This window comes from Blattabacterium cuenoti, assembly GCF_014251635.1.
GTDB classification, from domain to species: domain Bacteria; phylum Bacteroidota; class Bacteroidia; order Flavobacteriales; family Blattabacteriaceae; genus Blattabacterium; species Blattabacterium cuenoti_S.
In genome coordinates this window covers 346,030-403,700 of sequence record NZ_CP059194.1, presented here as the reverse complement: position 1 = coordinate 403,700, position 57,671 = coordinate 346,030, and the positions used below count along the sequence as shown (strand labels likewise).

50 protein-coding genes, 5 tRNA genes and 3 rRNA genes (2 of these 58 only partly in view) are annotated in these 57,671 nt (G+C 27.9%); 40 read left to right on the top strand and 18 right to left on the bottom strand.

Going from position 1 to position 57,671, the window contains the following annotated elements; translation table 11 throughout:
- The 15 genes from rpsH to nhaD form a co-directional block, all read left to right on the top strand.
- Positions 1-54, top strand: partial view of a 30S ribosomal protein S8 gene (rpsH, locus tag H0H64_RS01925; protein ID WP_317168468.1) — the 3' end only. 336 nt of this gene lie to the left of the window's left edge; only the last 54 of its 390 coding nucleotides appear in the window; its start codon lies off the left edge, out of view; its stop codon occupies positions 52-54.
- 28 nt (positions 55-82) lie between these two features.
- The gene (gene rplF / locus H0H64_RS01920) at positions 83-628 is read left to right on the top strand and encodes a 50S ribosomal protein L6 (protein ID WP_185857123.1); all 546 of its coding nucleotides are present in this window, start codon (positions 83-85) and stop codon (positions 626-628) included.
- A gap of 14 nt (positions 629-642) precedes the next feature.
- Complete coding sequence (gene rplR / locus H0H64_RS01915; protein ID WP_185857122.1) at positions 643-966, top strand: 50S ribosomal protein L18; 324 nt, start codon at positions 643-645, stop codon at positions 964-966.
- A gap of 5 nt (positions 967-971) precedes the next feature.
- Entirely contained in the window at positions 972-1,481 is a 510-nt protein-coding gene (gene rpsE, locus H0H64_RS01910) for a 30S ribosomal protein S5 (protein ID WP_185857121.1), read from the top strand.
- Positions 1,474-1,947, top strand: a complete 474-nt coding sequence (gene rplO, locus H0H64_RS01905) for a 50S ribosomal protein L15 (protein WP_185857120.1) — start codon at positions 1,474-1,476, stop codon at positions 1,945-1,947. Before rpsE ends, rplO begins: the two co-directional genes overlap by 8 nt.
- A 10-nt stretch (positions 1,948-1,957) precedes the next feature.
- Positions 1,958-3,340, top strand: coding sequence for a preprotein translocase subunit SecY (secY, locus tag H0H64_RS01900; protein ID WP_185857119.1), 1,383 nt, complete (start codon positions 1,958-1,960; stop codon positions 3,338-3,340).
- Between the two features lie 70 nt (positions 3,341-3,410).
- On the top strand, positions 3,411-3,626 hold the full coding sequence (infA, locus tag H0H64_RS01895) for a translation initiation factor IF-1 (protein ID WP_014726678.1): 216 nt from the start codon (positions 3,411-3,413) through the stop codon (positions 3,624-3,626).
- 18 nt (positions 3,627-3,644) lie between these two features.
- Positions 3,645-3,761: a 50S ribosomal protein L36 gene (gene rpmJ / locus H0H64_RS01890; protein WP_185857118.1), complete on the top strand. Its 117-nt coding sequence runs from the start codon at positions 3,645-3,647 to the stop codon at positions 3,759-3,761.
- Between the two features lie 11 nt (positions 3,762-3,772).
- Positions 3,773-4,153: a 30S ribosomal protein S13 gene (rpsM, locus tag H0H64_RS01885; protein WP_185857117.1), complete on the top strand. Its 381-nt coding sequence runs from the start codon at positions 3,773-3,775 to the stop codon at positions 4,151-4,153.
- Positions 4,154-4,155: 2 nt separating this feature from the next.
- Complete coding sequence (gene rpsK, locus H0H64_RS01880) at positions 4,156-4,542, top strand: 30S ribosomal protein S11 (RefSeq protein ID WP_185857116.1); 387 nt, start codon at positions 4,156-4,158, stop codon at positions 4,540-4,542.
- A gap of 19 nt (positions 4,543-4,561) precedes the next feature.
- Entirely contained in the window at positions 4,562-5,170 is a 609-nt protein-coding gene (gene rpsD, locus H0H64_RS01875; protein ID WP_185857115.1) for a 30S ribosomal protein S4, read from the top strand.
- Positions 5,171-5,190: 20 nt separating this feature from the next.
- A complete protein-coding gene (locus tag H0H64_RS01870) occupies positions 5,191-6,183 on the top strand; it encodes a DNA-directed RNA polymerase subunit alpha (RefSeq protein WP_185857114.1) in 993 nt (330 codons plus the stop codon).
- Between the two features lie 25 nt (positions 6,184-6,208).
- Positions 6,209-6,640, top strand: a complete 432-nt coding sequence (gene rplQ, locus H0H64_RS01865) for a 50S ribosomal protein L17 (RefSeq protein ID WP_185857113.1) — start codon at positions 6,209-6,211, stop codon at positions 6,638-6,640.
- Positions 6,637-7,929, top strand: a complete 1,293-nt coding sequence (gene eno, locus H0H64_RS01860; protein ID WP_185857112.1) for a phosphopyruvate hydratase — start codon at positions 6,637-6,639, stop codon at positions 7,927-7,929. Before rplQ ends, eno begins: the two co-directional genes overlap by 4 nt.
- A gap of 33 nt (positions 7,930-7,962) precedes the next feature.
- Positions 7,963-9,234: a sodium:proton antiporter NhaD gene (nhaD, locus tag H0H64_RS01855; protein WP_185857111.1), complete on the top strand. Its 1,272-nt coding sequence runs from the start codon at positions 7,963-7,965 to the stop codon at positions 9,232-9,234.
- Here the strand turns inward: nhaD and H0H64_RS01850 are convergent.
- Positions 9,208-9,618, bottom strand: a complete 411-nt coding sequence (locus H0H64_RS01850; protein WP_185857110.1) for a hypothetical protein — start codon at positions 9,616-9,618, stop codon at positions 9,208-9,210. The two genes, nhaD and H0H64_RS01850, sit on opposite strands and share 27 nt — an antisense overlap.
- Before the next feature lie 64 nt (positions 9,619-9,682).
- On the opposite strand from H0H64_RS01850, the gene menB reads away from it, so the two are divergent.
- From menB to H0H64_RS01825, 5 genes are read left to right on the top strand one after another with little or no spacing between them, the layout of a single operon-like run.
- Complete coding sequence (gene menB, locus H0H64_RS01845) at positions 9,683-10,507, top strand: 1,4-dihydroxy-2-naphthoyl-CoA synthase (RefSeq protein ID WP_185857109.1); 825 nt, start codon at positions 9,683-9,685, stop codon at positions 10,505-10,507.
- Positions 10,504-11,415 carry a 1,4-dihydroxy-2-naphthoate octaprenyltransferase gene (gene menA / locus H0H64_RS01840; protein ID WP_185857108.1) on the top strand — a complete coding sequence of 304 codons (912 nt, stop codon included), beginning with the start codon at positions 10,504-10,506 and terminating at the stop codon, positions 11,413-11,415. Before menB ends, menA begins: the two co-directional genes overlap by 4 nt.
- A gap of 4 nt (positions 11,416-11,419) precedes the next feature.
- Positions 11,420-12,106 (top strand): metal-dependent hydrolase, encoded by a 687-nt coding sequence (locus H0H64_RS01835; protein WP_185857107.1) that lies wholly within the window; start codon positions 11,420-11,422, stop codon positions 12,104-12,106.
- A 22-nt stretch (positions 12,107-12,128) separates the two neighbouring features.
- Positions 12,129-13,223 (top strand): enolase C-terminal domain-like protein, encoded by a 1,095-nt coding sequence (locus H0H64_RS01830; protein WP_185857106.1) that lies wholly within the window; start codon positions 12,129-12,131, stop codon positions 13,221-13,223.
- A gap of 6 nt (positions 13,224-13,229) precedes the next feature.
- Positions 13,230-14,267 (top strand): AMP-binding protein, encoded by a 1,038-nt coding sequence (locus H0H64_RS01825; RefSeq protein WP_185857105.1) that lies wholly within the window; start codon positions 13,230-13,232, stop codon positions 14,265-14,267.
- 4 nt (positions 14,268-14,271) lie between these two features.
- Here H0H64_RS01825 and H0H64_RS01820 read toward each other — a convergent pair whose 3' ends face one another.
- Positions 14,272-15,513, bottom strand: a complete 1,242-nt coding sequence (locus H0H64_RS01820) for an NADP-dependent isocitrate dehydrogenase (RefSeq protein ID WP_185857104.1) — start codon at positions 15,511-15,513, stop codon at positions 14,272-14,274.
- Positions 15,514-16,150: 637 nt separating this feature from the next.
- Between H0H64_RS01820 and H0H64_RS01815 the strand changes: the two genes are divergently transcribed.
- The 3 genes from H0H64_RS01815 to H0H64_RS01805 all read left to right on the top strand — a co-directional run bounded on the left by H0H64_RS01815 (position 16,151) and on the right by H0H64_RS01805 (position 19,960).
- On the top strand, positions 16,151-16,975 hold the full coding sequence (locus H0H64_RS01815; protein ID WP_185857103.1) for a serine O-acetyltransferase: 825 nt from the start codon (positions 16,151-16,153) through the stop codon (positions 16,973-16,975).
- A 15-nt stretch (positions 16,976-16,990) separates the two neighbouring features.
- Positions 16,991-17,902, top strand: a complete 912-nt coding sequence (gene cysK / locus H0H64_RS01810) for a cysteine synthase A (RefSeq protein WP_185857102.1) — start codon at positions 16,991-16,993, stop codon at positions 17,900-17,902.
- Between the two features lie 315 nt (positions 17,903-18,217).
- Positions 18,218-19,960, top strand: coding sequence for a diflavin oxidoreductase (locus H0H64_RS01805; RefSeq protein ID WP_238784981.1), 1,743 nt, complete (start codon positions 18,218-18,220; stop codon positions 19,958-19,960).
- Positions 19,961-20,115: 155 nt separating this feature from the next.
- Here the strand turns inward: H0H64_RS01805 and H0H64_RS01800 are convergent, their stop codons facing one another.
- The 3 genes from H0H64_RS01800 to H0H64_RS01790 are packed head-to-tail and all read right to left on the bottom strand — an operon-like array spanning position 20,116 to position 24,444.
- The gene (locus H0H64_RS01800) at positions 20,116-21,072 is read right to left on the bottom strand and encodes a 2-hydroxyacid dehydrogenase (protein WP_185857101.1); all 957 of its coding nucleotides are present in this window, start codon (positions 21,070-21,072) and stop codon (positions 20,116-20,118) included.
- A gap of 9 nt (positions 21,073-21,081) precedes the next feature.
- On the bottom strand, positions 21,082-23,379 hold the full coding sequence (locus H0H64_RS01795) for a transglycosylase domain-containing protein (RefSeq protein ID WP_185857100.1): 2,298 nt from the start codon (positions 23,377-23,379) through the stop codon (positions 21,082-21,084).
- Positions 23,380-23,397: 18 nt separating this feature from the next.
- On the bottom strand, positions 23,398-24,444 hold the full coding sequence (locus H0H64_RS01790) for a PSP1 domain-containing protein (RefSeq protein WP_185857099.1): 1,047 nt from the start codon (positions 24,442-24,444) through the stop codon (positions 23,398-23,400).
- A gap of 96 nt (positions 24,445-24,540) precedes the next feature.
- On the opposite strand from H0H64_RS01790, the gene coaD reads away from it, so the two are divergent.
- Entirely contained in the window at positions 24,541-25,011 is a 471-nt protein-coding gene (coaD, locus tag H0H64_RS01785) for a pantetheine-phosphate adenylyltransferase (RefSeq protein WP_185857098.1), read from the top strand.
- Positions 25,012-25,019: 8 nt separating this feature from the next.
- On the opposite strand, the gene rnr is transcribed toward coaD, so the two are convergent.
- The gene (rnr, locus tag H0H64_RS01780; protein ID WP_185857097.1) at positions 25,020-26,975 is read right to left on the bottom strand and encodes a ribonuclease R; all 1,956 of its coding nucleotides are present in this window, start codon (positions 26,973-26,975) and stop codon (positions 25,020-25,022) included.
- A 126-nt stretch (positions 26,976-27,101) separates the two neighbouring features.
- Between rnr and H0H64_RS01775 the strand changes: the two genes are divergently transcribed.
- Both H0H64_RS01775 and glmS read left to right on the top strand, forming a co-directional pair.
- Positions 27,102-27,920 carry a glycogen/starch synthase gene (locus H0H64_RS01775; RefSeq protein ID WP_185857096.1) on the top strand — a complete coding sequence of 273 codons (819 nt, stop codon included), beginning with the start codon at positions 27,102-27,104 and terminating at the stop codon, positions 27,918-27,920.
- 28 nt (positions 27,921-27,948) lie between these two features.
- Complete coding sequence (gene glmS, locus H0H64_RS01770) at positions 27,949-29,799, top strand: glutamine--fructose-6-phosphate transaminase (isomerizing) (protein WP_185857095.1); 1,851 nt, start codon at positions 27,949-27,951, stop codon at positions 29,797-29,799.
- Between the two features lie 8 nt (positions 29,800-29,807).
- Here glmS and H0H64_RS01765 read toward each other — a convergent pair whose 3' ends face one another.
- The 5 genes from H0H64_RS01765 to H0H64_RS01745 all read right to left on the bottom strand — a co-directional run bounded on the left by H0H64_RS01765 (position 29,808) and on the right by H0H64_RS01745 (position 32,986).
- Positions 29,808-30,560: a uroporphyrinogen-III synthase gene (locus H0H64_RS01765; RefSeq protein WP_185857609.1), complete on the bottom strand. Its 753-nt coding sequence runs from the start codon at positions 30,558-30,560 to the stop codon at positions 29,808-29,810.
- An 89-nt stretch (positions 30,561-30,649) separates the two neighbouring features.
- Positions 30,650-30,720, bottom strand: a tRNA-Cys gene (locus H0H64_RS01760).
- 1 nt (position 30,721) lies between these two features.
- A complete protein-coding gene (gene folB, locus H0H64_RS01755; RefSeq protein ID WP_185857094.1) occupies positions 30,722-31,084 on the bottom strand; it encodes a dihydroneopterin aldolase in 363 nt (120 codons plus the stop codon).
- A 10-nt stretch (positions 31,085-31,094) separates the two neighbouring features.
- Positions 31,095-31,709 carry a superoxide dismutase gene (locus tag H0H64_RS01750; protein WP_185857093.1) on the bottom strand — a complete coding sequence of 205 codons (615 nt, stop codon included), beginning with the start codon at positions 31,707-31,709 and terminating at the stop codon, positions 31,095-31,097.
- A 68-nt stretch (positions 31,710-31,777) separates the two neighbouring features.
- A complete protein-coding gene (locus H0H64_RS01745) occupies positions 31,778-32,986 on the bottom strand; it encodes a phosphoglycerate kinase (protein WP_185857092.1) in 1,209 nt (402 codons plus the stop codon).
- A gap of 174 nt (positions 32,987-33,160) precedes the next feature.
- Between H0H64_RS01745 and H0H64_RS01740 the strand changes: the two genes are divergently transcribed.
- The 3 genes from H0H64_RS01740 to H0H64_RS01730 all read left to right on the top strand — a co-directional run bounded on the left by H0H64_RS01740 (position 33,161) and on the right by H0H64_RS01730 (position 33,744).
- Positions 33,161-33,613: an RpiB/LacA/LacB family sugar-phosphate isomerase gene (locus H0H64_RS01740; RefSeq protein WP_185857091.1), complete on the top strand. Its 453-nt coding sequence runs from the start codon at positions 33,161-33,163 to the stop codon at positions 33,611-33,613.
- Positions 33,591-33,664: transfer RNA gene (locus tag H0H64_RS01735), tRNA-Asn, on the top strand. Before H0H64_RS01740 ends, H0H64_RS01735 begins: the two co-directional genes overlap by 23 nt.
- Positions 33,665-33,669: 5 nt before the next feature.
- Positions 33,670-33,744, top strand: a tRNA-Pro gene (locus tag H0H64_RS01730).
- Positions 33,745-33,750: 6 nt separating this feature from the next.
- Here the strand turns inward: H0H64_RS01730 and gmk are convergent.
- Positions 33,751-34,320, bottom strand: coding sequence for a guanylate kinase (gene gmk / locus H0H64_RS01725; RefSeq protein WP_317168467.1), 570 nt, complete (start codon positions 34,318-34,320; stop codon positions 33,751-33,753).
- A gap of 76 nt (positions 34,321-34,396) precedes the next feature.
- Between gmk and H0H64_RS01720 the strand changes: the two genes are divergently transcribed.
- A complete protein-coding gene (locus tag H0H64_RS01720; RefSeq protein ID WP_185857089.1) occupies positions 34,397-35,392 on the top strand; it encodes an aspartate-semialdehyde dehydrogenase in 996 nt (331 codons plus the stop codon).
- Here the strand turns inward: H0H64_RS01720 and rsmI are convergent.
- Entirely contained in the window at positions 35,389-36,057 is a 669-nt protein-coding gene (gene rsmI / locus H0H64_RS01715; protein ID WP_185857088.1) for a 16S rRNA (cytidine(1402)-2'-O)-methyltransferase, read from the bottom strand. The genes H0H64_RS01720 and rsmI overlap by 4 nt on opposite strands.
- 293 nt (positions 36,058-36,350) lie before the next feature.
- On the opposite strand from rsmI, the gene H0H64_RS01710 reads away from it, so the two are divergent.
- Positions 36,351-36,773 (top strand): hypothetical protein, encoded by a 423-nt coding sequence (locus tag H0H64_RS01710; RefSeq protein WP_185857608.1) that lies wholly within the window; start codon positions 36,351-36,353, stop codon positions 36,771-36,773.
- Positions 36,774-36,794: 21 nt separating this feature from the next.
- On the opposite strand, the gene topA is transcribed toward H0H64_RS01710, so the two are convergent.
- Genes topA through queA form a run of 3 tightly spaced genes read right to left on the bottom strand, consistent with a single transcriptional unit; the run spans position 36,795 to position 40,975 of the window.
- Positions 36,795-38,906 (bottom strand): type I DNA topoisomerase, encoded by a 2,112-nt coding sequence (gene topA, locus H0H64_RS01705; RefSeq protein WP_185857087.1) that lies wholly within the window; start codon positions 38,904-38,906, stop codon positions 36,795-36,797.
- A gap of 20 nt (positions 38,907-38,926) precedes the next feature.
- Entirely contained in the window at positions 38,927-39,904 is a 978-nt protein-coding gene (locus H0H64_RS01700) for a polyprenyl synthetase family protein (RefSeq protein WP_185857086.1), read from the bottom strand.
- 27 nt (positions 39,905-39,931) lie between these two features.
- Positions 39,932-40,975, bottom strand: a complete 1,044-nt coding sequence (gene queA, locus H0H64_RS01695; protein ID WP_185857085.1) for a tRNA preQ1(34) S-adenosylmethionine ribosyltransferase-isomerase QueA — start codon at positions 40,973-40,975, stop codon at positions 39,932-39,934.
- A gap of 235 nt (positions 40,976-41,210) precedes the next feature.
- On the opposite strand from queA, the gene H0H64_RS01690 reads away from it, so the two are divergent.
- The 5 genes from H0H64_RS01690 to rrf all read left to right on the top strand — a co-directional run bounded on the left by H0H64_RS01690 (position 41,211) and on the right by rrf (position 46,262).
- Positions 41,211-42,746: ribosomal RNA gene (locus tag H0H64_RS01690) — 16S ribosomal RNA — on the top strand.
- Positions 42,747-42,892: 146 nt separating this feature from the next.
- A tRNA-Ile gene (locus tag H0H64_RS01685) sits at positions 42,893-42,966 on the top strand.
- A 101-nt stretch (positions 42,967-43,067) separates the two neighbouring features.
- Positions 43,068-43,141: transfer RNA gene (locus H0H64_RS01680), tRNA-Ala, on the top strand.
- Positions 43,142-43,197: 56 nt separating this feature from the next.
- Positions 43,198-46,105, top strand: a 23S ribosomal RNA gene (locus H0H64_RS01675).
- 46 nt (positions 46,106-46,151) lie between these two features.
- A 5S ribosomal RNA gene (gene rrf, locus H0H64_RS01670) occupies positions 46,152-46,262 on the top strand.
- The 16S, 23S and 5S rRNA genes sit together here with 2 tRNA genes alongside, the layout of an rRNA operon.
- A 22-nt stretch (positions 46,263-46,284) precedes the next feature.
- On the opposite strand, the gene H0H64_RS01665 is transcribed toward rrf, so the two are convergent.
- Together H0H64_RS01665 and rpsA are read right to left on the bottom strand one after the other, a co-directional pair.
- The gene (locus H0H64_RS01665; RefSeq protein ID WP_185857084.1) at positions 46,285-47,997 is read right to left on the bottom strand and encodes a ribonucleoside-diphosphate reductase subunit alpha; all 1,713 of its coding nucleotides are present in this window, start codon (positions 47,995-47,997) and stop codon (positions 46,285-46,287) included.
- Positions 47,998-48,007: 10 nt separating this feature from the next.
- Positions 48,008-49,813: a 30S ribosomal protein S1 gene (rpsA, locus tag H0H64_RS01660; RefSeq protein ID WP_185857083.1), complete on the bottom strand. Its 1,806-nt coding sequence runs from the start codon at positions 49,811-49,813 to the stop codon at positions 48,008-48,010.
- 171 nt (positions 49,814-49,984) lie between these two features.
- Between rpsA and dnaE the strand changes: the two genes are divergently transcribed.
- From dnaE to H0H64_RS01640, 4 genes are all read left to right on the top strand, one after another.
- Entirely contained in the window at positions 49,985-54,277 is a 4,293-nt protein-coding gene (gene dnaE / locus H0H64_RS01655) for a DNA polymerase III subunit alpha (protein ID WP_185857082.1), read from the top strand.
- Positions 54,278-54,453: 176 nt separating this feature from the next.
- Complete coding sequence (locus H0H64_RS01650) at positions 54,454-56,220, top strand: argininosuccinate synthase domain-containing protein (RefSeq protein ID WP_185857081.1); 1,767 nt, start codon at positions 54,454-54,456, stop codon at positions 56,218-56,220.
- Positions 56,217-57,191: an N-acetyl-gamma-glutamyl-phosphate reductase gene (gene argC, locus H0H64_RS01645; RefSeq protein WP_185857080.1), complete on the top strand. Its 975-nt coding sequence runs from the start codon at positions 56,217-56,219 to the stop codon at positions 57,189-57,191. The genes H0H64_RS01650 and argC overlap by 4 nt, the downstream gene beginning before the upstream one ends.
- Positions 57,191-57,671, top strand: the start of a protein-coding gene (locus H0H64_RS01640; protein ID WP_185857079.1) for an aspartate aminotransferase family protein. It continues 662 nt past the right edge of the window; only the first 481 of its 1,143 coding nucleotides appear in the window; the start codon lies at positions 57,191-57,193; the stop codon falls past the right edge of the window. The genes argC and H0H64_RS01640 overlap by 1 nt, the downstream gene beginning before the upstream one ends.

Here is a 57,671-nt window from a genome sequence, read left to right as displayed (position 1 = left end):
AAGCAGGCAAGAAAGAAAAAAGTAGGAGGAGAAATATTATGTTATGTATATTGATGTATATTGATAAAATAATTAATAATAAATGTCTAGAATTGGAAAAAAACCTATTCTCATTCCTAAAGATGTAAACTTACAAATTATTAATAACGAAATATTCGTCAAAGGATTTTTAGGAAATTTAAGTAAAAAAATTCCAAAAGGATTTCAATTTAATTTGAATCAAAATCAGTTACTGATTATTAGAGATGAGGAAAATAAAAAATCTAAATCTTTACATGGATTATATCATGTTTTAATTAAAAATATGATTATAGGAGTTTCAAAAGGTTTTCAAAAAAAATTGGAATTAATAGGAGTTGGATATAGAGTTTCTTATAGTGGGGATATTTTAGATTTGAATTTAGGCTTTTCTCATAATATCATGATGCAACTTCCTGAAGAAATTAATGTAGAAATTCAATCTGAAAAAGGTAAAAATCCTATTATTATTTTGAAATCTTATGACAAACAGTTATTAGGAATAATTGCTGCAAAAATTAGGTCTTTCAGGGTTCCAGAGCCTTATAAAGGAAAAGGAATAAGATATTTTGGAGAAAAAGTTATAAGAAAAGCAGGAAAATCAGCTTAAACAATTTTACAATAATGAAAAATAAAAAATTCAAAAAGATTTTTGGAGATCCAAATAGACCCAGAATATCTGTTTGTAGAAGCAATAAAGAAATATATGCACAAATAATAGATGATTTATCCGGAAAAACTTTAGTTTCATCATCCTCAATAGAAAAAGAATTCCATAAATATAAAAAAAATAAAACAGAATTGGCTTATGAAGTTGGTAAGTTATTGGGAAACAGAGCAAAAAAATTGAAAATAAAAAAATTAGTATTTGATAAAGGAAAATATTTATATCATGGAAGAATTAGATCTTTGGCCGAGGGAATTAGAGAAATGGGATTAGAATTTTAAAAAATATGCCTGAAAAAAAAACAAAACATACAGGATTAGAGTTAAAAGAAAAATTAGTTGGAGTGACAAGAGTCTGTAAAGTTACTAAAGGGAGAAGATATTTCAGTTTTAGCGCTATTGTTATTAAAGGAAATGAAAACGGAGTAGTAGGTTATGGTTTTGGTAAATCGAAAGAAGCTCCTGATGCTATTCATAAGGCCGGAGAACAAGCGAAAAGAAATCTTTGTAAAGTATGTGTCTCTAATGGAACCATACCTCATGAACAAGAAGCTAAATATGGAGGAGCCCGTATTCTTATTAAGCCAGCTTCTGACGGAACAGGAATTATTGCAGGTGGGCCACTAAGAGCTGTTCTTGAAGCCGCTGGATTGAGGAATGTTTTATCCAAATCTAAAGGTTCCTCAAATCATCATAATGTTATAAAAGCTACGATAAAAGCACTAAGCAATATAAGAGACGTTTATATCATAGCAAAACAGAGAGGAATTACTATAAAAGAAGTATACGATGGATAGAAATTATTTAAATATTGGTTATTTACATCCAAATAATGGATCTAAAAAAGAAAAATTAAGATTAGGAAGAGGACAAGGTTCAGGAAAAGGGGGAACTTGTGGAAGAGGACATAAAGGAGCAAAATCTCGATCTGGTTTTTCTAAAAAAAAAGGATTTGAAGGGGGACAAATGCCTCTTCAAAGAAGAATACCTAAATTTGGATTTACTAGAAACGTTAAGGTAAAAAAAATTATTGGAATCAATTTGGATACGATTCAAAATCGTATTAAAAAAATTAAAAAACAAGAAAAAAATATTCTCAATAAAGAATTTTTTATAAAAAATAATTTAGCTAGAAAAAATGATTTTATAAAAATTTTAGGAAGGGGGGAGCTCCATCTTCCATTAAAAATACACGCCTATCAATTTAGCAAAAAAGCTTTACTTTCTATAAAAAAAGCTGGCGGAGAAGCTGTATTTATGTGAATGAAATATTATGGATAATTTAATAACATCTTTTTATAATATTTGGAATGTAAAAGAATTACGTAAAAAAATAATAATAACTTTAGGTTTATTATTAGTATACCGTTTTGGGGCTTATATCCCTCTTCCAGGGATCAATCCTTTAGGAATTAGCGATTTTTTAGAAAAGTTAAATTCAGGTTCTAAGGGGTTAATGCAAATTTTATCCTCTTTTACAGGAGGAGCTTTTAATCGTGCATCGGTTTTAGCTTTGGGTATAATGCCTTATATATCCGCGTCTATTATAATACAATTGATGTGCATAATTATTCCTTATTTACAGAGACTTCAAAGAGATGGAGAGAGTGGACGAAAACAAATTAGTATCATTACTAGATGGTTGACTGTAGGAATATGTTTGATTCAAGCTCCTGTGTATCTTATTTCTTTAACACATCAATTTATTCCTTTTTATTCTTCCAAAACTGCTTATTTAATTGATTTAAATACTTTTTATGGGAAAAGCATGTTTTGGGTTATAGGAATAATGATTTTAACTTCAGGAACTTTATTTACCATGTGGTTAGGGGATAAAATAACAGATAAAGGGATAGGTAATGGGATTTCCTTAATTATTATGTCTGGAATAATAGCACGTTTTCCGGATGCTATTAACAAAGAAATTTTTAGCAAATTAGAAGCAGGTAATGGAGGGTTAATAGTTTTATTTTTTGAATTTTTATTATGGTTATTGGTTATTTTATTTTCTGTCATCATTATTCAAGCTATTAGAAAAATTCCAGTGCAATACGTTTCTCATTACAAATCATTAGGATTGGATTCTCAGTTAATTCATCAAAAACATCAGTATATTCCACTGAAAATGACAGCAGCTGGTGTAATGCCTATTATATTTTCTCAAGCTATTATGTTATTTCCATTAACTTTTTCTGATTATGTAAAAAACATTAAGATTAAGAATTTTTTTTATCTTTTTCAAGATATTTATGGATTATGGTATAATTTAACTATTTTCATATTAGTTATAATTTTCACTTTTTTTTATACAGCTATTGCAATTCCAGTAAATCAAATGGCTGATGATTTAAAAAGAAATGGAGGACATATACCTAGAATTAAACCTGGAAAAGAAACGGCTGAATATATAGATTATATTTTATCAAAAATAACATTACCTGGAGCTGTTTTGTTAGCGGTAATAGCTATACTTCCATCTATAGTTTTTCGTATGGGATTTACTCAAAATTTTGCATTATTTTATGGAGGTACTTCATTATTAATTGTGGTAGGAGTAATTTTAGATATTTCACAACAGGTTAATATATATCTATTAAATTATCATTATGATGGATTAATGATGATGAAATATCGAAGCAATAGATATGCTGAATAAAATAATAATTTTTTGTGTATATTATGTGTCTTAATTTAAGTTATTATAAAAACAAATTTATATTATATATATGGCTAAACAAAAGCATATTGAAGTTGATGGGACTATTATTGAATCATCTCCAAATGCAATGTTTCGTGTTGAGTTAGAAAATGGATGTATTGTTAAAGCTCATATATCAGGAAAAATGAGAATGCATTACATAAAAATATTACCAGGAGATAAAGTGAGATTAGAAATGTCTTCCTATGACTTAGAAAGAGGAAGGATAACTTATAGATATTAAGTCAAATTTTATTATGTCATGAAAATAAGAGCATCTTTAAAAAAAAGAACTGAAAATTGTAAAATAGTTAGGAGAAAGGGACGCTTACGTATTATTAATAAAAAAAATCCTAGGTTTAAACAAAAACAAGGTTAGACCTTTATTTTATGTCTGTAAGAATTTCAGGAGTGGACCTTCCGAGATCTAAAAGAGGAATTATTGGTCTTACTTATTTATATGGAATAGGTAAAAGTCTATCGAGAAAAATACTCTATTCTATTGGAATTAATGAAAATAAAAAAGTAGAGAATTGGTCTGATGATGAAATCAGTAAAATTAGAAAGTACATATCTGATTATATAAAAATTGAAGGAGAATTAAGATCTGAAATACAATTTCATATTAAACGATTAATGGATATCGGTTGTTATGTTGGAACTAGACATAGAAAAGGTTTACCATTAAGAGGTCAAAAAACAAAAAACAATTGTAGAACTAGAAAAGGAAGAAAAAAAACTGTAGCGAATAAGAAGAAAGTCACAAAATAAATATGGTAAAATCATCATCTGGTAAAAAAAGATCTGTGGTAGTAGACCCTGTAGGAGAGGCTCATATTCAAGCTACTTTTAATAATATTATTATAACCTTAACAAACAAAAAAGGTGATGTAATTGCATGGTCTTCTGCTGGAAAAATGAATTTTAAAGGATCTAAAAAAAATACTCCATATGCAGCTCAAATAGTAGCAGAAAATGTAGCAAAGGAAGGTTTAAATGCTGGAATAAAGAAAGTAGAAGTTAAAGTTAAAGGCCCCGGAGCTGGTAGGGACGCTGCTATACGAGCATTGAGTAATTCAGGAATTGTAGTTACAGTTATCAAGGATATTACTCCATTACCTCATAATGGCTGTCGCCCTCCTAAAAGAAGGAGAGTTTGACATTTAAGATCAAAAAACTATGGCAAAATATATAGGACCTAAAACTAAAATTTCTAGAAGATTTGGAGAATGTATTTATGGAGAAGATAAGTATTTTGAAAGAAAAAAATATCCATCTGGTCAGCATGGAAGTAACCGTCGTAGAGGAAAACGTTCAGAATATTTTATTCAATTAATAGAAAAACAAAAGGCGAGATATACTTATGGGATATTAGAACGGCAATTTGAAAGCTTATTTTTTGAAGCAGCAAGAAAAAAAGGGATAACTGGAGAATTATTATTACAAGCATGTGAAAGTCGTTTGGACAATATAGTTTTTAGATTAAAATTTGCTCCATCTCGATCTTCTGCACGTCAAATTGTTTCTCATAGACATATTATCGTTAATAATAAAGTGGTTAATATTCCATCTTTCAGATTAAAACCAGGAGATAAAATAGAAATAAAGGAAAAATCTAAAAAACATCCTGTAATATTAAATTCTATACATAAAAAAACAGGTCCATTGGTAGAATGGTTGATTTTGGATGAAAAAAATATGTTTGGTATATTTAGAATGATCCCAAAAAGGACACAAATACCTGAAAATATTAAAGAACAATTAATTGTTGAATTATATTCAAAATAAAATAGTAGTAAATCAATTGTATGGCTATTCTAAATTTTGTAAAACCTGATAGAATTGCAATATCCGAGTTTTCGGAGTATAAAGGTATTTTTCATTTGAAACCTTTAGAGCCTGGATATGGAATTACTTTGGGAAATGCATTAAGAAGAGTTTTATTAGGCTCGTTGAGAGGATTTGCAGTAACTTCTATTAGAATTAAAGGAGTTAAATATGAATTTTCTATTATAGAAGGAGTAGTTGAAGATGTAACTGAAATAATTTTAAATTTCAAAAAAATCCGTTTTAAACAAAAAATATCAGGAACTTGTAAAGAAACAGTTAACGCTTATATAAATCATGGAAAACAAGTTACAGGGAAAATTTTAAATAATTTTATTTCTGGATTTCAGATTTTAAATGATGATTTGGTTATTTGTAATAAAGATGAATTAGTCCCTTTAGAAATAAGTTTTACAATAGAAGAAGGTAGAGGGTATGTTCCTGCAGAAGAAAATAAAAAAAATAATGATGTTTCAATTGAAACTATTCCTATAGACTCTATTTATACTCCTATTAAAAATGTAAAATACACAATAGAAAATTGTCGTGTAGGGCAAAAAACTGATTTTGAAAATCTTTCATTAGAAATTAAAACAGATGGCTCCATTTGTCCTAAACTAGCTTTAATGGAAGCTTCAAAAATATTGATTCAATATTTTTCTATTTTTTCTTACGAAAAAATAGGCAAAAAAAAACAAGAAGAAATTAATAAAGACAAAAAATATGATGAAGAATTTATACGAATGCGAACATTGTTAATGTCCAAATTAAACGATATGGATCTATCTGTTCGTACAAAAAATTGCTTAAAATCAGCTTCTATAACTACCATAGCGGATTTAGTAATTTGTAGCAGGAGTAATATGTTGAAAATGAGAAATTTTGGTAAAAAATCTTTAGATGAGTTAGAAAGTAAAATGAAGGAAAAAGGATTATATTTTGGAATGAATATAGAAGAATTTCAATTGAAATAGTAAAGAATCATAGATAAAATTACTGATGGATCATAGAAATAAGAATAATCATTTAGGAAGAAAATATGGACATCGTCAATCTCTTCTTTCTAATATGGCTTCTTCCCTTATAAAAAAGAAAAGGGTTTTTACTACTTTAGCCAAAGCTAAGGCTTTAAGAAAATATGTAGAACCTATTATTACAAAATCGAAAGTTAATACTACTCATTCGAAAAGGAATATTTTTTCGTATTTAAGAGATAAAATTGCAGTGTCAGAATTATTTAAGGATACTTTTGAAAAAGTACGTGAACGTCCTGGTGGATATACTAGAATAATAAAAACTGGATTTCGTTTAGGAGATCAAGCGCCTCTTTCTCTTATAGAACTAGTGGATTTTAATGAAATTTATACTTATAAAAAAAAAATTAGACCTGTAAGACGTAGCAGAAAAAAAATAAAAAAAAGTGAACAATGAGTAAAATTAAACATATTCAAGCTAGACAAATATTAGATTCTAGAGGAAACCCTACTGTAGAAGTAGATGTTATAACAGAAAATAATATACTAGGACGTGCTTCTATTCCATCTGGAGCATCAAAAGGAAAACATGAAGCTTTTGAATTACGTGATAATCAAGAAAGTATTTTTTTTGGGAAAGGAGTTTTAAAAGCAATTCAAAATATAAATGATATTATTGCTCCTGAATTGATTGGAAAATCAGTTTTAGATCAAATTTGCGTTGATCAATTAATGTTGGAATTAGATGGAACGGAAAATAAAAAAAGATTAGGATCAAATACTATTTTAGGAATATCGTTAGCGACGGCAAAAGCAGCGTCTAACGAATTAAACATTCCTCTATATAAATATATAGGAGGTGTTTATACCCGTTCTCTTCCTATTCCTTTAATAAATATTGTAAATGGAGGAAAGCATTCTAATGCTTCTTCTATAGTTTTTCAGGAATTTATGATAGTTCCTGTTAAAGCAAATTCTTTTACAGAAGCCCTTCAAATGGGCCATAAAGTCTTTTATAAACTAAGAAGTATTTTAACCAAAAAAGGTTTTTCCACAAATGTAGGTGATGAAGGGGGTTTTGCTCCTAATTTTAATGGAATTGAAGATGTTTTAGATCATATATTAGAAGCGATACATATGGCAAATTATGAGCCTTATGATCAAATAGCAATAGCTATAGATTGTGCTGCGTCTGAGTTTTGTAAAAATAATCAATATGATTATTCTGAATTCGAAAGATCAGAAAAAAAAACAAAAGATTTGATAAAATCTAGGGAGGAACATATTCATTATTTATCTTATTTAGTCAAAAAATATCCAATTATATCTATTGAAGATGGCATCGATCAAAATGATTGGGAAGGATGGAGATTATTAACTCATGAAATAGGAGATAAAATTCAATTAGTTGGAGATGACCTTTTCGTTACACAAGTAAAGAAGTTAAATGAAGGAATAGAAAAAAAAGTAGCAAATTCTATTTTAATTAAAGTAAACCAAGTAGGAACACTAACGGAAACGATTGAAACAATTCATGTAGCTAAAAAAAATAAGTATAAAAACATTATATCTCATCGTTCTGGAGATACTGAAGACTCTTTTATAGCGGATCTTTCTGTCGCGTTTAATATAGAACAAATAAAAACAGGTTCTTTATGTCGTTCCGAACGAACTTCAAAATATAATCAACTATTACGCATAGAAAATACACTTGGAAAATATTCATTTTATTCAAAATGGAATTAAATAATAAAATAGAATAGCGCAATATAAAAATCAATGGTAATTTTAATTTTTATCTTTGGATATTTATTAATTACTCTTGAGAATTTTTTTTCTGTGAACAAAGTTATTCCATCTATTTTGATGGCTGCTATTTGTTGGTCTTTAATTATATATTTAAATATTCCTGTTTATGAATATGCATTAGATCAACATTTGATCCTGAAAAAAGATCCTAAACATCTATTATTATTTCATCTAGGGAAAGCATCTGAAATTGTTTTTTTTCTTATTGGAGCTATGTCTATCATTGCTATTATTGAAAAATACTCTGGATTTGAAGCTCTAAAAGAATTATTTTGTACAAATACAAAACGTAAATTTTTATGGATTATCAGCATAGTTTCTTTTTTATTATCTGCTATAATAGATAATCTTACGGCAACTATGGTTTTGATTTCTCTTTTGAGAAAAATAGTTTATAATTATAAAGATCGTTTATATTATTTAGGAGTAGTTATTATATCTGCTAATGCAGGAGGGGTTTGGTCTCCAATTGGAGATATAACTACAACTATGTTATGGATTTCTAACAAAGTAACCACAACTCATCTTATAAAAAAAATATTTATCCCATCTGTATTATGTATGATTATTTCTACTTTAATAGCATCTTATATGCCTGTTTTTAATGGATATATTCAAATAAAAAAAAATGATCTATCAAAAGATCATATAAATAGAGGTTTTTTTATGTTAAAAATAGGTTTATTTCTAATGTTACTTGTTCCAATTTTAAAAACTATAATAGGCATTCCTCCATACATGGGAATGATGTTTTCCTTAGGAATTATACTTTTTATATCATCTAAAAAATACAGATCTAAATCTATTTTAGATGATACGTTTAAAAACGTAGACATATCTAGTATTTTATTTTTCTTAGGAATTTTACTTTCTGTTTCTTCTTTAGAATCTATCGGTAAATTATATAGCCTATCTCATTGGATTAATGAAACTGTTTATACATGGAAAATAACAACTTTTTTATTTGGATTAATTTCTTCTATTATAGATAATGTTCCTTTAGTAGCCGCTACCATTGCTATGTTTTCTTATCCTATTAATCATGATTTATGGCATTTTATCGCTTATACTTCTGGAATAGGGGGGAGCATTCTTTTGATAGGATCTGCTGCTGGAGTCGCAGCTATGAGTATGGAAAAAATAGATTTTTTTTGGTATTTAAAAAAAATTAGCTGGATTGCTTTGATAGGGTATGTATCTGGATTTGTTTATTTATTAATTTATCCATTTTTTTCTTTGTAATAATTCTATAAAATTTCCTCCTATATATGAAAAGGGTAAAAAAATAGGTAGTATTACTATTTTAAACCATAATGGAAATGGATAGAAAAACATATGAAATAATGTTATGAAAAATAAGATAAAACCTGTTAATATTGCATAAGCTTTTTTTGCTTTTTGTGCAAAAAAAGCGGTGATCATCCCTCCTAATAGAGCGCTAAAAGCATAAAAAAAAATTAGAACTATAAAAAATTCAGTAGGAGCTTCAGTTAAAATATACTTGAATTTTTTTAATGGTATAAATTGTATTTTCGTAAACCATCTTTTTATAAGTTGAATAGCGTAAAGTATTTCTACAATACTTATCAAAACTCCTATAGATATAGATAATATATTACGGCACATAACATAATGAAATCTATTTTTTGTTATTTTGTAAAAATAAACATCAATTTTTAATTTTTTTATTATGAATTCTATTATAAATTGGACCTCAATTAAAAAATATGAAGATATTTTATTTTTTTTTGGAGAAGGTATTTCTAAAATAGAAATTAATAGACCATGGTGTCATAATGCATTTCGTGTGGAAACGGTTAATGAGATGATAGACGCAATAAATATATGCAGCTGTAGAAGTGATATAGATGTATTAATTATAACTGGATCTGGAGAAAAATCCTTTTGTTCTGGAGGGGATCAAACTACAAGAGGGCTTGGTGGATATTTAGATAAGAACGGGGTCCCAAGATTGAATATTTTAGATTTTTACAAAAAAATAAGAGAAATACCTAAACCAGTGATAGCTATGGTAAATGGTTATGCAGTAGGAGGCGGCCATGTTCTGCATGTTGTTTGTGATTTAACTATAGCTTCTGATAATGCTATTTTTAGTCAAGTAGGACCAAAAGTAGGTTCCTTTGATGGAGGATTTGGGTGTTCATATTTAGCCCGACATATCGGACAGAAGAAAACACGAGAAATGTGGTTTTTATGTCAAGAATATACAGCTAAAGAAGCTTTAGAAATGGGACTGATTAATAAAGTTGTGAATAAAAAAGAATTAGAGAAAGAAACCATAAAATGGTGCAAAATTATACAGAAAAGAAGCCCTATGTCTTTAAGAATGATAAAACGTAGTTTAAATGCTGAATTGGACGGACAACATGGATTAATGCAATTAACAGGAGACGCTACTTTAATGTTTTATTTAATGGAAGAATCTCAAGAAGGGAAAAAAGCTTTTTTAGAAAAAAGGGCTCCAAACTTTAAAAAGTTTCCAAAATTTTTATGAAACTAAAGTATTGGTTTTATGCGGCTCGTATTTATACCTTACCTTTATCTTTTTCTGGAATAACTTTGAGTTTTATTATATCTAAATCCAGAACAAATGTTGATTTTACTTCTTATATTTTATGTATTATCACCGCTTTATTATTGCAAATATTGGCAAATTTTTCAAATGATTATGGAGATAGTATAACTGGGGTAGACAATTTTAAACGAATAGGGCCTAGAAGAACAATTCAATCTGGTTTTATTTCTTTATCAGAAATGAAAAAAGCTATTTGTATATTTTCCGTATTATCTTTTTTTTCAGGATTTTTATTGCTTTGTAATACTATTTTATGGAAAAATATTTTTATTTTTTTTATATATTTCATGGGAATTTTTATATGTGTGTGTAGTTCTATAAAATATTCTATTGGACCATATCCTTATGGATATATAATAGGAATGGGCGATTTATTTGTTATGATTTTTTTTGGAATTTTTTCGGTGGAAGGAAGTTATTTTTTATATACACATACTTTATGTATGGATATATTTTTTCTTTCTTTATCTATAGGATTTTTGAGTGTAGGGGTTTTGAACCTAAATAATATGAGAGATTTAGATAATGATTATGAAAATGGAAAACACACTATGGCTGTATGGTTGGGAATAAAATATGCTAAATTATATCATACATTTATTATATTGATTTCAATATTTATAGGTGGATATTTTATTTTTTTGAATCAAAAAGCTATTGATTATTATCAATGGTTTTTTTTTATTTTTATTTCTATTTTTTTAATATTGCATATAAAAAAAATAATTTATATACAAGAAAAAAAACAGTTCAATTCTGAATTGAAAAAATTAGTGATACTCACTTTTTTATATGGATTTAGTATAGGAATTGGTTTTATAAATTAAACTTATGAAAATTACTTTTTTTTCTCATAGCACATGTATAATAGAAATACATGATAAGTATTTGTTAATAGATCCTTTTTTTTCTGGTAATCCTATTTTTAGGAATACAAATTTTTTAAAATTTTTTACAAAAATAAATTATATTTTATTGACTCATGCACATTATGATCATGTGTGTGATGTGGAATTATTTTCTAAAAAATTTAATAATGCTTTAGTAATTTCTAATTATGAAATATCTAATTATTTTGATAAAAAAGGAGTAAAAACATATGGAATTAATTACGGTTCTTTTATATCTTTTCCTTTTGGAAAATTAAAATATGTTTGGGCGGCTCATTCTAGCGTTTTTAAGGATGGGACTTATGGTGGAAATCCAGGAGGCTTCCTTTTACATACAGATGAAGGAAATTTATATATATCAGGAGATACATCAGTAATGTATGAAATGAACCTTATTCCTCTTTTTGGAAAATTAAAACTCTCTATTTTACCTATAGGAGGGAAATACACTATGGATATAGAAGAATCTATTATTGCTTCAGATTTTTTGAAATCTGAAAAAATATTAGGAGTTCATTATGATACTTTTGAAGATATTCGAATTGAGAAAGAACAAGCAAAAAAAAGGTTTTTTGAAAAAGGAAAAGAGTTAATTTTATTGGAGAAGGGAGAGACTCTATATATTTAATATAATAAATATAATATAATAAATGAAAAAGCATAGAGAGATTAATTGTTTTTTAAAAAAAAGAACGTTTTTTTTTAGAAATACAATATTTAACTCTAATAGAAAGTTTAAAAAAAATATTATATGGTTTATTATATTAACACAAAATAATAATATAGGAATAGGAGAATGCAATCCAATATTGGATCAATCTGCTTTAAATAATTTAAAAAAATTTGAAATAGAATTAAGAAATCTTTCTAATAAGATACTTTCTTTAAAAAAAATAGAAATATATTATTATTATAAATATATTTCATTTTCATCTATTTTATTTGGATTAGAGCAAGCTTTTTTAAGTTTGAAAACTAGATTTCCTGTGTTATATCATTCTGAATTTACTTATGGAAAAGAAGGGATACCTATAAACAGTTTAATGTGGTTAAATTATTTTAATAATGTAAAACATGCAATAAAAGAAATGGAAAATTTAATTATTAAAGGCTTTTTATTAATAAAAATAAAAATTAATTCAGAATTATTTAATAATCAGTATTTTGTTTTGAAAGAAATAAAAAAAAAATATCCATTTATAAAAATACGTGTAGACGCAAATGGTTGTTTCAACAATATTCAAGAAGCTTTATATTACTTAAATAAATTTTATGATTTAGATATTATTGATTCAATGGAACAACCAATATTATCTGGCAATTGGAAAAGTATGTCAGAAATATGTAAAAAATCCAAAATACCTATAGCATTAGATGAAGAGCTAGAAAATGTTAATATATTAAAAGAAAAAAAAAGATTATTGGATGTTATTCAACCTAAGTATATTATACTAAAACCTAGTATAAATGGGGGATTTTACGGAACTGAAGAATGGATATTAGAAGCTAATAAAAGAAAAATAAAATGGTATATTAGTTCTTCTTTGGAAAGTAATATTGGAATTAATGCTATTGCACAATGGACTTTCATCATGCAAAAAAAATATAATAATCAAGGTCCTCATGGATTTAATACAGGAATTTTGTACCTAAATAATTGGATTTCTTCTTTAGAAATTAAAAAAGGTTTTATTTGGTATAATCCATTTACAAAATGGAAAATAAAAATATTATTAAATAAATAAAAAAAAATGTGGATAGATTTTTCTTCTAAAAAAATATTGACTTCTTCTTATTTTTTAAACAAAAAAAAAGATTTTTGGAAAAAAGATATTTTTTCTTTTTTAAAAAGTTGGTATGACAATAAACCTATATTATCATCTTTAACTTCTGGAACAACAGGTGTTCCTAAAATTATTTCTTTACGTAAAGAACATATGTATGAAAGAGCGATAAAAACTGTAAAATTTTTAAAACTTAAAAAAAAAGGAATTAGAGGATTATTATGTTTATCTCCAGATTTTATAGGCGCTAAAATGTTCTTAGTACGTGCTATTATTTTTAAATGGAAAATATATTGCGTCCCTCCATCATCGAATCCTTTAAAAAACATTAAAGAATATTTTGATATAACATCAATGGTTCCGCTACAAGTTTTTTTTAGTTTAAAATATTTAAAAAATATTAAAATTGTTTTAATAGGAGGGTATTCTATTTCAAATTTTTTGGAAAAAAAATTGCAAAATATTTCAACAATTTGTTATGCTACTTATGGTATGACCGAAACTTTCGGTCATATTGCTATAAAAAAAATTAATGGATTAAATAAATCTGTTTTTTATGAATCATTTCAAGATATCACTTTGAGTGTAGATAGTAGAAATTGTTTGGGTGTTTTTTCTTCATGTTGCATGGACTCATTTGTGCAAACAAATGATATTGTTCATATAATATCTAAAAATACATTTACTTGGATAGGAAGATATGATAACGTTATTAACAGTGGAGGAATCAAAATTATTCCTGAATTAATAGAAAAAGAAATTAGTTTTTTTATTCCTTATGAAAAACGATTTTTTATATCCTCAATTCCTGATAAAATATTAGGAGAAAAAATAATATTAATTATTGAAGGTAATCCTTTTCCATTACATATTCCAGATACCATTTTTAATGGAAAAAAGAAATTTTATAAGCCAAAAAATATTTTTTTTATTTCTCATTTTACAAAAAATTTATTAGATAAATTTAATAGAAAAGAAATTATAAAAAAATTAATAAAAAAATAATATATTATATATTCTTTGATTTTATTCTTTCATCAAAAAAAATTTTGAGTTTTTTAATAAAAGTTTTAGTATTTAAATAATTATTTTTTTTCTCATTTTTGTATGATAATTGAAATAAATCTTTAGTCATATTTCCAGATTCTATAAAATCTATGCATGTTTTTTCCATTTTTTCCGAAAAAAACTTTAAATCTCTGTTTTTATCTAGAATAGCGCGATGTTTAAGACCACGAGTCCAAGAAAAAATGGAAGAGATAGGGTTAGTAGACGTTTCTTGTCCATTTTGATGTAATCTATAATGTCTTGTAATAGTTCCGTGAACCGCTTCAGATTCTAAAGTTTTTCCATCTGGAGTAAGCAAAATAGAAGTCATCATTCCTAGTGAACCAAATCCTTGAGCTATGAAATCGGATAGAACATCTCCATCATAGTTTTTACAAGCCCATATAAATTTTCCATTTAATTTAATTGATTTTGCAATCATATCATCAATTAATCGATGTTCATAAGTAATCTGTAGTTTTTCAAATTTTGATTTAAATTCATTATTATATATTTCTTGAAATATTTTTTTAAATCTTCCATCATATGTTTTTAATATAGTATTTTTAGTAGATAAAAAAAGAGGCCATTTTTTATATACAGAATAATTAAAACAAGAACGAGCGAATCCATAAATAGATTGATCTGTATTGTACATTCCCATAGCAATACCAGGGCCTATAAAGTGATGAATTTTAAATTTTATTGATTTGTTCTTTTTATTGTCATCTGGAACAAAAGAAATATATAATTTCCCTTTTTCCTCAATAAAAAAATCTACAGCTTGATATTGATCAGCATAAGCATGTCTAGCTATACATATGGGGTTAATCCAACTTGGAATAGAACGAGGAATATTTTTCACTATAATAGGCTCTCTAAAAACAGTTCCATTAATAATGTTTCTAATAGTTCCATTTGGGGAATTCCACATTTTTTTTAGATGGAATTCTTTCATTCTATCTTCATCTGGTGTAATTGTAGCACATTTAATTCCTACATTATATTTTTTTATAGCATAAGCAGCATCTATAGTGATTTGATCATTTGTAATATTTCTATTTTTTATTCCTAAATCAAAATAAATAATATTTATATCTAAATAAGGAAAAATAAAATATTCTTTTATGTGCCTCCATATAACTCTAGCCATTTCATCTCCATCTATTTCTACTATAGGATTAGCAACTTTAATTTTTTTCATGAACTTGATAAAGTTTATTATGAATATAACATGTTTTTTTAAAAAAAAGAAATTCTTATATTTGCGTGATTATTTATTTTATAGGGATCTTATTCTTAACGTTAACGTAGCAAAAACGTAGGAAAGAGATAGATTTTATGTATCTGTAAATTAAGAACACTTTCTAATTTTTTCCATAAAACAAAGGAATTTTTACAATTATATAAATTGAAATTTATATTTTTTCATTATGTACATGTTGTTGGTTTTTGAAATATGGAATAAGGTTTTTTTTATAAAAAAATCAGTAATTTGTATAAATTATGATCAAAATTCATTCATACGTAACGTATGCGTATGATTGTATATGTTTGTTATTTTTAGTATAGAAATTCTATTTTATTGTTTTATTTAGGTTTTAAAAAAAATATGTATATGATTCTGGTTAATAGAATCAATTATCAGAATAATAATATTATTATATATGTGGTGTAGTAAATAAATGAACAAACACACACATGAAATGGTACTTTTATTTATTTTTTAGGGATACATTAGCTAATATAAAACATATTTTATAATTATAATAACGAATTCTTTAAAGAACAGAAGTTTGATTCTATATATAAATATGATATAATAAAAAACAGAAAAATAAATGTTAGATTTTTTAACAACCATATTTGAAAATAACAAGAATAAAGATACTTATCCTGATAAGAAAAAATCTGAAAATTTTGTGAATAAATTATTTCATATTTTATTTACTCCCAATCAGAATATTTTGAATGATGCTATTTTTTTTAGAAAAAATTACTATAAATTACAAGATCTTTTATATGATATTTTTATTGAATTGAATATAAATGAAAAAGATTCTGATAATCTTACTAAGATATTTTTTAAAGAAGTTCCTAATATTTATAAAACCTTGATAATAGATGCTAATGCGATATTGAAGTCGGATCCTGCCGCAACAGTTATAGAAGAGATTTTTCTTTCTTATCCTGGTTTTTTTGCTACTGCATTATATAGGATTGCGCATCAATTATGGATTCAAAAAATTCCAATTATTCCAAGATTGATAACAGGATATGCACACAGTAAAACTGGAGTGGATATTCATGCATCAGCAAAAATAGGAAAAGCTTTTGCCATTGATCATGGAACAGGAATAGTTATAGGTTCTAGTACAAAAATAGGAGAGAAAGTTAAAATATATCAAGGCGTAACTTTAGGTGCTATTTATGTAGATAAAAAACTATCAAATATAAAACGTCATCCAACAATAGAAGATCAAGTAACAATTTATGCTGGAGCGACTGTTCTCGGTGGAGAAACTATAATAGGGCATGATAGTGTACTTGGAGGTAATGTTTGGGTAACAAAAAGCGTCCCCCCTTTTTCTATAGTATATCAAAAAAACGAAATAAAAATGAGAAATAACAGTCCTTTTCCTGATCCCATTAATTTTATGATATAATAAAAAAAAAATAAAATGAAAGTTGATAGCATTTTAAAAACTATTGGAAATACCCCTCATGTACGTCTTAAAAAATTATTTCCTAATCATCAGGTATGGATGAAATTGGAAAAGAATAATCCTGGAGGAAGTATTAAAGATAGAATAGCTTTATCTATGATAGAAGATGCAGAAAAAAAAGGAATTATTCATAAAGGAGATATTATCATAGAACCTACTTCTGGAAATACAGGGATAGGATTATCTATGGTTTGTTCTGTAAAAGAATATCGTCTTATTTTAGTTATGCCAGAATCTATGAGCATGGAGAGAAGAAAATTATTTTCTATTTTTGGAGCTAAATTTGTTCTCACTCCAAAAGAAGATGGGATGAGAGGAGCTATTAAAAAAGCTGAAGAATTAACTGATACTATTCCAAATTCCTGGATGCCCAAACAATTTGATAATATTTCAAATCCAAATATACATAAAAATACAACTGCAAAAGAAATAATCAATGCTTTTCCTAATGGAATAGATTATTTCATAACAGGGGTAGGGACTGGAGGTCATATTACTGGAATAGGAGAAGTATTAAAAAATCAGTTTCCTAATATAAAAATTTTTTCTGTAGAACCTATAGAATCTCCGGTTATATTTGGTGGAGTTCCTAATCCTCATTCTTTACAAGGGTTAGGGGCAGGTTTTATCCCATCTATTTTAAATGTCAAAATATTAGATGGATCTTTTTTAGTTTCTAAAGAAGACGCTTTTTATTATGTTAAAAAAACGGCAAAAAAAGAAGGAATTCTTGTTGGAATATCTACTGGAGCGACATTATCTGCTATACAAAAACAATTATCTAAATTTTCAAAAGAATCTACTATATTGACCTTGAATTATGATACTGGAGAAAGATATTTATCGCTTGATGATCTTTTTTTATAAAGAAAAAAAAATCATAAATTTATAATTTCATAAAGAAATAGGAAATCTTGATTAAATTATTTATTTTTATTTTAAAGGTTTAATATTAATTCGTTATGTTTTCTATGAATTTGGTTAAAATATAATAAAATACTAGAATAGTAGAGTTCTATATTATAATCTGTTACAGTATACTATACTAGTATATTATTATTACATGGACCTTTTTTTGGTGTACTTCCCTATTAATTTAACTTTTATTTTCGTTACAAAATCCGTGTTCTGATATAATATATAAAAACTAAAATTATAGTTTAATATTGAATTATGACTTTTTTGGCAAAAAAAATTATTCTAAATAATAATAATATTTGTAATAGTATGTTATCTGAATCAAATAATAAAACATTTTTTAGGTTAATGCAAGAATCTTCTACAGAAGAAATTATATGGATGTCTGGTTACATGTCTGGATTCTTATTTTATAAGAAAAATTTTAAAGAATTTATAAAAAAAAAAGAGGAACAGGGAATAACATTGGTTTATGGAACAGAAACAGGAAACGCAAAAAATTTAGCATTTGATCTATATCAAAAAATAAAAAAAGAAAAATTACAAATAAAAATAAAATTGATCGATTTAAATCAATATTGTTTAAAAGATTTAGAAAAAGAAGATTATTTTTTCATTATAATGAGTACGCATGGAGAAGGAGAGCCACCTTCTTCTGCAAAATCTTTTTTTAATTTTATTCATAATAATAAAAATATATTTTTAAAAAACATGAAGTATAGCGTATTGGCGTTAGGAGATAAATCTTATACTTATTTTTGTAAAGCAGGAGAAGATGTAGATAAACGCTTACATGATACAGGAGCTATAAGAATCGTTTCATTACATAAATGCGATGTTGATTATGAAAATCAAGCATATAAATGGTTTTCCAAAATTATAAATTTTTTAAAAAAAAAAAAATACGGAATTAATACGGAAAATAAAGACCGGAAAATTTATGGACAAATTTTAAATAAATTGATTCTAAATAATCAAAAAAAAGGATCTGATAAAGAGATTTATCATATTGAAATTTTTGTTCAAGATAAAATAAAATATTCTCCTGGAGACTCTGTAGGGGTTTTTCCAGAAAATCCCTCTAGTGAAGTGGATGATATTATAGAATATATAAAGAAAAATAGAAAAGAAGAATTTGAAAAGTATGAATATGAAGAAAAAAATAAAATATTTGACCTTTTTAAAAAAAATCTAAATATTCTTTCTTTGTCGGAAAGTTTTTTGAAAAAATATTCTTCTTTATCGGAAATAAAACCAGAAGAAAAAAATGTTTTTTTAAATTCCAAATGGAGGCTGATTAACCTTTTAATAGAATTTCCTATGAAAGATGAATTTTCTTTAAAAGATTTGATAAAAATTATGGAGCCTATAAAACCTAGACTTTATTCTATTTCTTCATCTCCTGCAACTCATGGAAATGAAATTCATATTACTGTATCTCGTCATCATTTTAAATTAAATGGAGAGACCGTATATGGTCATTGTTCTGATTTTTTATCTAAACTTAAAATAGGAGATGAATTATCTTTCTTTATTTATAAAAATCGGTTATTTAATTTACCTAACTCGGATAAGGATATGATCCTTATTGGGCCTGGTACTGGTATTGCCCCTTTTCGTTCTTTTCTATATGAAAGGGAAGCAACAGGAGCTACGGGTAAAAATTGGTTGTTTTTTGGGGATCAACACTTTGATCCAGATTTCTTATATCAAACAGAAATCAAAAATTGGAAAATAAAAGGTATTCTTCATCGTGTTAGTCTATCCTTTTCTAGGGATCAGGAAAAAAAAATTTATGTGCAGAATAAAATATGGGAAAATAGAATAGAATTTTTTTCTTGGATCAAAAACGGAGCCTATGTTTATGTTTGCGGAAATAAAATTCCTATGAGTATAGATGTAGAAAATATGATTTGTAGCGTTATAGAAGAAGTAGGAAAATGTGATTCAAAGCTTTTTATAAAAAAAATGAAAAAAGAAGGAAGATACTTAAAAGATGTATATTAAATTTTAGATTTTAGTTATTGAATGTTTTACAGAAAAATATTGTTTATTGCTTTTTTATCTGAAAAACTGACAGAAAACTCCCTATGATAATCATGTATTTATTCATATTCATGTGCGATAAATTAGGATTTTATGTAATCCTGTATTTATTAAAATTATGTTAGATTTAGTTTTTTATTTAAAAAAATAATTTTCTCTACAATTTTTTTATCCATCTTATATTTTGATTCTTTAGTCCATCCAGCAATATGTGGGGTTAATATAACTTTATTAGAATGAATAAGATAAAGAAAACTTTTTGGAAGTTTATGTTTAGGAAAAATATTATTATAGGAACAATTTTCATATTCTAATACATCTAAACATGCTCCGTGTATTTTTCCATTTTTTAATGCTTCTGCTAAATGAGTAGTTATCACACATCCTCCACGGGAAGTATTTATAAAATAAAAAGGTTTGCAAAATTTTATTATAAAATTATAATTTATCATTCCTTTTGTTTCCTTAGTATAAGGAACATGTAAACTGACTACGTCTGATTTTTTAAAAATTGTACTCATATTTACTTGTTTCCCATAAATATCTCCTACTTTAGGCCGTATATCATAACATAATATTTTAGCGTTAAAACCTGATAATTTTTTTGCGAAAGCTTTTCCTGTATTTCCATATCCAATAATTCCTATTGTTTTTCCCATAATTTCTATTCCTCTATTAGTTTCTCTATTCCATTTACCTTTTGTAATTATTTGTTGGTGTGAATGAATAATATGGTTCATCATACACAACAACATACCTATAGCATGTTCTGCCACCGCATCTTTATTTCCTTCTGGAGAAGAAATTAAAGTTATTCCTTTTTTTATAACAGAATCTTTATCTATATTTTCTGTTCCAGATCCAATACGAGCTATAAACTTCAAGTTTGTAGCTTTTTCAATAAATTTTTTATCTATTTTTAACCTACTTCTTAAAATAACACCATCATATAACGATATATCAATTTTATCTGTTGAATCGTTATAATTTTCATCACAAATAAATCCTTTTTGTTTTAACTTATATATAATAAAAGGATGATTTTTATCCAATATTAATATTTTTTTTATCATACGTATTATTTATTTATCATTGTTATTTTCTAGGTTTAAGTTTCCATCGAAATCTATGATTTCTTTTAAAGAATTTTTTTCTTCTTCTTTTTTTTCCTCATTAATTATATTTTCTTCTTTTATATGAATTTCATTGCAATGATCCCAATGAGATTGATAATTTTTAGGCTTGTGAAACAATAATTTGTCATGATAAATTAAATTAATATCTTCATACAAACTTTTCATATAATACGCCCATATAGGTAAAGCCATATTTGCTCCTTGTCCAACTTGAATATTTTCAAAATGAGAAAATCTATCTTCCCATCCAACCCAAACTCCAGTGGTTAAATTAGGAATCATTCCTATAAACCATCCATCTGAATTTTCATTAGTAGTCCCTGTTTTTCCAGCGATATCTCCTGTAACGTTATATGATTGTAATCTTTTTGCGGTACCATATTGAACTACTCCTTGCATAATTTTCAACATAATATATCCTACTTCTTCACTAAAAACTTGTCTTCTACTAAGATCTATATGCTCTTTAATTAAATTTCCATTTTCATCCTCTATTTTTACTAAAATAGAGGGTTTAACGTAAATTCCATAATTAGTGAATGTATTGAATGCTCCTGTCATTTCATATAAAGTTAAATCAGCAGAACCAAGTGCAATAGATGGATGTTCAGGTATAATAGATTCTATTCCCATTTTTTTTGCTAAATTAATTACTGGACCTGGAGTCATTTGTGATATTAAACGAGCTGAAATTGTATTAACGGAAAAAGCTAAACCATCTTTTAAAGTAATAAATCCCCCGTATCTGCCATTAGAGTTTCTAGGACTCCATTTTCCCAAATGAAATTTTTCATTTGAAATTTTTGTGCAAGGGTTATAATGTAATTCATTAATAGCTGCTGCATATAAAATCGGTTTAAAAACAGAACCAACTTGACGTTGTGTTTGTGCTACATGATCATATTGAAAATAATTAAAATCTATACCCCCTACCCATGCTTTAATAAATCCAGTAGAGGGTTCTACGGATAACATTCCTGCTTGAATAATACTTTTTTGATAACGAATGAAATCCCATGGAGACATAAATACTTTTTTTGATCCATTCCAAGTAAATAATTTGATTAATTGCGGTTTTTTAAATTCTTTTACAATTTGTTCTTCTGTTAACCCTTTTTGCCTTAAATCTTGGTAAAGAGAGGTTCTATGCATAGCAGACATCAGAATTCGTTTTGTTTTTTCCGGAGTAATATTTAAAAATGGAGCATTTTTATTCTTTTTTTGAAAACGATTAAATAAAATTTGTAATTTACTAAGATGTTTTTTTACAGCTTTTTCTGCATAATTTTGCATTTTAGCATCAATAGATGTATATATTTTTAATCCACTAGAATAAAGATTAAGTTTTTGTCCAGTTTTTTCTTCATGTTCACCTAGAGCTTCTTGAATTTCCTTTTTTAAAAATTCACCATAATAAGTCAGTAATTCGAAATCTTTTTTTTGTATTTTAAAATTAATTTTTACAGGTTTTTCTAACTCTTTTTTATATTTATGTGTATTTAATAAATTATATTTTTTCATTTGATGTAAAACTAGATTTCTTTGTTTTTTTGCTCTATCAGGATAATTTTTTGGATTATATAAAGAAGGATTTTCTAACATTCCAACTAATGTAGCGCATTCTCCTAAATTTAGTTCAGAAACCTTTTTATTAAAATAAGTATGAGCTGCAGTTTCTATTCCTTTTGCATTATACAAAAAATCAAATTTATTATAATACATGGTAATAATTTCTTCTTTCGTATAACGTTTTTCTAATTCAATAGCCATTACCCATTCTAAAAGTTTTTGATGAATTCTTTGTAATTTATTTTTTGCAGATGGTCCTGTAAAAAGAAGTTTAGCCAACTGTTGTGATATGGTACTTCCTCCGCCTTTTTTCCCTAAAGAAAGAATTGCTCTAAGAAAGGATTTAGCATCAATTCCAGAATGATATTTAAAACGAATGTCTTCTTTTGCAAGCAGTGCATTCACTAGGTTTTTTGGAAGTTCTTGATAAGTAACTAAAGTTCTATTTTCGGAAAAAAACCTACCTAATAATATTCCATTAGAATCATATACTTCTGATCCTACTTTCATTGCAGGATTTTCTATATCTTTAGTACTAGGTAAAGTCCCTAAATAACCTTTAGAAGCTGCATAAAAAATACTAATAACAGTACTTATTCCTATAATAAATAAAAACCAAAAATAAAAAATAAGTCTAATAAAATAAGAATTTATTTTTGTACTTTTTTTATACACGTATAAAATTATTTTATATTACATAGATAAATCTTTAAATGTAAATTCTGTTTTTTGAATGATGTTGATAGTTGATAATTCCTCTAAAGGAGGCGCTATCTTATTTTTTTCTAAAATTTCTTTAATTTTTTTTACTTTTATTCTAAACCAAGTGTTGGGGTTCTTAATATAAGAAAACCACATTTCCTGTTTAAAAACATCAATTTTCATAGATTGAGCAATCCCTTTTTCTGTATAAATTTTACTGTTAAAATCTGGAAAATCTTTTATGGCGTCTAAGTAAGCATCTAGTTCATAATTTAGACAGCATTTTAATTTACTACATTGTCCAGTTAATTTTTGAATATTTATAGAAAGTTGTTGATATCTAGCTGAATTTGTTGTTACACTTTTAAAATTTTTTAACCAGGTAGAACAACAAAGTTCTCTACCACAAGAACCAATTCCACCAATTTTTGCCGCTTCTTGTCTATATCCTATTTGACGCATTTCTATACGTGTGTGAAAATGAAAGGCAAATTCTTTAATCAATTTTCTAAAATCAATTCTATTTTCAGCTGTATAATAAAAAATAGCCTTTTCTCCATCTCCTTGATATTCTACATCACTAATTTTCATAGAAAGATTTAAATCTTTTACAATTTCTTTTGCTTTTAAAAGAATTGTGAATTCTTTTCTTTTAAAAGATTTCCAAATATTTATTTCTTTATATGTTGATTTTCTGTATATCTTTTTAAAAGTATTTGAATTAATAGTTTGATTTCTTATTTGTAAGTTCACCAATTCTCCAGTTAAATGAACTATACCTATGTCGTATCCTATGCCTGATTTAGGTTCTACAGTAACAATATCCCCTTGATTAAGGAATATTTTTTCTTGATTAAGAAAAAATTCTTTTCTATCATTTTTAAATTGTATTTCTACAATATCATATTTTTGATATTCAAAAGGAGATTGAATATTGGATAACCAATCCAATGTATTAAGTTTGTAACATCGTTTTTTTTGAAAAATATTTTCTTTTTTTGCACATTTATTTAAACAATCATAGCATGATTTATTCATTATTATTATAATAATAAGTTAAGAAACAAAAGTAAATTATGTTTTTTTACTTTGTTTATTCCAGTTAAAAATTTATTTATATATAAATATATTTTTATGAATAAAAAAATAGCAGTATTTCCTGGCTCTTTTGATCCCATTACTTTAGGGCATTATGATATTATTATTAGAGCTTTAAATTTATTTGATAAAATTATTATAGCTATTGGAAAAAATTTTGAAAAAAAAAATATGTTTTCTATTAAAAAGAGAAAAAAGTGGATACAAAAAACTTTTTTAAGTTTATCACAAAAAATAGAAATTGATTCATTTGATGGGTTAACTCTTTCTTTTTGTATAAAGAAAAAAGCTAAATTTTTATTAAGAGGCATTCGGAATCAATTAGATTTTGAATTTGAAAAAAATATATTTATAGTTAATAAAGAATTGTATAAAAAACATGTTATTGAAACAGTTTATCTTTTCTCTTCTTATGATAAATCTCATATTAGTTCTTATATTGTGAGAGACGTTATAAAAAATGGAGGAGATTACACTGTATTTGTCCCTTCTACAGTTAGAATATAAAATTTTATTTATTTTACATTAGAGATCCAATCAAGGGTAATTTGTTTTTTTTCTATATTGACATTTATAAGTTTCACTTTTATTTTATCTCCTAAATGATAAGTTTTCCCTTTCTTTTTTCCAATGATAGTATAATTATTTGAATTCAGAACATAAGAATCTTCTTTAATATCACGTAACTTTACCATTCCTTCAGTTTGAAAGGATAGTAAATCAATATAAACACTCCAATCAGTAAATCCAGTGATAATTCCATCAAATTCTTTTCCTATAAATTTTTTTATATATTTAACTTGTATATATTTCATAAAATCTCTTTCCGCGTCTATAGCTAAACGTTCTTTATTACTGCAATGTTGAGATTGTTTTTCATAAAATTCTACTGTTTTAAGCTTGTATTCTTCACTTTTGTTTTTATTCGTTAAATAATGATATAATAAACGATGTGCTATTATATCTGAATATCTCCTTATAGGAGAAGTAAAATGAGTATAATAGATAAAAGATAAACCATAGTGTCCTATATTTTTTGTGGAATACTTAGCCTTACTCATAGCACGAAGAATTAAATTTTCAATCATATTTTGTTCGGGTTTTCCTTTAATTTTTTTTAATAAATGATTAATAGAAGTTTTTATATTTTTTAAATCTAAAAAATAACCTAAAGGTTCTACAATTTTTTTAAGGAAAAAAATTTTCTGAAAATCAGGTTCATCGTGTACTCTATAGATATAAAGTTTATTAGAAGGATCTCCATTCAAATTTAAGCTAACAAATTCTGAAATTTTTCGATTAGTTAATAACATAAATTCTTCAATTAAACGATGAGCTTCATTATTTTTTTCTATATATAAAGACATAGGATTATTCTCTTCGTCTAAATGAAATTTTACTTCTACTTTTTCTAAAAAAATTGCTCCATTTTTTAATCGATTTTTAATTAATATTTTAGAAAACAAAAATAATGTATAAATATCTTCGTAATAGTCTCCTTTTTTTTGATCTATAATAGATTGCACTTCATCATATGTGAATTTTTTATTAGATTGTATTATAGTTTTTCCAAACCAATTTTTCAATATTTTTCCTTTCTTATTTATATTGAAAACATAGGAAAAACTGAATTTATCTTTTTTCGGTTGTAAAGAACAAAGATCATTAGATAATATTTTAGGAAGCATAGGAATAACTCCTCCTACAAAATAAATAGATGTAGCTCGAGAATATGCTTCTTGATCTAATAAACTTCCTTCTTTTATATAATGAGAAACATCAGATATATGGACTCCTATTTCCCAAGTATCAAAGTTTAATTTTTTAATGGAAAGAGCGTCATCAAAATCTTTTGCATTCAAAGGGTCAATAGTAAAAGTATTGACATCTCGCATGTCTTTTCTGAAGCTCATGTCTGAAATTTTTTTTTCAAAAATTTTATTAGCTTCATTTTCTATTTTCTTTGAAAATTCATAGGATATTCCATATTCTTCCAATAAAGAAGAAATTTCTGTTTTATATTCTCCAGAAGTTCCAAATACTTTTACGATTTTTCCCAAAGGATTTTTAAATTTTTTAGGCCATGAGATAATTTGAACCAATACTTTATCATTATGGTGATATTTTTCCAATTTTTTCATTGGGACTAAGATATCTATATGAATACTATGATTATGTACGATTCCGTATTTAGATTGAATGTCAAATTTTAATATTCCAATAAATTTTTTAGTTTTTCTTTTAATTATTTTTAGCACTTCCCCTTCCATTTTCATTCCTTTCTTAGAAAAAGAAAATCGAATTTTTACTAAGTCTCCTTCTAAAGCTCTATTCGTTTTATTTTTTGGAATAAAAATATCTTTTTGAAATTCGTTGATATGAACAAACGCATATCCATGATTAGTTATATTAATAAATCCTGTGGATAAATTATTATAATGTTTTTTTTTTATTTTTCTTTCTTTTTTCATAATAAAAACATATCTATCTATAAACTATAGATTTTTAGGTATTTGTTATTAAACTTAGGATATTATTTATTATATTTGCAATGATCCGTTTTTTTACTATATATAAAAAATAAAAATAACTCTAAGATGACAGGTAAACGTATATTATATGTTTCTTCGGATTTATTTCCATTCTCTTCAGAGAATTCGATATCTTTATCGGTATTGAAAGCTACTAAATTTATGCAATCAATAGGAAACGATGTACGTATATTTATGCCTCGTTTTGGAATAATAAATGAAAGAAGGCATCAATTACATGAAGTAATTCGTTTATCGGGCATGAATTTGATGATTAATGATATAGATCAACCATTATTGATAAAAGTAGCATCTATTCCTGATGCTAGACTACAAGTTTATTTCATAGATAATGAAGAATATTTTAAAAGAAAAGCAATAGATGAGGACGAAAATGGAGTTTTTTTTTCAGATAATGATGAGAGAGCTTTATTTTTTACAAAAGGAATTTTAGAAACTGTCAAAAAATTAAACTGGAAACCTGATATAATTCATATATATGGATGGATGAGTTCTTTTATTCCTTTATATATTAAAAATTTTTATAAAAACGATCCAGTGTATCAAAATGTAAAAATTGTTGTATCTATTTACAACAAACCTTTTAAAGGATCTTTAAATAAAGATATTGCCAAAAAAATAAAATTTGATGGCATTAAATCTAGAAAATTAAAATTGTTAGTAAATCCAAATTATTTTAATTTAATCAAATTATGTATGTATTTTTCGGATGCAATTATAAAAGGAGATCTTTCTTTTCCGGAAGAAATAGAAGATTACATAAAAGTAAATAAGTTATTAGTATTAAAATATTACCCTGTAGAAGAGATAGAAACCGTTTATCAACAATTTTATAAAGAAACTGTTTTAGAACAGATAAATTAAATAGATAAAAATTATAATTTTATCTAGAATGTGCGGTATAATTGGTTATTTAGGGTATAGAGAAGCTTATCCTATTCTTATTAATGGATTAAAAAAATTGGAATATAGAGGATATGATAGCTCTGGTATTGCTGTTTTTTACGAAAATGGATATAATTTATGCAAGACTAAAGGAAGAGTTTATGAATTGGAAAAAAAAATTTCCTATAGTAAAATTCAAATAAAAGGAACAACAGGAATAGGTCATACAAGATGGGCAACTCATGGAATAGCGGATGATATTAATGCTCATCCTCATGTTTCTAATTCTAATGAACTCATTATGATTCATAATGGAATTATAGAGAATTACTATGCTATCAAAGTTATTTTATTGAAAAATGGATTTACTTTTAAAAGTAAAACAGATACGGAGGTTCTTGTTAATTTAATTGAATATTTGAAAAAAGAAAATAAATTATCTTTAGAAGAAGCAGTAAGGATTTCTTTGAATGAAATTGTGGGGGCTTATTCTATTGCTGTAGTAGAAAGATCTCATCCTGATACAATTATTATTGCAAAATTGGGAAGTCCTTTATCTTTGGGGGTTAATGATAAAGAATTTTTTGTTGCATCTGATCCTATTTCTTTTATATATCATACTAAAAATGTTATTTATTTAAAAGATGGAGAAATGGCTATTCTTAAAAAAGGAAAGGATTTGGATTTTAGAAAAATTATAGATAATCATAGATTAAATCCAATTATTAAAAAACTTCAAATTAATTTAAAAGAAATAGAGAAAGGAGAATATAAATATTTCATGTTAAAAGAAATATATGAACAACCTAAAACAATTTTAGATACTCTACGAGGTAGATTATTAATTCCTGAAAGAATTATTTGTATTAATGGGGTTGAATCTAATAAAGAGATTTTTGTCAATGCTAAATGTATAACTATAGTAGCATGTGGCACTTCATGGCATGCTAGTTTAATTGGAGAATATTTATTAGAGGAACTAACTCGTATTCCAGTAGAGGTGGAATATGCTTCTGAATTTAGATACAGGAATCCTATCATAGGTGAAAAAGATGTCGTCATTGTGATTTCCCAATCGGGAGAAACAGCCGATACTTTAGCCGCTTTAAAATTAGCAAAAAAGAAAGGGGCTTTTGTATTTGGTATTTGTAATGTGGTAGGATCATCTATTGCACGAAATGTGGATGCAGGAGCTTATACGCATGCGGGGCCTGAAATAGGCGTCGCCTCTACAAAAGCTTTTACTGCACAGATTACAGTTCTAATTTTACTAGCTTTGATTATAGGAAAACATAGATCTACAATCAATGATAATCGTTATAAATTATTATGTAAGGAGCTTGGATCAATTCCAGAAAAAGTAGATCACACTCTGAAGATGGATAATACTATCAAAATAATATCTCAAGTGTATCATGATGTAAATAATTTTCTCTATTTAGGTAGAGGGATTAATTTTCCGGTTGCTTTAGAAGGGGCTTTAAAACTGAAAGAGATATCCTATATTCATGCAGAAGGTTATCCTGCTGCAGAAATGAAACATGGGCCTATAGCCTTAATTGACGAAAATATGCCAGTGGTTATTATTGCTACAAAAAAAGGATGTTACGATAAAATTATTGGTAATATTCAAGAAATTAAAGCTAGGAAAGGGAAAATTATAGCTATAATCAATGAAGATGACATTCAAGTTAATATGTTAGCGGACCACGTGATAAGAATACCAGATATTTCTGAAGTACTTAGTCCGTTAGTAACTGTTATCCCTCTTCAATTATTAGCTTATCAAATAGCTTATATACGTGGAGAAAATATAGATCAACCAAGAAATTTAGCAAAATCAGTAACAGTAGAATAAATCAAGATTCAATATCTGATTGTGTTTGATTTTTTAATATATTTTTCCAAAGCCATAGCCATAGAAGGAAATTCTGGTGTCGGAACTTTTATATCGATTTTTAATCCCGCTTTATAAGCAGCGTCTAAAGTATTTTTTCCGAAAGTAGCAATTTTTACATTATTTTGATCAAAATTAGGAAAATTATCAAATAAAGATTTTATTTCTGCTGGATTAAAAAAAACTAAAATATCATAATATATATGTTTCAAATCAGATAAATCACTAGAAGCGGTTTTATATAAAATAGCTCTTTTCCAAGAGATATTTTGTTTATTTAATATATCAATAATTTCTGATTTTAATATGTCTGAAGAAGGTAAAAGAAACTTTTCTTTGGAATGTTTTTTAATATAAGGAAGTATATCTTGAAATGATTTATTTCCAATATGAATTTTTCTTTTTCTAAAAAGAATATATTTTTGTAAATAATAAGCTATAGTTTTTGTTTGGCAGATATATTTCATAGAAGCAGGGACTTTAAAACGCATAGACTCTGCTAAACGAAAATAATGATCTACGGATTTTTTACTAATAAAAAGAATTACGGTAAAATCAGAAAAATTTATTTTCTGTTTTCTTACATCACTAGATGACGCACCTTTTACTTCTATGAAAGATCGGAAGTCAATATTTACATTTTTATTTTTGCTAAGTTTTATATATGGAGTATTAAATCCACCATTAAGAGATTGTGAAATCAGAATATTATTTATCTTGATTCTTTTTTTGTGCAATATAATTAGTTTTTTAATTTTATCTTTTTAAGATCGCAAATGTATATAGAAAATTAATACAAAAAAAATAAAAGAGGCACAGAGCGGAATCGAACCGCTATAAAAGGTTTTGCAGACCTCTGCCTTTCCATTCGGCCACAGTGCCATTAACAATCGCTATTATCCAAAATTACACATACTCTATCTATATTTCCTTGTAATGGAGGGTTTTCTTTACAAATTTTTATTTTTGTATATTTTATTAAAGGTTTATTGTATTTTTTAATTCTTTTAATTATTCTTTGTGCTAAATGTTCAATCAATTTAGAATTGATATCCATTTCTTCTTTTACAATAGAATACAAATCTATATAATTAATAGTTTTTGATAAATCATCATTAATAGATGCTTGATACAAATCAAATTCGATTTCTAAATTTACTGTATAATGAGAGCCAACATATTTTTCTTCTGGCATACATCCATGAAATCCAAATAATTTAATATTTTCTAATACAATTTTTCCCATAGAAAAAATATTATTTTTTTATGGCTTTTTTATAATTTTCCTCTACTTGAATCCAATTTACGATATTCCAAAAAGCACATATATAATCTAAACGACGATTTTGATATTGTAGATAATAAGCGTGTTCCCAAATATCTAATCCTAATATTGGAATTCCTTCACAACCTATTCCATACATAAGAGGATTGTCTTGATTTGTTGTGGAACAAATTATTAATTTTTCTTCTCTAACACACAACCAAGTCCATCCAGAACCAAAATGATTCGCCGCAATCTTAGAAAAGGTTTCTTTAAAAGAATCAAAAGAGTTAAAATTTTTTTTAAAAATATCATTTAAATATACACTTGGATGGGAATATTGTGAGTGAGGTATTAATATTTTCCAAAATAGATTGTGATTGTAAAAACCTCCCCCATTATTACGTATTACTCTAGATTCAACATGAACTTTTTCTAAAATTTCTTTTATAGAAAAATTCATCATACTTGTGCTTGAAATAGCCTGGTTTAGATTATTGGTATAAGTTGCATGATGTTTATTATAATGAATATCCATAGTTTTTCTATCTATATAAGGTTCAAAATCCTTATATGAATAAGGTAATTTTGGAAGTTTAAATGACATAATTATTTTTTTTAGTTATGTTTATATGTTGTATATATTTTATAATATTATAACAAAGGTATTTATTTTTATAATATTATTGCACTTATTCCAGGAAGCGTTTTATTTTTTAAACTGGACAACATGGCCCCCCCTCCAGTAGATAAATAACTTATTTTTTTTTCACAGTTTTCCATTTTTAATGAAGCGATAGAATCTCCTCCTCCTACTAAAGAAAATGCACCTTTTTCGGTTCTATTTGCAATAGCTTTTGCTACAGATCTAGTTCCTAAAGAAAAATTTGAAAATTCAAAAACTCCTACAGGACCATTCCATAAAATGGTTTTAGATTTTTCTATAATTTTACAAAAGTTTTTTATAGAATAAGGTCCTATATCTAATCCCATCCATCCATTTGGAATAGAATGAATTGGGACAATTTTAGTGTTAGATTCATTTTTGAACGAATCAGCTATTACCACGTCTTTTGGAAGATGGATAATATTTATTTTATCCTGATATTTATGAAAAATTTTTTTTAATGTTTTTTCAATTATCTGATTTTTTTCAATTATAGAATCTCCTATCATTCCTCCTTTTATTTTTATAAAAGGATAAGACATCCCTCCTCCTATTAGGATGTAATCTGCAAAACCAATAATATTTTCAATAATTTCTATTTTAGAAGAAATTTTTGCTCCTCCTAATAAAACACTAATTGGTCTTTCTCCTTTTCCAAGCAAAAATTGATTTAAATATTGTATTTCTTTTTTCATAAGAAAGCCAATACATTTTTTTTCTCCAAAAAATTTTGGTAGAATGGTTATGGAAGTATGGTAACGATGCGCAACGCCGAAAGCATCATTTACGTATATATCTCCTAGCTTCGATAATTCGTAAGCAAAATTTTCATTTTCTTTTTCTTCTTCTTTATGAAAACGTAAATTTTCCAATAATAAGATTTCCCCATATTTTAATTCATTCACTTTTTTTATAGTAGAATCTCCTATACAATTTTCGAAAAAATTTACAGTTATTTTTAGCAATTTTGATAAATGTTGAACTAAAAATTTTAAGGAAAAAGCCTTAGAGGGGGCTCCTTTCGGTCTTCCAAAATGAGAAATGAGAACAATTTTTCCTTTTTCAGAAAGAATTTTCTGAATCGTAGGAATAGTATATTGAATTCGAGTGTCATCTGTTATTTCGTGTAACTCATTTATTGGTACATTAAAATCAACTCTTATTAGAGCTGTTTGATTTTCGAAATTAAAATCATCAACAGTTTTTATTTTCTTCATCTCCTTGTAATCGTTAAGATTGAGTAATTAATATAGTTAAGAATAATGAAATGACGTGAATGACGTATTTCAATAAATAAGTAAAATTTTGAATATGCAAAATTACTAATTTTATAGTATTTCAAATGATTTTTTGAAATTTTTAGTGTATATTATTGTTCTTTTTTTAAAACTATGCTAATAGCAATAGGATCCGATCATACAGGAATAGATCATAAATATATAATAAACAATTTTTTAATTAAAAAAGGATATAAAATTAAAGATTTTGGATTTTCTAAATATGGAGAACAGGTTGATTATCCGGATTTTATTCATCCTACTGCAGAATTTGTGAATCAAGGAAAAGCCGATTTTGGAATTATTATATGCGGAAGTGGAAATGGAGCTGCCATGACGGCTAATAAATACCATAAAATTCGTGCAGCTTTGGTGTGGAAGAAAGAAATTGCTATTTTAGCGAGAAAACATAATAATGCTAACATTATTAGTTTACCAGCGCGTTTTATAAATAAAAATAAAATTACAGAAATTGTAGAAATATTTTTGGTAACAAGTTTTGAAGGAGGGAGACACAAAATAAGAACAGAGAAAATACCTAAAATCCTCAGTAGCTCAGCTGGTTAGAGCACCTGACTGTTAATCAGGGTGTCGCTGGTTCGAATCCAGCCTGAGGAGTTTATCGGGGTGTAGCTCAGATTGGTTAGAGTACACGTCTGGGGGGCGTGTGGCCGCTGGTTCAAATCCAGTCACCCCGATTTTTATTATTTTCCATAAATAAAATTAGAAACTATTTGAATAGCTTTTTTTTTTGTTTGAGATAAATCAATGTTTAATAAAACAAAATCAAATAATTTAGCGTAATTATTTTCTTCTTTCGCCTTATTTAAACGAATATTTATATTCTTTTTATAATCATCTGAATTTTCATAACATCTTGTTATCAATCTTTTTCTTAAAATATTTATAGAATTTACCATTATAAATATGGATAAAGAATTATTGGGGTATTGTTTTTTTAGATTTAATCCGCCTTTTACATCTATATCGAATAAAACATGTTGTTTTAATTTCCAATTTTTATAAATTTCTCTTTTCAAGGTACCGTAAAATAATTTAGGATAAACTTCTTCCCACTCTGCAAATTGATATTTTTTTATTCTAGATATAAAAGAGGCTACAGACAAAAAATAATAATCTTTTCCATGTATTTCATTGTTTCGAATTGATCGTGTAGTGCATGAAACAGAAAATTTTAATTCCGGAAATTTCGAAAGTAAACAATGTGAAATAGTAGTTTTTCCTGATCCGGAAGGTCCTGACAAAATAATCATTTTTCCTTTTTTCATTATTTTACCTAACTTTGTTTTAGTTAATGGAAAATTAAGTTTTTATAAAAATTTATATGAAATGAAATTAGGAATAGTAGGAGCAACAGGGATGGTAGGTCGTGTTATGATTGATCTTTTAGAGAAAAGAAATTTCCCATTGAAAGAGTTATATCTTTCTGCTTCCGAAAAGTCTGTAGACAAGGAGTTATTTTTTAAAAAAAAAGTATATAAAATTATTAGTATATATGATTTATTTTTAAAAAAACCTGATATTGTTTTATTTTCATCTGGATCTAATGTATCAAAAGAATGGGCTCCAAAATTTTCAGATATAGGATCTATAGTTATTGATAATTCTTCTGCGTGGAGAATGGATTCCAGCAAAAAGTTAGTTGTTCCTGAAATCAATGCTTCTTATTTGTCTGAAAAAGATAAAATTATTGCAAATCCAAATTGTTCTACAATACAATTAGTTATGGTATTATTTCCATTACATTTAGAATATGAAATTAGTAGAGTTATCGTTTCCACTTATCAATCAGTAACAGGAACTGGAAAAAAAGCTTTGGATCAATTGGATAGAGAACGAAAAAAAAATGGAAATTGCTCTTTTAGAGTATATCCTCATCCTATCTATCAAAATGTAATCCCTCATTGCGATCAATTTACGGATAAAGGATATACAATAGAAGAAATGAAATTGATAAATGAAACAAGAAAAATAATGAATGATTATAATATAGCAATAACGGCTACTGCCGTACGTGTTCCTGTTACAGGGGGCCATTCAGAAAGTGTGAATATCACATTTAGGAAAAAACCTAGTATAAATCGTATATATGAAATACTATCGAAAAGAAAAGGAATAATCATTCAAGATCACCCAAAAGATGATATTTATCCAATGCCATTGTATGCTCATGGAAAAGATGAAATATTTGTAGGTAGAATACGAGAAGATTTTTCATTTCAAAATTCTATAAATATTTGGATAGTAGCAGATAATCTTCGTAAAGGCGCAGCTACTAACACTATTCAGATTGCAGAATATTTGATAAGAAAAAAATATGTTTAATAAAAATTTTTTTCAATGATAATGGTATATTCGCCTAATATTTTTTCTATATTTTGATGGTATAAAATCATTTTTTCTACGTTCCCTCTTAATATATTATGAAAATATTTAGATATTTCTTTACATATGACAATATTTCTTTCCGATCCAAAGAAATATTTCATATCGTTTAATGTTTTCAGTAATCTATGAGGTGATTCATATAATATAATAGTTCTACTTTCTTTAGATAAATTTTCTAATTTAATTTTTCTTTTTTTTTTAGGTAAAAAGCCAATAAAAATAAATTCGTTAGTAGGTATTCCTGAACAAACTAATGCTGGAACAAAAGCTGTAGGTCCAGGAAGGCATTCTATTGGAACAGAAGCCTTAATACAAGATTTAATAAGCAAAAAACCTGGGTCAGATATACTTGGAGTTCCCGCATTAGATATTAACGCTATTTTTTTTCCTTCTCTAATTTTTTTTAAAATAGAAGGAATTATTTTATGTTCATTATAAATGTGATATTCATTTATATTATTTTTAATATTATAAAAGTTTAATAACTTTTTGGAAGTTTTATAACTTTCCACTAAAATTAAATCTACCTCTTTTAATATCCGTAAACTTCTAAAAGTAAAATCTTCTAAATTTCCTATAGGAGTAGGGACAATATATAACATATTACATATTAGAATTTAAAATGTCAAGAATTAAGTAAAAAAAGATATAATAAATCTATTATTTTAAAAATAAAAATCCATAACTTCTGTTGTGGAGTTTGTATGAAAAATGTTTATAACAACTATCTAAATCTATAATAATTTAATTTAAAGCAATTAAACTAGATTATGTAAAATACTTTTTTTTAAATCTGAAATTTCATCATAAAAATAAAATAGTTATTCATATTTATTATAAATAGTTGAGTTAATGCATATAAGAAAATTAATTAATGCTGATGAAATCAATAGTAATGAGAGGTAAACAATATATATTTAGAAGTCGTTTAGTATCTGGTGATATCATATTTAAATATGATTTAAATGGTTTTTTAAGAGAAGTTATTTTCCCTGAAAGACTTTCTTTATCTCATTATGTATGGATAGGTAAATATTTACCTTATAATGAATCTATTATAAATAAAATGAGAAATACCAGGGCTTCTTTTTCGATAGAAGAAATTCCTGCTGATTTATCTTTCAATCGTTTTTGGACAGATTACAAATATAAAGTTGGAAAAAAAAGAATGGCTGAAAATATATGGAATCGAATGTCTTTATCCGATAGAGTCAAAGCTTTGTCTTATATTCCTAAATATTTAGATCACGTTAGACGAACAGGACATGATCAAGCTTATCCTACTACTTATTTAAATCAAAGATATTTTGATAGTTAAAGAATTATAATTACTTGTAACTTAGTTTGTTTCATTTTGATTTTTAATTATAATATTAATAGCTTCTTCTAAATTCAATGAATTATCAAAAAATATTTTTTCATCAATTGGAATTGATTTATTATTATATTTAATGTAAATATTACGTTTATTGATTTTTAATAAAATTTCTTTTTTTTCAAATATTCCCAATAATTTAGGCAATTGAATAATTTTCAAAGCTTCTGAAAGAGAAATTGTTTCTATTTTTTGTTTGTTTAATAAAGGAGAAAATTTTGGTTTATTTTTTTTATTAAATTCTCCCATTTGAATAATGGGACCATATTTAGCTAACTTTGCAAAAATTTTTTGATTAGACTTTGGGTCCTTTCCAAGAAAACGTTCTTTATGAATTTTATCGGTATGCTTTTTAACATATTGTATTTTCTTGTTAAATTCTCTATAGAAATTTTCAAGAATTTTAATATAAGATTGTTTTCCTTTAGCTATCTCATCAAAATCTTTTTCTAAATCTGCGGTAAAATTATAATTTACTATTTCATGAAAATTTTTCTTTAAAAAATCAGTGGTTAAAATTCCTATTTCTGTAGGAAAAAATTTATTTTTTTCTATTTCAATAATTTTATCATTCTTTTTAAGAATTGAATTTTCTTTTAAAAAAAAAGTTTCACGTATTTCTATTTTTTTTGAAATTTTTTGTATACTAACATAATTTCTTTTTTGTATAGTGGAAATTATAGGAACATAAGTAGAAGGCCTCCCTATTCCTAATCGTTCTAATTTTTTAACTAAACTAGCTTCATTATATCTGTGCAGATGATTTTTAATAATTTGTTTAGCTATAATCTCTTTTTTTTCTAAAAAAGAGCCTTTTTTTAAAGTGTCAATACTAGACTCTTCTTTTTTTTCTTTATCTGATATCTTTGTAAATCCATCAAATAAAATAGTTTTTTTTGTCCAAATGAAAAAATTATCCAAACGAGAAGGTTGAATATAAATATCTTTTTTTTCAATAATAGCGTCTGTCATTTGACCTGAAATTGTTCGTTTCCATATAAGTTTATAAAGACGTTTTTGAAATATATCTAAGGAATCTAAATAATTATCATCAAAATTAATGATAGTAGGGTGTATTGCTTCATGAGCTTCTTGAGATAACTTATTCTCTTGTTTAAAAAATTCTTTTACAGATAAATATTTCTGTCCATATGAAGAAAGTATAAAATTTTTTATATCTAATAATATACTTTTTGATAAATTTGTGCTATCTGTTCTAATATATGTGATAAATCCTTTTTCATACAATTTTTGAGCTAATAACATTGTTTGCGCTATAGAATAATTTAATCTGTTAGAGGCTTCCTGTTGTAAAGAAGAGGTGGTAAATGGAGGAGAAGGGGTTTTTTTTTCTTTTTTTATAATGATTTTTTTGACTATAAAAGTGCTATTTATGCATAATGTTAAAATATTTTTCATTTTTTTTTTATCTTCTATTTTTTTTTCCAGTTTAGCATTGAATGTTATTTTTCCTTTAGAATTAGTGAAAATTCCAGTTATTTGATAAACTGGAGTAGGAATAAAATTCTGAATTTTTTTTTCTTGTTCTACTATCAATCTAACGGCGACAGATTGAACTCTACCTGCAGAAAGTCCTCTATTGATTTTTTTCCATAAAATAGGAGATAATTGAAATCCTACTAATCTATCTATAATTCGTCTAGTTTGTTGCGCATAAACTAAATTATAATCGATTGATCGTGGATTCTCTATAGCGTTATAAATTGCTTTCTTCGTGATTTCGTGAAAAACAATTCTTTGATATTTTTTATCAGGAATATTAAATGTTTTGTAAATTTGATAAGCAATAGCTTCGCCCTCTCGATCTTCATCGGAAGCTAACCAAATAATTTCGTGGTTTTTTATTAATATTTTAAGATTTTCAACAATTTTTTTTTTCTTAGACAATATCACATAGTTAGGTTTAAAATTTTCTTGAATTTTAACTCCTATTTCTTTTTCCGGTAAATCTATGATATGTCCATAACTAGATACTACAGAATAATTTTTTCCAAGAAATGCTTGTATTGTATGGGCTTTAGTGGGGGATTCTACAATTACTAAATTTTTTTTCATTTTAATTTAATTCTTACAACTCATTGAGTTCTTTCCACAACAAAATTTACCATTATCTTTAAAGTTTCTTTAATAGCACCTTCTGGATAAAATTCTAAAATTTTTAATGCATTATTACGGAATTTAATCATTTTTTGAGTTGCATATTCCAGTCCTCCATATTTTCTGACATAATCAATGATTTTATATCTTTTTTTTTCGTCATAATTTTTTATGTAATCTAATATGCACTTTTGATCCTTTTTGGAAGCGTTTCGAATAGCATAAATAAGTGGAAGTGTTATTTTTTTTTCTCTTAAATCCATTCCTGCGGGTTTCCCCGTAAAATTTTCGTTTTTTTCTTCATAATCAAATAAATCATCCTTAATTTGAAAAGCTATTCCTGTAAGAATTCCAAATTTTCTCATTTTTAAAGCTGTTTTTTCATTTGTATTAACTGAACGGGCACCGGCTTCACAAGAAGCTGCTATTAAACTTGCTGTTTTGTGGTAAATAATTTGATTATAAATTTTTTCAGTAATATTTAATTTTTTTGATTTTTCCATTTGTAATAATTCCCCTTCGCTCATATCTCTTATAGTATTGCATACAATTTTAAGTAAATCATAATAATTATTATTTGTTGCAATTAAAAGACTCTTGGAAAGCAAGTAATCTCCAATTAAAACAGCTATTTTATTTTTCCATATAGCATTAATAGAAAAAGAACCACGACGAAGGGAGCTATTGTCTATAACATCATCATGTACAAGCGTAGCGGTATGGATAAGCTCAATTAAACAGGCAGTATGATATGTTTTTTTTTGTATTTTTCCTAACATTTTAGCTATTAAAAAAACAAATATAGGGCGGATTAATTTTCCTTTTCTATGAATAATATAATGAGTAATTCTATCTATAAGAGGTATATTACTTTTAATTATATTTTCAAATTGTTTTTCGAATTCTTTTATTTCTTCTTTTATTGTGGTTTTTATTTTTTCTAAAATAATTTTCATAATATCATTAATGATATCTTATGATCTTTACAAAATTAGCATAACATCGCCATAAGAGTAAAATCTATATTTTTCTTTTATTGCTATTTGATATGCTTTCATTATTAAATCAAAACCTGCAAAAGCTACTGTCATCATTAGTAATGTAGATTTTGGCATATGAAAATTTGTAATCATAGAGTTGGCTATACTAAAATTATAAGGAGGAAAAATAAATTTATTAGTCCATCCATAAAATGGATTCAAACTTTTACTAGAAGAAACAGAGCTTTCGATAGCTCTCATGGAAGAAGTCCCAACTGCACATATTCTTTTTTTTTTTTGTATAGAAAAATTTATTATTTTACATGTTTCTTCATTTATAAAACATTTTTCGGAATCCATTTTATGTTTTGATATATCTTCTACTTCTACTGGTAAAAAACTTCCTAATCCTAAGTGTAAAGTGATTTCTACTAAATTTGTTCCTTTTATTTCTAATTTTTTTAATAAATGTTTTGAGAAATGTAGCCCTGCTGTAGGAGCAGCTACAGATCCTTCTTTTTTTGCATATATAGTTTGATAACGTTCTTTATCGTTTTTTTCCGGTTGTCTATTAATATATTTAGGTAAAGGAGTCTTGCCTAATTCTTTTATTTTTTTTATAAGTTCTTTGTGGCTTCCATCAAAATTAAGTTGTAAAATTCTTCCTCTAGAAGTAGTATTATCTATAACTTCTCCTGTTAATCCAGATCCAAAATTTAATTTGTTTCCTACCCTTACTTTTCTTGCAGGATCAACTAATACATCCCATGTTCTATCTTCTGGATCTAATTCCCTAAGCAGAAAAACTTCTATTTTAGCTTCTGTTTTTTCTTTATTTCCAAATAATCTTGCCGGAAAAACTTTAGTGTTATTGAGAATAATAGTATCTCCTTCTTCGAAATATTCATGTAAATCTTTAAATAATTTATGTTCTATTTTTTTATTTTTTCTATGAATAATCATTAATCTAGATTCATCTCTTTCTTGCATAGGGAATTTAGCAAGAAGATTTGAAGGAGATATAAAATCAAAATCTGAAGTTCTCATGTTAATGAATTAGGAAATTTTTACAATACATTATTATATAAAATTAGGTTATTTTTTTTCTAACGAAAAAAAATATATATATTTATTCTTACTCCAAAACTTTTTTTTTGAAAAAAAAAGACGTATACTTGCATTTCCGATAATAGTATTTATTGTTCTTTGCATAAAAAGCTTCTAGACCTGATGCTTCAGGATTTTTTAATAAGGTTTTGCGTATTTGATACTAATTTTTTTTACAACGGAGAGTTTGATCCTGGCTCAGGATGAACGCTAGCGGCGGGCTTAACACATGCAAGTCGAGGGGCAGCATTAAATTTATTTATAATAAATTTTGATGGCGACCGGCGTACGGGTGCGTAACACGTACGTAACCTACCTTTTGCTAGAAAATAGCCTGAGGAAACTTAGATTAATGTTCTATAGTATAACAGAATCGCATGATTCTGTTATTAAAGTAGCAATACGGCAAAAGATGGGCGTGCGTCCGATTAGTTAGTTGGTAAGGTAAAGGCTTACCAAGACAGTGATCGGTAGGGGGCCTGAGAGGGTGATCCCCCACACTGGTACTGAGACACGGACCAGACTCCTACGGGAGGCAGCAGTGAGGAATATTGGTCAATGGAGGAAACTCTGAACCAGCCACGCCGCGTGCAGGAAGAATGCCTTACGGGTTGTAAACTGCTTTTGTTTAGGAATAAAAATTCTTACGTGATAAGGATTGTGAATGTACTATACGAATAAGTGTCGGCAAACTCCGTGCCAGCAGCCGCGGTAATACGGAGGACACGAGCGTTATCCGGATTTATTGGGTTTAAAGGGTGCGTAGGCGGTTTATTAAGTCAGTAGTGAAATATTGCAGCTTAACTGTTAAAATGGCTATTGATACTGATAGACTTGAGTGAGATTGGAGTAGCTGGAATGTGTGGTGTAGCGGTGAAATGCATAGATATCACACAGAACACCGATCGCGAAAGCAGGTTACTAAGTCTATACTGACGCTGAGGCACGAAAGCGTGGGGAGCAAACAGGATTAGATACCCTGGTAGTCCACGCCGTAAACGATGATCACTAGTTGTTGGATTTATTTCAGTGACTAAGCGAAAGTGATAAGTGATCCACCTGGGGAGTACGGTCGCAAGGCTGAAACTCAAAGGAATTGACGGGGGCCCGCACAAGCGGTGGAGCATGTGGTTTAATTCGATGATACGCGAGGAACCTTACCAAGGTTTAAATGTACTACGAATAAACTAGAAATAGTTTAGTCTTCGGACGGAGTACAAGATGCTGCATGGTTGTCGTCAGCTCGTGCCGTGAGGTGTTGGGTTAAGTCCCTCAACGAGCGCAACCCTTATTGTTAGTTGCCAGCGAGTAATGTCGGGGACTCTAGCAAGACTGCCGACGTAAGTCGAGAGGAAGGTGGGGATGACGTCAAATCATCACGGCTCTTATACCTTGGGCTACACACGTGCTACAATGGTCGGTACAAAGGGTTGCTACTGGGCAATCAGAAGCTAATCTCTAAAAGCCGATCTCAGTTCGGATTGGAGTCTGCAACTCGACTCTATGAAGTTGGAATCGCTAGTAATCGCATATCAGCCATGATGCGGTGAATACGTTCCCGGGCCTTGTACACACCGCCCGTCAAGCCATGGAAGTCGGGGGTACCTGAAATCGGTGTCCATAAAAGGAGCTGCTTAAGGTAAAATCGATAACTGGGGCTAAGTCGTAACAAGGTAGCCGTACCGGAAGGTGCGGCTGGAACATCTCTTTTTTTAGAGTTTTTTCTTATTAAAAGTTTATGTTGGGGTTAGGCTAGAAGCTTTTCTTAATTAATTAAGAAAAATGCAAAATTTTATAAAGTAAAATAAAGTAAAGTAAGGAGATTGATTGTAATTATTATTTATAATTAATGTAATCAGTCTCGTAGCTCAGATGGTTAGAGCGCTACACTGATAATGTAGAGGTCCGCGGTTCAATTCCGCGCGAGACTATTTCAGGGGAAGCTCAGATGGTTAGTGATTAGAGTGCTACATGATGAATAAAACGTATAAAATGCGTGATTTTCACGATACGTAAAATTATTACGAGGTAAGGGGAATTAGCTCAGCTGGCTAGAGCGCCTGCTTTGCACGCAGGAGGTCATCGGTTCGACTCCGATATTCTCCATTTTTTTTTATTTAGAAAGTTCTTTGACATACATAATATACAATAATGAGAAAATAAAAAAGCTAATGAAGGGCGTATGGTGGATGCCTTGGCTCTGAGAGGCGAAGAAGGACGTGATAAGCTGCGATAAGCTGCGGGAATTGGCACATACGAACTGATCCGCAGATTTCCGAATGGGGAAACCTATCATATTAATATGTATGATATTATTTTATAAGTAAGGCGAACCTAGAGAACTGAAACATCTAAGTATCTAGAGGAAAATAAAACAATAGTGATTCTGTTAGTAGCGGCGAGCGAAAACGGAACAGCCCAAACCATTATGGTCTAGGCTATAGTGGGGTTGTAGGTCTACAATAAATGACTATTTTTCTATAGTAGAATGATTTGGAAAAATCAATCATAGAAGGTGATAATCCTGTATGCAAAATGGAAAAATTACATAAGTAGTAACCTGATTAGGACGGGACACGAGAAATCTTGTCTGAATTTGCCGGGACCATCCGGTAAGGCTAAATACTACTCAGAGACCGATAGTGAACTAGTACCGTGAGGGAAAGGTGAAAAGTACTTCGAATAGAAGGGTGAAATAGATCCTGAAACCATACGCTTACAAACTGTCGGAGCTTTTTTGTGAAGTGACGACGTGCCTTTTGCATAATGAACCTACGAGTTAATTTTTCCGGCAAGGTTAAATAGTTCAGCTATGGAGCCGTAGCGAAAGCAAGTCTGAATAGGGCGTGTAGTCGGAGGAATTAGACGCGAAACCGAGTGATCTATCCATGAGCAGGTTGAAGCTGTGGTAACACATAGTGGAGGACCGAACCGGTTGACGTTGAAAAGTCTTCGGATGACTTGTGGATAGGGGTGAAAGGCCAATCAAACTCGGAGATAGCTCGTACTCCCCGAAATGCATTTAGGTGCAGCATCGTGTTAAATAATACAGAGGTAGAGCTACTGATTGGATGAAGGGGTTTCATCACCTACTAATTCCTGACAAACTCCGAATGCTGTTATTATGTTTCACGGTAGTGAGGGCATGGGTGCTAAGGTCCATGTCCAAAAGGGAAACAACCCAGACCATCAGTTAAGGCCCCTAAGTATATATTAAGTTGAACAAACGAGGTTTAGTTACTGAGACAGCTAGGATGTTAGCTTGGAAGCAGCTATTCATTTAAAGAGTGCGTAACAGCTCACTAGTCGAGTGACTGAGCATGGATAATAATCGGGCATAAATATATCGCCGAAACTATGGGATTGATTTGATTAAATTAATCAATTCAATCGGTAGGGGAGCATTGTAATAGCATAGAAGCTATATTGTAAGATATAGTGGAGCTTTTACAAAAGAAAATGTAGGTATAAGTAACGATAATGCGGGTGAGAAACCTGCACACCGAAAAACTAAGGGTTCCTCAGCTATGTTAATCAACTGAGGGTTAGTCGGTTCCTAAGATGAAATCGAAAGGTGTAATCGATGGATAACCGGTTAATATTCCGGTACTCACTTTTATTGCGATAGGGGGGACGGAGTAATGAAACTGCCGCGTACGGACGGATGTGTACGTTAAAGTAGTTAGGTATAAAATATATTGGAAAATCCGTATATTTTGCTGATCTACGATAGTACCACAAACCTTCGGGGGAGTGGATAGCGCAGGTAAGAGCTTCCAAGAAAAGCCTCTAAGCTTCAGATAAAAGTGAACCGTACCAAAACCGACACAGGTAGTTGAGGAGAGAATCCTAAGGTGCTCGAGTGATTCACGGCTAAGGAACTAGGCAAAATAAACCTGTAACTTCGGGAGAAAGGTAGCCTTTTTTTGAAAGAAAAAAGGCCGCAGCGAAGAGATCCGGGCGACTGTTTATCAAAAACATAGGACTCTGCTAAATTGAAAAATGATGTATAGGGTCTGACACCTGCCCAGTACTGGAAGGTTAAAGAAGAAGGTTAGCTTTGGCAAAGCTTTTGACTGAAGCCCCAGTAAACGGCGGCCGTAACTATAACGGTCCTAAGGTAGCGAAATTCCTTGTCGGGTAAGTTCCGACCTGCACGAATGGTGTAACGATCTGGAAACTGTCTCAGCCGTGAGCTCGGTGAAATTGTAATATCGGTGAAGATGCCGATTACTCGCAATGGGACGAAAAGACCCTGTGAACCTTTACTATAGCTTCGTATTGATTTCGATTGAAAAATGTGTAGGATAGGTGGGAAACTTTGAAGCGTTGTCGCTAGGTAATGTGGAGTTGTCCTTGAAATACCACCCTTTTTTTAGTTGAAATCTAACTCAATTAAAAAAATTGAGAACATTGCGTGGTGGGTAGTTTGACTGGGGTGGTCGCCTCCAAAAAGGTAACGGAGGCTCCCAAAGGTACCCTCAACACGTTTGGTAATCGTGTGTAGAGTGTAATGGCATAAGGGTGCTTGACTGTGAGACTTACAAGTCGATCAGGTACGAAAGTAGGGCATAGTGATCCGGTGGTTCCGTGTGGAAGGGCCATCGCTCAAAGGATAAAAGGTACTCCGGGGATAACAGGCTAGTCTCCCCCAAGAGCTCACATCGACGGGGAGGTTCGGCACCTCGATGTCGGCTCGTCACATCCTGGGGCTGAAGAAGGTCCCAAGGGTTGGGCTGTTCGCCCATTAAAGTGGCACGCGAGCTGGGTTCAGAACGTCGTGAGACAGTTCGGTCTCTATCTATTGCGAGCGTTAGAAGCTTGAGTGGACCTGATTCTAGTACGAGAGGACCGAATTGGACGAACCTCTGGTGTATCAGTTGTATCGCCAGGTGCATCGCTGAGTAGCTATGTTCGGAAGAGATAAGCACTGAAAGCATATAAGTGCGAAGCTCTCCACAAGATTAGGCTTCTTTTAAGGGTCGTTGAAGATGACAACGTTGATAGGCTACAAGTGTAAAGATAGTAATGTCACAGCTGAGTAGTACTAATTACCCGTAAGCTTTTTAATTTCTCGTATGTATATTATGCTATGTCTTATTTTTTAATATTTTTTATGGGTGGTTATAGCAATGTGGCCCCACCTCTTCCCATTCCGAACAGAGAAGTGAAACGCATTAGCGCTGATGGTACTGGTTAATTCTGGGAGAGTAAGTCGCTGCCCTCTTTTTTTTTCTATTTATAACAAGTTATAACAAGCTTTCCGAATACAAATCTCTATTTTTAGCGTCTGCACGAAGAATACTTTCACTTCTATAATAATAAAGGCTTTTTAAGCCGATCCTCCAAGCTTCAAGATGTACTTTATTTATATATTTTGCTGGAGTATTTTGATGGAAAGAAAGATTAATACTTTGACCTTGATCAATATATTTTTGTCGTATACTAGCTTGCTTAATTAATTCTAATTGATTAATTTCTTTGAAACATCTAAAAACATTTTTCTGTCTTTCACTAAGAGCTGTCAATCCAAGACAAGATCCTTTTTCATTTGCAATTTGTTCCCAAACTTCTGGAAGATTATATCCATTTTTTATAAGTATTTTTTCTAAATAAGGATTCTTACGAATATGCATTCCTTTAGAATCATCATCTACATATATATTTGCCGCTATAGGTTCTACGCCTTGAGAGAGACCACCAGCTAATTTTGCAGAACTCCTATTAGGAGCCATTGCCATTAAAGTCAAATTTCTCTTTCCTGTTCCTATATTCCATTCAGATTCTCCATATTCTTTAGCTAAATACTTAGTGGCTTTTTGAGATTCTAATTGTATGTATCTAAATATATCATGAGTTAATATTTCAGATTGTATAGATATAAAAGGAATCATGTTAGATTGTAAATATGAGTGCCAGCCTAAAGTACCTAAACCTAAAGCTCTACTTTTTTCTGCAAAACGAACTGCGTCCTCTATTCCCCGTATATGTTTCCCTTTATTAATAAATTCTTGCATAACTGCATCAAGAAATAAAATGGCATAAAAAACAGTATTTGTATTTTTCCATTCTACATACCTATATAAATTCAAAGAAGAAAGACAACATACAAGTGTATGATTTTCATCTGTTGGTAACATAATTTCTGAACAAAGATTACTATGATGGATTTTTAATCCGTGTTTTTTCCAATTTTCTGGAATATTTTTATTAGCATTTTCTTGAAAAAAAAGATATGGCTCTCCAGTTTGAACACGTTCTTTAAGAGTATCAATCCATAAAACTCGTTCTTTTCCATTTTTTTTTAATACTTTTTCCATGAAAGAATTAGAAATGATTACACCTTGATGAACATTATGACACTGACGATTAATATCCCCTTTAGGTTCTCTGATTTTTAAGAATTCTGGATATTCTTTATGCTCGATATTTAAATAAATAGCCACAGCTCCTCGTCGTGTTCTACCTTGTTTACTGGCTACTATAGCACTATCATATGATTTAATGAAAGGAATTATTCCATCAGAAGTCCCTAATGCTCCATTTTTTATCGAACTTCCAACAGGTCTAACTAAACTAAAATCATAAGATGTCCCTCCACCATGTTTACTAAGTATAGCCATTTCTAAATTTTTTCTATATATTTCGTACATACTGTCCCCAATTCTTCCAGAGAAACAACTAATGGGTAAACCTTTTTCCGTTCCAAGATTTACCATAACAGGAGTGGAAGGAATAAGCCAACCCCTCCAAAGAATATTAAAAAATTCTCCTTCTATTTTCGGTTTTCTTAAAATCTTCGCTGCATTTTTTGACAATCTTCTATATGCCTCAAAAGGAGTTTCCCCATCTAATAAGTATCCACCTTTAATTGTAGTTAAATATAATTCATTATTAGCCCAAACGGGAAAATCTTTTCCTACTTTCCATCCTTCTTTTTCTGCAATAGGGTGTGTTTCCATTATTTTAGAACTATTTATTTTTTTCTTTTTCTATCTGTTCTTTTAGTTTCGCTAATCCTGCTATATCACCAAGAGTGGATCTCTCAAATTTTCTATTTCTCATACGTTGTTCTTTCTTTTGAACTTTATCACGATAAATAGACGTATGAGAGATCACAATTTTTTTAGTTTCTTTATTAAATTCAATTACCTTAAAATTAGTTTTCTCTCCTTTCTTCAGAGTAGTTCCATCTTTTTTTTCTAAAAAACGTAGTGGAGCAAAAGCTTCTATTTTCTGATCTTCTGTAAATTTTACAGAAGCTCCTTTATCAAATAAATTTGATATTATTCCATCGTGAATACTTCCCACGTAATAAATTTTTTCATATTTTTCCCATGGATTTTCTGTTAATTGTTTATGTCCTAAATTTAATCTTCTAGCTTGAATATCTAAAGTGAGTACAATGATCTCCAATTTATCATTGATACTGCAAAATTCAGAAGGATGTTTAATTTTTTTTATCCATGAAAGATCATTAGTATAAATAACTCCAGAGATTCCTTTTTCTAATTCTAGAAAAACTCCAAAATTCGTAAATTTTTTTACAACTCCAGCGTGTTTTGATCCTATAGGATATCTTTCTTGTATATTAATCCAAGGATCTGGAGTTAATTGTTTTACGCTTAAAGACATTTTTCTTTCTTGACGATCAATAGTTAATATAACAGCTTCTAACTCATCTCCTATTTGTACGAAATCTTGAGGAGAAGATAAATCTGTAGCCCAAGACATTTCACTAATATGCAATAATGCTTCTACACCTGGTATGATTTCAATGAATGCTCCATAATCAGCTAAAACACTTACTTTTCCTTTTATTTTACTTCCTATTTTTAAATTTTGATCTAAAGAATTCCAAGGATGAGGTTGCAATTGTTTTAACCCCAATTGTACACGATTTTTCTCTTTATCTACACCTAATACAACAAATTTTAGTTCCTGTTCTAATTGAACTATTTCTGTAGGATGGTTAATATGTGGCCAACTCATATCGGTAATATGAAGTAAAGCATCTACACCTCCTAAATCTACAAAAGCACCATAAGGAAGAATATTTTTTATTTTTCCTTCTAATACTTGACCTTTATCTAATTTTGATATCATTTCTTTTTTCTGTTCCTCTATATCTCTCTCTATTAAGACTTTATGAGAAACTACAACATTTTTTGTTTTTTGATTGATTTTAACTACTTTTACTTCCATAGTTTTTCCTACATAAGTATCATAATCCCGAACAGGTTTTACATTGATATGTGATCCAGGTAAAAAACATTCTATATCAAATATTTCAACAATTAATCCTCCTTTTGTTCTAGCCGCAACATAACCTAATATTACCTCTGATTTATCATATGCTTCATTAATACGTTGCCAATTTCTTAGCATTTTTGCTTTTTGATACGAAAGAATGCATTGTCCTTTATAATCTATTTTAACAACCATCACTTCTATTTTACTCCCAATTTGAATATTAAAATTTTCTCTAAATTCACTTATAGGAATAGCTCCTTCCGCTTTAAATCCAATATCTACAATAATAGTTTTATCCGAAACATATGTTACAATTCCTTGATATATTTCTAATTCTTGAACATATGGTAAAGTTTTTGTATATATTTCTTCAAATTTTTTTCTTTCTTCTTGAGTCTCATTATTTAAATGAGTTTCGTATTTCGTCCAATCGAAACTTTTTTTTACCTGATCGTTCAATTTTTCATTTTTTATTTCATATGAAGGGGATGATTTTCCTTTTATTTCTTCGGTTTGATTAGACATAATTTTATTATTTTTTTTCACTGTTTTCTATCCATATCCATAAAAAATACATACATGTACAGAGAAACCAGAGTATAGCAGTTTTAGTGTTCTCGTTTATTTATTATTATAAAAAACAGGTAATACAAAACTAATAATTTTTCAGTAACTTTTTCTACTAATTGAAATAAAATGTACCTCATTGTTGATACAGAAACAACAGGATTACCTGTATCCTATAATTTTCCAATCACTCATGTAGACAATTGGCCAAGAATAGTGCAAATTTCATGGCAAATTCATGATGTTATAGGCGATTTAATAGAATTTAAAAGCTTCATTATAAAACCGGATCATTATGATATTCCTTTTAATGCCTTTAAAATTCATGGAATAACTAATGAAAAAGCAGATAAATATGGAATTGATTTGAGTTTTGTACTACATGAATTTAAAAAATCTCTTGATCAATCTCAATGTTTAATTGGACACAATTTAAAATTTGATATAAAAGTTATTGAATGTGAATTCTTTAGAAAAAAGAAAGAAATTTCTTTTCAAAAAAAGAAAATATTAGATACTAAAGAAATTTCTACTTCTTATTGCAAACTATCAGGAACTGGAAAAAGACTGAAATGGCCAACATTATCTGAATTATATCAAAAACTTTTTGGAGAAAAAGCTCCAAACATGCATAATGCCGAAAATGATGTAAAAGCTACAGCTCGTTCTTTTTTAGAATTATTACGTATCGGAATAATATCACATCAAGATATAGGGATAAAGGAAGATATTCTGTTTAAATTCAGAAATAAATATACTACAAAAATTTCTTCTTCTGTAGTTTCTTTTAATGATGATCATACTTTATTAGAAAAAAAAGAAAAAATTTCATTAAAAAATGACAATGCATTAAATGATATGTTGAAAGAAAAATTGAAAAAAAAAAAATATTCTCATATCCATAATCATACCCATTTTTCTATTCTTTATTCAACTATAGATATTCAGTCTCTAGTAGAAAGAGCTATACATTTAAATATGCCAGCTGTAGGTATAACTGATTATGGAAATATGATGGGATCTTTTCATTTTTTAAATGCTATTCATTCCATAAATAAAAAATATTTTCCAGAAAAATCAATCAAAGGGATCATAGGTTGCGAAGTATTTATTTCAGATAATTATTTACAAAAAAAATTTACTAAAGAAGAACCGGATAAACGATATCAACAAGTTCTTTTATCTAAAAATAAAAAAGGTTATCATAATTTAGCGAAACTTTGTTCATTAGGTTTTACAAAAGGTTTTTATGCTGGAATTCCTAGAATTGGAAAAAAAATTATAGAAAAATATAAGGAAAATTTAATTGCTCTTACCGGAGATTTAAATTCAGAAATTCCATATACTATTCTGAATTATGGTGAAAGAAAAGCAGAGAGAGTTTTCTTATGGTGGAAGGATCTTTTTGGAGATGATTTTTATATAGAATTGTTGCGTCATGGTTTAGAAGCTGAAGATCATGTCAATAATATATTACTAAAATTTTCAGAAAAATATCATGTAAAATATATTATACAAAATAACACTTTTTATTTAGATAAAAAAGAAGCAAATGCTCATGATATTTTACTTTGTATAAAAAATGTAGAAAAACAATTAACCCCTATAGGAAAAGGGTTCGGTTATAGATTTGGTTTTCCAAACCATGAATTTTATTTCAAGAGTGCAGAAGAAATGAAAAAAATTTTTTTTGATTTACCAGAATCTTTTGATTTTCTAGAGGAATTAGTTAATAAAATTGAATCTTATCATCTTTCACACAAAATATTACTTCCAAAGTTTAAGATTCCAAAATCTTTTGAAGATCCTATAGACAAAATAGATGGAGGAAATAGAGGAGAAAATCGTTTTCTAAAAAAAATAACTTTTGATGGGGCCAAAAAACGTTATAAAAATATTACTAAAAAAATTCAAGAAAGAATTCTTTTTGAATTAAAAACAATAGAAAAAATTGGCTATCCTGGTTATTTTCTCATTGTTCATAATTTTATTTCTCAAGCTAAAAAAATGAATATTTCAGTCGGCCCTGGTAGAGGATCAGTAGCAGGATCTATTGTTGCTTATTGTATAGAAATAACCAATATAGATCCAATAAAATATCATCTTCTTTTCGAACGATTTTTAAATCCGGACAGAATTTCTTTACCAGATATTGATATTGATTTTGATGACAGGGGACGTGAGAAAATTATTGAATGGGTTGTTCAAAAATATGGGAAACATCAAGTTGCACAAATTATAACATATGCAACTATGGGGGCGAAATCATCCATTAGAGATACCGGACGTGTATTAGATTTATCTCTAAAAGAAACAGATCGTATCGCAAAAATGGTTCCTAATATGCTTTCATTAAAAGTAATTTTATCTAAAAAAAACACCATAGAAAAGATAATCAATAAAGAAGAGATGAATAATGTACAAAAATTGAGGGATTTTGCAAAAAATAGAAATACATTGGAAGGTAAAGTTTTACAACAAGCAGAAATTTTAGAAGGAACTATAAGAAGTACAGGAGTACACGCTTGTGGGATCATAATCAGTCCATATGATATTCAAGAATATATTCCAGTATCTGTGTCAAAAGAATCAGATTTATTGCTTACGCAATTTGATAATCATGTGGTAGAACATGTTGGATTATTGAAAATGGATTTTTTGGGATTAAAAACCCTTACTATTATTAAAGACGCTATAAATATTATCAAAAAAAGATGTGAAAATATTCCTCTTACAGAGGATTCATTTTCTCTCAAAGATGAGAAAACTTATCATCTTTTTCAAAAAGGAGAAACTGTAGCCGTTTTTCAATATGAATCTCCAGGAATGCAAAAATATTTACGTAAGTTAAAACCTGATAAATTTGATGATTTAATTGCAATGACCGCATTGTATAGACCAGGTCCTTTACAATACATTCCTAATTTCATATCTAGAAAACATGGAAAAGAAGCAATTACCTATGATTTACCAGAAATGGAGGAATTTTTGAAAGAAACTTACGGAATAACAATATATCAAGAGCAAGTCATGTTAATAGCCCAAAAAATAGCTGATTTTAGTAAAGGAGAAGCGGATATTCTTAGAATATCTATGGGAAAAAAACAAAAAGAAAAACTCAATAAAATGAGAAATTTATTTCTACATCAAGCTATGAAAAAAGGTTATCCTAAAAATATTTTAGAAAAAATATGGAAAGATTGGGAATATTTTTCTTGTTATGCTTTTAATAAATCTCATGCGACATGTTATGCCTATATAGCTTTTAAAACTGCTTATTTAAAAGCACATTTTCCATGTGAATATATGGCTTCTGTATTAAGCAATAATATGCAGAACATTAAACAGCTTACTTTTTTTATAGAAGAATGCAAAAAAATGAGTATATCTGTAATCAGTCCAGATATAAATGAAAGTGATTCTTTTTTTAGAGTAACTGATTCTAATCATATTAGATTTGGTCTTGCGGGAATAAAAGGAATTGGAAAGAATGCTGTAAAAATTCTTCTTCAAGAAAGAAAAAAAAACGGACCCTATACCTCTATTTTTAATCTGGTTAAAAGAATAGATTTACGTGTAGTGAATAAAAAAACTTTAGAAAGTTTAATTTTATCTGGATCTTTAGACAGTTTTCATATTGATAGAGAACAATATTTTCATATTGGATTTGATGATAAATTAAGTACTTTAGAAAAAATTATTAGATTTGGGTCCAAATCACAAAAAACAAAAAATAAAGTAGATCAACCTATTCTCATGAAATGTAATTTATGGAGTAATATATATAAATTATCTAAAGAAAAAGAAGTATTAGGTGTTTATACTTCTGGACATCCTTTAGATGATTTTTATTATGAAATAAAATATTTTACGAATATCTCTTTAGAACAATTAAATAAGCAAGAATCTCTACTTATAGGAAAAAAAATGTGTGTATGTGGAATTTTATCCAAAATAGAAAAAAAAACATATATAAAAAATGGAATTAAATATGGTATTTTCTTATTAGAAGATTATAATTCTTCTAAAGAATTCAAAATTTACGGACAACAATATTTGAAATATGAACCTTTTTTGATTCAAAATAATCCGTTGTATTTATGTTTTTCTATTGAAAAATCAAGATATCAAAAATATAAAATAAATATTTTATATATGGAAAATTTACAAAATATTTTAAAAAAATTGGTACATAAACTTATAATTAAAATCAATATAAACTGTTTAAATAATGAATTTATTAATGATATTGAAAAACTTATTTCTCAACAAATAGGAAATAAGAAATTGAATATAGTTCTTTATGATAAAGTAGATCAAATTTTTTTAAATTTTGAATCTATAAAATATGAAATTAATATTAATTCAAGTTTTTTAAAAAAATTGGAAGAAATAAAAGGGTTAGATTTTTGTTTAAACTAAAACCTTTCAATTAATTAAATAATTAAAAAGACTTTATTAAATTTGTATTTGGGCATAGAATAGAAAAGAAAAATATATGAAGTATCATTCATACTGCAACTACCAATCGGTACAACGCATTTATTTTTTTCCTTAGTTACTTATCTTTATTTTACGTGGGTTCTTATAAAGTAAAGATGAAAATAAAAGTTAGAGTATCTCATGAAGAGGATACGAAATATGCTTTCTTAATTTGCGAAAAAATTAAGGAATCAGCAAAAATAAGGGGGACTGGAATCGCAAAAAAAGATCCAGAGTATATTAAATCAAAAATGATTCATGGAAATGCGGTAATTGCTTTTTTTGATGAAAAATTAGCGGGGTTTAGCTACCTTGAAACTTTTCAGAACGAAGAATTTGTCGTTAATTCCGGTTTAATTGTTTTTCCTGAATTTAGAAAACAAGGATTAGCTAAAATTATTAAGATTGAAATTTTTAAACTTTCCAGAGAAAAATTTCCAAATTCTAAAATTTTTAGTATTACAACAAGTAATCCAGTTATTAAAATCAATACAGAATTGGGTTTTAAACCTGTTTCTTTTAGTGAATTGACTCATTCAGAAAAGTTTTGGAAAGGATGTCAAAGTTGTGCAAATTTTGATATTTTAACCAGAAATCAAAGAAAAATGTGTTTATGCACAGGTCTTTTATACAATCCGTATATGAATAAAAACAATAAAAAAGATAAAAGTTCTTTATCTACTGGAGATAAAATTGTTTTAGCTTATAGTGGTGGTTTAGATACCTCTTATTGTTTAAAATATTTAATACAGGAAAAAAAATATGAAGTTCATACAGTTATTATTAATACGGGAGGTTTTAAAAAAGATGAATTATTAAAAATTGAAGAAAGAGCTTTAAGCATTGGATCTAAATCGCACAAGACTATTGACGCTATAGAAGAATATTATCAAAATTGTATAAAATATCTTATATTCGGAAACATTCTTAAAAATAATACTTATCCACTTTCTGTAAGTTCAGAAAGAATTTTTCAGGCGATTAAAATAGCACAATACGCCACTTATATTCAAGCAAAAGCAATTGCTCATGGAAGTACAGGAGCAGGGAACGATCAAATTAGATTTGATATAGCCTTTCAAATTATTTGTCCAGAAAAAATAACTTTATCTCCGATAAGAGATATGAAGGTGTCTAGAAAAGAAGAAATTGAATATTTGCAAGATAAAGGGGTCTCCATTTGTTGGGATCAAGCTAAATATTCTATCAATAAAGGAATTTGGGGAACGAGTATAGGAGGAAAAGAGACTTTGACTTCTTATCATGATTTTCCGGAAGAAGCTTATCCAACAAAATTAAGTAGAAAAAAAAGTGAGAATTTAGAATTAGAATTTGAAAAGGGTGAATTAGTAAGTGTCAATCAAGAGAGAGGAAAACCTATAAAAAATATAATAAAAATTGAAAAAATCGCATCAGAATTTGCTATAGGAAGAGGAATCCATATAGGAGATACTATTTTGGGGATTAAAGGAAGAGTTGCGTTCGAAGCTTCAGCTGCTATTATTATTATAAAAGCTCATCATTTATTGGAAAAACATATTCTTACAAAATGGCAACTTTATTGGAAAGAACAATTATCCAATTGGTATGGGATGTTACTTCATGAAGCTCAATACTTAGATCCTGTCATGCGGGATATAGAAAAATTTCTAAAAAGCACACAAGAAAGATTAACTGGAACTGTAGATGTTATTCTTTATCCTTATAGATTTCATTTAGTAGGAATAAAATCTAAGTTTGATTTAATGACATCTTCTCATTATAATATGGCTCAATATGGAGAAATGAATTATGCTTGGACAGCTGAAGATGTTAAGGGGTTTACAAAAATTTTGAGCAATCAAATGAAAATGTATCACAATTTAAATAAAAAAGAAAAATGATTGAAATAGGAATTATAGGAGGGGCTGGATACACTGCTGGAGAATTGATTAGATTGATGATTCATCATCCAAAAACTAGTATTAAAAATATAGTTAGCAAAAGTCATTCAGGAGAATTAATTCATTTGGTTCATCAAGATTTATTAGGAGAAATGAAAAATGTAAAGTTCAACCGTGATTTAAGCAAAAAAATAGATATTGTATTTCTTTGTTCTGGACATGGAGAATCTAGAAAAGAATTGAATAATATATCAGAAAATATAAAAGTGATTGATTTGAGTCAAGATTTCAGAATCAAAATTCAATCCGTTTTTAACAATAGAAATTTTGTCTATGGATTACCAGAATGGCAAAAAGAAAGAATTAAGAAATCTCATAATATAGCCAATCCTGGATGTTTTGCCACAGCTATTCTTTTAGCTATTTTGCCATTAGCTAAAAATAAATTATTAAAAAAAAATATTCATATTAGCGCCATAACAGGTTCTACAGGATCTGGAAGAAAACTGAATGATACTAATCATTTTAGTTGGAGAAATAACAATATTTCTGCTTATAAAATTTTTCAACATCAGCATTTGCAGGAAATTGAACAAACTATTCATCAAGTACAAAACAATTTTTATTCTAAAATTTATTTTGTACCTTACAGAGGTAATTTTTCTAGAGGAATTATAACGACTTTATATACTCATTCTGTTCTTTCTTTGGAAAAGAATCAAGAAATATATAAAGAATATTATAAAAATCATCCATTTGTAAAGATTTCTGATATCAATATTGATATTAAACAAGTGATCAATACTAATAAATGTATTTTATATCTTATTAAAGAGAAAGATCAATTGATTGTTATAAGCATTATAGATAATCTTATAAAAGGAGCTTCTGGTCAAGCCGTACAAAATATGAATCTTATGTTTGATTTAGATGAAACTTGTGGTTTAAGATTAAAATCCGTTCGTTTTTAATGAAATTATTTGACGTTTATCCTACTTTAAATATAGAATTAAGTAAAAGCAAAGGAGCTTATATTTATGATATTCAAGGAAATATGTATTTGGATTTTTATGGAGGACATGCCGTCATTTCCATTGGACATTCGCATCCATATTATATCAAAGCTTTGACAGAACAAATTCATGAAATCTCCTATTATTCTAATAGTATTTATATTTCTCAAAAAAGAAAATTAGCTGATTTACTTGGAAATATTTCAGGATATGAAGAGTATTCATTGTTTTTATGTAATTCTGGTACAGAATCTAATGAAAATGCATTGAAAATAGCTTCTTTTCATACAGGTAAAAAAAAAGTTATTGCTTTTAAAGGATCTTTTCATGGAAGAACAAGTGGGAGCTTATCTGTAACGGATAACTACAAATTGATATCCCCTTTTAATGCTCAACATGAAACCATATTCATAAATTATCAAGATTTTGATTCTTTAG

Excerpts from the sequence above, each read along its gene's own strand:
- rplF (WP_185857123.1), top strand. The coding sequence starts at position 83 with ATGTCTAGAATTGGAAAAAAACCTATTCTCATTCCTAAAGATGTAAAC.
- rplR (WP_185857122.1), top strand. The coding sequence starts at position 643 with ATGAAAAATAAAAAATTCAAAAAGATTTTTGGAGATCCAAATAGACCC.
- rpsE (WP_185857121.1), top strand. The coding sequence starts at position 972 with ATGCCTGAAAAAAAAACAAAACATACAGGATTAGAGTTAAAAGAAAAA.
- rplO (WP_185857120.1), top strand. The coding sequence starts at position 1,474 with ATGGATAGAAATTATTTAAATATTGGTTATTTACATCCAAATAATGGA.
- secY (WP_185857119.1), top strand. The coding sequence starts at position 1,958 with ATGGATAATTTAATAACATCTTTTTATAATATTTGGAATGTAAAAGAA.
- infA (WP_014726678.1), top strand. The coding sequence starts at position 3,411 with ATGGCTAAACAAAAGCATATTGAAGTTGATGGGACTATTATTGAATCA.
- rpmJ (WP_185857118.1), top strand. The coding sequence starts at position 3,645 with ATGAAAATAAGAGCATCTTTAAAAAAAAGAACTGAAAATTGTAAAATA.
- rpsM (WP_185857117.1), top strand. The coding sequence starts at position 3,773 with ATGTCTGTAAGAATTTCAGGAGTGGACCTTCCGAGATCTAAAAGAGGA.
- rpsK (WP_185857116.1), top strand. The coding sequence starts at position 4,156 with ATGGTAAAATCATCATCTGGTAAAAAAAGATCTGTGGTAGTAGACCCT.
- rpsD (WP_185857115.1), top strand. The coding sequence starts at position 4,562 with ATGGCAAAATATATAGGACCTAAAACTAAAATTTCTAGAAGATTTGGA.
- H0H64_RS01870 (WP_185857114.1), top strand. The coding sequence starts at position 5,191 with ATGGCTATTCTAAATTTTGTAAAACCTGATAGAATTGCAATATCCGAG.
- rplQ (WP_185857113.1), top strand. The coding sequence starts at position 6,209 with ATGGATCATAGAAATAAGAATAATCATTTAGGAAGAAAATATGGACAT.
- eno (WP_185857112.1), top strand. The coding sequence starts at position 6,637 with ATGAGTAAAATTAAACATATTCAAGCTAGACAAATATTAGATTCTAGA.
- nhaD (WP_185857111.1), top strand. The coding sequence starts at position 7,963 with ATGGTAATTTTAATTTTTATCTTTGGATATTTATTAATTACTCTTGAG.
- H0H64_RS01850 (WP_185857110.1), bottom strand. The coding sequence starts at position 9,618 with ATGTGCCGTAATATATTATCTATATCTATAGGAGTTTTGATAAGTATT.
- menB (WP_185857109.1), top strand. The coding sequence starts at position 9,683 with ATGAATTCTATTATAAATTGGACCTCAATTAAAAAATATGAAGATATT.
- menA (WP_185857108.1), top strand. The coding sequence starts at position 10,504 with ATGAAACTAAAGTATTGGTTTTATGCGGCTCGTATTTATACCTTACCT.
- H0H64_RS01835 (WP_185857107.1), top strand. The coding sequence starts at position 11,420 with ATGAAAATTACTTTTTTTTCTCATAGCACATGTATAATAGAAATACAT.
- H0H64_RS01830 (WP_185857106.1), top strand. The coding sequence starts at position 12,129 with ATGAAAAAGCATAGAGAGATTAATTGTTTTTTAAAAAAAAGAACGTTT.
- H0H64_RS01825 (WP_185857105.1), top strand. The coding sequence starts at position 13,230 with ATGTGGATAGATTTTTCTTCTAAAAAAATATTGACTTCTTCTTATTTT.
- H0H64_RS01820 (WP_185857104.1), bottom strand. The coding sequence starts at position 15,513 with ATGAAAAAAATTAAAGTTGCTAATCCTATAGTAGAAATAGATGGAGAT.
- H0H64_RS01815 (WP_185857103.1), top strand. The coding sequence starts at position 16,151 with ATGTTAGATTTTTTAACAACCATATTTGAAAATAACAAGAATAAAGAT.
- cysK (WP_185857102.1), top strand. The coding sequence starts at position 16,991 with ATGAAAGTTGATAGCATTTTAAAAACTATTGGAAATACCCCTCATGTA.
- H0H64_RS01800 (WP_185857101.1), bottom strand. The coding sequence starts at position 21,072 with ATGATAAAAAAAATATTAATATTGGATAAAAATCATCCTTTTATTATA.
- H0H64_RS01790 (WP_185857099.1), bottom strand. The coding sequence starts at position 24,444 with ATGAATAAATCATGCTATGATTGTTTAAATAAATGTGCAAAAAAAGAA.
- coaD (WP_185857098.1), top strand. The coding sequence starts at position 24,541 with ATGAATAAAAAAATAGCAGTATTTCCTGGCTCTTTTGATCCCATTACT.
- rnr (WP_185857097.1), bottom strand. The coding sequence starts at position 26,975 with ATGAAAAAAGAAAGAAAAATAAAAAAAAAACATTATAATAATTTATCC.
- H0H64_RS01775 (WP_185857096.1), top strand. The coding sequence starts at position 27,102 with ATGACAGGTAAACGTATATTATATGTTTCTTCGGATTTATTTCCATTC.
- glmS (WP_185857095.1), top strand. The coding sequence starts at position 27,949 with ATGTGCGGTATAATTGGTTATTTAGGGTATAGAGAAGCTTATCCTATT.
- folB (WP_185857094.1), bottom strand. The coding sequence starts at position 31,084 with ATGGGAAAAATTGTATTAGAAAATATTAAATTATTTGGATTTCATGGA.
- H0H64_RS01750 (WP_185857093.1), bottom strand. The coding sequence starts at position 31,709 with ATGTCATTTAAACTTCCAAAATTACCTTATTCATATAAGGATTTTGAA.
- H0H64_RS01745 (WP_185857092.1), bottom strand. The coding sequence starts at position 32,986 with ATGAAGAAAATAAAAACTGTTGATGATTTTAATTTCGAAAATCAAACA.
- H0H64_RS01740 (WP_185857091.1), top strand. The coding sequence starts at position 33,161 with ATGCTAATAGCAATAGGATCCGATCATACAGGAATAGATCATAAATAT.
- gmk (WP_317168467.1), bottom strand. The coding sequence starts at position 34,320 with ATGATTATTTTGTCAGGACCTTCCGGATCAGGAAAAACTACTATTTCA.
- H0H64_RS01720 (WP_185857089.1), top strand. The coding sequence starts at position 34,397 with ATGAAATTAGGAATAGTAGGAGCAACAGGGATGGTAGGTCGTGTTATG.
- rsmI (WP_185857088.1), bottom strand. The coding sequence starts at position 36,057 with ATGTTATATATTGTCCCTACTCCTATAGGAAATTTAGAAGATTTTACT.
- H0H64_RS01710 (WP_185857608.1), top strand. The coding sequence starts at position 36,351 with ATGAGAGGTAAACAATATATATTTAGAAGTCGTTTAGTATCTGGTGAT.
- topA (WP_185857087.1), bottom strand. The coding sequence starts at position 38,906 with ATGAAAAAAAATTTAGTAATTGTAGAATCCCCCACTAAAGCCCATACA.
- H0H64_RS01700 (WP_185857086.1), bottom strand. The coding sequence starts at position 39,904 with ATGAAAATTATTTTAGAAAAAATAAAAACCACAATAAAAGAAGAAATA.
- queA (WP_185857085.1), bottom strand. The coding sequence starts at position 40,975 with ATGAGAACTTCAGATTTTGATTTTATATCTCCTTCAAATCTTCTTGCT.
- H0H64_RS01665 (WP_185857084.1), bottom strand. The coding sequence starts at position 47,997 with ATGGAAACACACCCTATTGCAGAAAAAGAAGGATGGAAAGTAGGAAAA.
- rpsA (WP_185857083.1), bottom strand. The coding sequence starts at position 49,813 with ATGTCTAATCAAACCGAAGAAATAAAAGGAAAATCATCCCCTTCATAT.
- dnaE (WP_185857082.1), top strand. The coding sequence starts at position 49,985 with ATGTACCTCATTGTTGATACAGAAACAACAGGATTACCTGTATCCTAT.
- H0H64_RS01650 (WP_185857081.1), top strand. The coding sequence starts at position 54,454 with ATGAAAATAAAAGTTAGAGTATCTCATGAAGAGGATACGAAATATGCT.
- argC (WP_185857080.1), top strand. The coding sequence starts at position 56,217 with ATGATTGAAATAGGAATTATAGGAGGGGCTGGATACACTGCTGGAGAA.